Here is a 57,671-nt window from a genome sequence, read left to right as displayed (position 1 = left end):
GATTTCCATATAGGCCCGGTTCAGGTTCTGGTTGGAGACCCCGTAGGTCTCCAGGAAAAAGGGCTTCTTCTGGGCCGCCCGTTTCTCGTTGATTTCCAGGAAATTCTCCAGCAGAGCCGAAGCCCACACCTGGGGTTCGAAACCGCCCACAAAGGGCTCCCGTGCCAGGAAATCCTGCCACATATGCCGCACCAGTTCCACGTCGTAGTCGCTGCGGCCGCTGACCAGCAGCAGCTCCTGGGCCAGTTTCTCCACCACGGTGAGCTTCTCCGGCAGGGGCCGGGGCTGGTATCTGTCCTGGCGGGTGGTATAGGGGAAACTGCAGCCCGCCGGGTTCTGGCTGATCTGTCGCAGGATGGTCCGGCACACCACGGATTCCCGTTCCAGGAATTCCGCCCAGTCCACTCCTGGCCGCTGCACATCGTACCAGTCCCGGCACTGGTTCAGCACTTCCAGCAGCCGTTTCCGGGCCAGAGGCTTCAGCACGAAGGTCTGCAGATAGTTCATGCCCATGCTCCGGTTGTAGAACACATGGCCCATGTACACCCGATCTTCCAGAGGAGCATCCCCTTCCAGGGGAAAAGCCAGGAAATAAGGCTCTCCGGTAAGGAAATCCCGGCAGACGAACCGGTCCTCATCCACCATTTCCTCAATGGTGAAGATGGACAGGAAGCCCATGCACAGCTCGTTCACCAGCTGGGGATAGGCACTGTTCCCATGGCGCCGGAAATATTCCAGGGGGATGATATCCCCTTCGATCAGATGGTAATCGAAGAGGAAGTAGTCCCAGTAACCTCGCCAGAACCGGTCCATTCCGTCGTTTTCCACATCCAGGACTCCCTGGGAATACTCGTACAGGGTCACTGACCGTTCGAAATCCAGGTTGAATTCCTCTTTCTGGAAGAACTGATGGATCTCTCCCATGAGCCCGTTCAGGGATTCTCCGGCGTTCAGGAAGACCCGCCCCTCCGAGGGTGGGGCACTTTTCCGTTCCCGTTTCTCTTCTCCGGGCAGGTAGTTTCCGTTCCTGTCGATGATGGCCAGGGTACCGTCATCCTTCAGCAGCTGTTCCCGGGCCAGGTAGGGCGCCAGAGAACTCTCCAGCTTCCCCTGCTGCTTCAGGAACACGAAAAAGGTGCCCACCGTGTCCAGGAAATCCCGTACAGAATCATAGCTGATCTGATAGTCCACCACATTCCGGCCGCACCAGGAGACCATGTCGATCACGTTGTCCTCCGTCATCTCGTCCAGGGTCATTTCAGCATTCTCGATATAGATGCACAGCATCACCAGCAGTTCCCAGCGGTGCTGCAGTTCCCGGTCACAGATTCCGTGCCAGGCCAGATGCCGGAAATAGGCTTCCATATCCGCCTGGGGGATCACCTGTTCCCAGCCTGCATCGTTTCGGTAAAATTCTTCGATTGCGTCATAGACATTCGCCACTATGGTTCACCTTGCTTCTTCCGGAAGGGCTGTCAGCACAGCTCTTCCCTGTTACAGGATCCGGGAGGGACAGACATCCACCACAGGACAGGCCGTGCATTCAGGTTTGCGTGCCCTGCAGCATTTGCGGCCGTGCCAGATGAACCAGTGATGGGCCTCCCCCCACTGCTTTCTGGGGATCAGCTTCATCAGATCCTGTTCCACCGCCAGAGGGGTCTCTCCTGTGGAAAGCCCCAGCCGGTGGGCCACCCGGAACACATGGGTATCCACAGCGATGGCCGGCTGGCCAAAGGCCACACTCAGCATCACATCCGCCGTCTTCCGTCCCACGCCGGGCAGGCTCATCAGGCTCTTCATATCCCGGGGGACCTCCGAATGGAACTCCTCCACCAGTTTGTGACACAATCCCAGGATATTCTTCGCCTTGGAGCGGAACAGACCGCAGTCCCTGATCTTTCCCTCCAGCTGTTCCTGGGTCAGGCTGCCCAGCTTCTCCGGGGTATCATACTCCGGGAACAGCCGGGCCGTCACCTTGTTCACCCGCTCGTCCGTGCACTGGGCCGACAGCACCACCGCCACCAAAAGCTCAAAGGGCGAATGGTAGTGGAGGGCTGTCCCCTGCCCTTTGTACGTCTCTTCCAGGCCTTTGAGGACGGCCTGGATCCTTTCTTTCTTACGCATATCAGTTGGTCAGGCTCCGGATCGGTGCCGGGATCCGTCCACCCCGGTTGATGAACACATCCGGTTTGAACGGGTTCACGGAGATGATGGGCGCATACCCCAGCAGACCGCCGAATTCCACCTTGTCGCCCACTTTCTTGCCCGGCACAGGGATCAGCCGGACAGCAGTGGTCTTGTTGTTGATCATACCCACAGCCGCTTCGTCGGCGATGACGGCAGAAATGGTGGCCGCCGTGGTATCGCCGGGCACTGCGATCATATCCAGGCCCACGGAGCATACGCAGGTCATGGCTTCCAGTTTCTCGATGGTCAGAGAACCCTTTTCCACTGCCGCGATCATACCCGCATCTTCCGACACCGGGATGAAGGCACCGCTCAGGCCGCCCACATAGCTGGAAGCCATCAGGCCGCCCTTCTTCACCGCATCGTTCAGCATGGCCAGCGCCGCCGTAGTACCCGGGCAGCCGCAGGATTCCAGGCCGATTTCCTCCAGGATATGGGCCACAGAGTCGCCCACAGCCGGCGTAGGAGCCAGGGACAGATCGATAATCCCGAACTGGGTATTCAGCCGTTTGGCCGCTTCCTGGGCCACCAGCTGGCCCACCCGGGTGATCTTGAAGGCCGTCTTCTTGATGGTTTCTGCCACCACGCCGATATCCTGGCCGCGGACGGCTTCCAGGGCATGTTTCACCACCCCGGGGCCGGATACGCCCACGTTGATCACCGTTTCCGGTTCCGTGACCCCGTGGAAAGCACCGGCCATAAACGGGTTATCCTGGACCGGGTTGCAGAAGATCACCAGTTTGGCGCAGCCCAGGGCATCCTGGTCAGCCGTCAGCCGGGCCGTTTCCTTCACCACTTCGCCCATTTCCTTCACGGCATCCATGTTGATGCCGGCCTTGGTGGAACCGATGGCCACGGAAGAGCAGACAATGTCCGTGGTGGCCAGGGCTTCGGGGATGGATTGGATCAGGGTGCGATCCCCATGGGTATAGCCTTTTTCCACCAGGGCGCTGAAGCCGCCGATGAAGTTGACGCCCACCGCCTTGCCTGCATCATCCAGGGCCTTGGCCAGGGGGACAAAGGAATCGGTTTTACAGGATTCGCCCACGATGGAAATCGGGGTTACGGAAATCCGTTTGTGGATGATGGGCACACCCAGTTCCGCTTCCAGTTCCTCGCCCACTTTCACCAGATCTTTGGCTTTCGTGGTGATCTTATCGTAAATTTTCTGTGCGCATACGTTCACATCCGGATCGGCGCAGTCCCGCAGGCTGATGCCCATGGTGATGGTCCGCACATCCAGATTGTTCTGGGTGATCATCCGGGTGGTTTCCAAAACGTCTTTGATTTCGTAGAACATGGATTGTCGCTGCCTCCTTAGATGCGGTGCATGGCGGTGAAGATTTCTTCACTCTGGACACGGATTTCCAGGCCCAGGCTCTTGCCCAGGGCAGACGCCTTTTCCTTCAGGTCCTGTACAGACACTTTGGCATTGTCCAGGTCACCGATCAGGACCATGTTGAAGAAGCCGTTGTCGATATTCTGATTGATATTCAGGATATTGACATTGTTGTCTGCCAGCAGGGTGCTGGCTTTTGCAATGATACCCACTTTATCCACACCAACGATAGTCATAACGATACGCATAGAAAACATCCTTTCTGTTTTTGAGAGACTCCAAAATTGTAGTTGTACGGGAGTTTACAATCTATTATACGATAAAAACCGCTTCTCTTCAACGGACACTGAACATTCCACGGTTTTTTTACAAAATTCCGCTGTCGGTGGATGTTTCTTCCCTGTCGGGAAATAGACTGAGTTTCCAACGGCCATTTCCCGATTTTCCCCTGTATCATTTGAAACAAACATTAAAAACTTTTCCTATAAAATCATTCGACTAAAAACCATTCCTGTGATATGATAGGGATATGGAATTTTGTTTGTCTATTTTCAAGGAGGATGGATCATGCAGGAATACAAACCCGTTAAATCTGGGAAAGTACGTGAAATTTACGATCTGGGCGACAGCCTGATCATGGTGGCTTCCGACCGGATCTCCGCGTTCGACCACATTCTGAAGAACACCATTACGGACAAGGGTGCCGTCCTGACCCAAATGTCCAAATTCTGGTTCGACCTGACGAAGGACATCATCCCCAACCACATGATCAGTGTGGATCCGGCGGATATGCCCGAATTCTTCCGTACCCCGGAATTCGCCGGCAAGAGCATGAAATGCCGCAAGCTGAACATGATTCCCGTAGAATGCATCGTCCGTGGCTACATCACCGGCAGCGGCTGGGAATCCTACAAAGAAAACGGTACCGTCTGCGGCATCAAGATGCCCGAAGGCCTGAAAGAATGCCAGAAGCTGCCTGAACCGCTGTTCACCCCCAGCACCAAGGCAGAACTGGGCGATCACGATGAAAACATCACCGAAGAACAGTGCGTGACCTACCTGGAAAAGAGATTCCCGGGCAAAGGCGCTGAATACACCAAGGCCATCAAAGATGCCACCATCGACCTGTACAAAAAATGTGCCGACTATGCGTACAATCGGGGCATCATCATCGCCGACACCAAATTCGAATTCGGCCTGGACGAAAAGGGCAACGTGGTCCTGGGCGACGAAATGCTGACCCCGGACAGCTCCCGGTTCTGGCCGCTGAAGGGCTACGAAGCCGGCAAGAGCCAGCCTTCCTACGACAAGCAGTTCGTCCGTGACTGGCTGAAGGCCAACCCGGACAGCGACTACCTGCTGCCCCAGGATGTCATCGACAAGACCATTGCCAAATACAAGGAAGCCTACGAATTGCTGACAGGCAAAAAGTTCAGCAAGTAAGCATAAAAACGGGGTGTGAAAAAATGCTTTTTCACACCCCGTCACTAGTCTCTAGCCGATGGAAGCCAGCTGACGCTAGCGAAATAAAGGCGCTGTGGACGATTTTTTCACAGCGCCTTTTTTTATCTCCGGCCGGGTGTGGATGGATCCACACCCTCCTTTTTTATGCGATTTTCTTCAAGGCCTGTTTGTAAGCGTACAGGGCGGCACCCAGGGCCCCATTGTACTGGGCCAGAGGGCTGGTCTGGATTTCCACGCCCAGGCCCTGTTCCAGGGCTTCCCGTACCCCGTAGTTCTGGGCTACGCCGCCGGTCATCACCACATCGCCTTTCACGCCCACCCGCTGGGCCAGGCCCACCACACGGCTGGCCACGGAACGGTGGACCCCGTCGATGATGTCTTCCTTGGTTGCCCCCTTGGACAGCTGGCTGATGACTTCACTTTCGGCGAACACGGTGCAGGTGGAGCTGATGGAAATCTTTTCCTTCGCTCTGGCACCCAGGGCCGCCAGGTCCCCCACCTTCACTTCCAGGATCCCGGCCATGACGTCCAGGAACCGGCCGGTGCCAGCCGCACATTTGTCGTTCATCTGGAAGTTGGTCATGGTGCCGTTTTCCACATGGATGACCTTCACATCCTGACCGCCGATGTCGATGACCGTATGCACGTTGGGCCAGATGAAGCTGGCGCCCATGGCATGGCAGCTCAGTTCGCTCATCTGCTTGTCGGCGATGCCCTCCAGAGAGTTCCGCCCATAACCCGTAGCCAGGGTGAAGTCCATATCTTCCCGTTTCATGCCGGCATTCTTCAGCACTTCTTCAATGGAACGGGCCGGACCGGTGGTACCGGTACCCACCGGAACCAGGGACTTGGCCACGATATCCCTGCCATCCTTCAGAATCACGCATTTGGAAGCCGTAGAACCCACATCGATACCCAACGTATAAATTGCCATCACACATCGTCCTTTCCGCTTGTAAGCAGCTGTAAGCCGCTGCCGAACCATTTCTTCTTCATTGATTAGAACTATAGCACAAGAAATTCCGGCATTCAGTTGTAATTACAACGTTTTACAAAAAAAGCCCGGAGAGTTTTATTTCAGCCAGCGTAAGCTGGCTTCCATCGGCTGCAGACTAGTGACTAGAGACCAGTGACTAAAAAGAGCTGTCGCAGCGCGACAGCTCCAATTGTTGGCGGAGGAAGAGGGATTCGAACCCCCGGCCCCTTGCGGGATCGCCAGTTTTCAAGACTGGTGCCTTAAACCACTCGGCCATTCCTCCATGTAGTCAACAGGTTAAGTATATCCTACCCCCGGTGGCCTTGTCAAGGAGCCTTAATAGGCCCCCTTATGGCTCAGCACCACCCCGAAGGTCCGCCACAGCAGCATGATATCCAGCCAGACGCCCCAGTTACGCACATACCAGGAATCCATCTGCACCCGTTCCTCGTAGGTGGTATCGCTGCGGCCGTTCACCTGCCACATGCCTGTGATGCCCGGACGCACCATGTAAAAGTCCTTGATATAGGGCCCGTATTTGGGGATCTCCGCCGTGACGATGGGCCGGGGCCCCACCAGGCTCATCTGGCCGCTCAGCACGTTGAACAGCTGGGGCAGTTCGTCCAGGCTGGTGCGCCGCAGCACCTTCCCCACCCGGGTCACCCGGGGATCGTCCTTCAGTTTGAACTCCGCTTCCCATTCCTTCCGGGCCTCCGGATTGGCGGCCAGGTATTCCTTCAGTTTCCGGTCCGCATCCACGCACATGGTGCGGAACTTCAGGCAGGGGAACAGTTTGCCATCCTTGCCGATGCGCTGGTGGGCGAAGATCACCGGCCCCCGGGAATCCAGCTTGATCAGAATGGCCAGCACCAGGAACACCGGGCTCAGCAGCACCACCCCCACCAGGGTCAGCACCAGGTCGAACAGGCGCTTGCACATCCGGTTGTAGGGACGGGCCAGGTTGTTCTTCAGGCTCATAAGGATCATCCGCTCATTGAACAGGGAATCCACTTCCACTCCATTGACAGGAAGACCGATCAGGTCTGGCACAAAGCCCAGGTTCCGTACATGGGGCTGGATCCCATGCATCAGGCTGTTGAGTTTGTCCGGGGTCAGGCCCGGTGCGGCAATGCACACATCCTGTACACCGGTCTTTCCGATTACATCCGTCACCTGGTCGAAAGTGCCCAGATAGGACAGGTCTCCCACATTCTCCGGCTGAGGCCCGGCGTCATCCACGTACCCGATCACGTTGTAGTTCAGGCCCACGTCATCTTGGATCCCCTGCAGGATCAGGCGGGCTGTCTTGCCGGCTCCCACCAGCAGCAGGGGGATGCTCCCCACCCCGGCCCAGTTCAGCAGATGGGCGATAAAATACCGGGACAGGGTCACCAGCAGGAAGGCAAACAGCCACAGGAACCCGATGAACAGCCGGGACGTGCTGGTGGCGATATGGGACATGTACACGAACACCACAATGGCACCCGTGGCATAGGTGCAGCCCCAGCAGATGCATTCCATCAGCTTCCAGTACCCCATCCGCCGGGTGTAGATGCCCGCCTGGCGGAAGAACAGGAGAAACAGCAGCGGAAAGGCCACCCAGGCGTTCAGCCAGGCAATGTGCAGATGGGTATTGCCGGTAACGAAGCAGCGCAGGTGGTACGAAAGCACTTCTGCCAGAAGGATCATCAGCCAGTCGGTGATGGTGTATACCGTGGGCAGAAAGTAATTCAGGTGATGATGGATAAAGGAGTCGGGATGGGACTCCGAAAAGGCTGCACGGGACATGGACAAACTCCTTTACAAACAGGATTGTGAATAAAATGTATATTTTACTATTATATCGTTGAACGAAAAAAGGTGCAAGGCAAAACGCCCCTCAGTTGTCAGATTCCAGGTCCAACAACTGGGGGGCATTCCACTGTGGTTCATCCACACGTATTTTTGGTTTTGGGAGAACCAGTCCGTCGTTACACTTTCTTCAACGTTCCTTCACTCTTGGCAATGACAACCGCAGAAGCAGCATCGCCTACGATGTTGGGGATGACCCGGCCCATGTTCAGGATCCGGTCGATCCCGGCCAGAAGTCCGATGGCTTCCATGGGCAGATGGGCTGCACTGAGGACGATGGTCAGCATCACCAGGCCGGAGCCGGGGATCCCGGCAGTCCCGATGGCGGCCAGGGTCGCGGAAACCATGACCATCAGCTGATCCGTGGCACTCAGATGGATGCCGAAGATCTCAGCAGTGAAGACCACGGCAACCGCTTCGTAAATGGCCGTACCATTCATGTTCATGACGGCGCCAAAGGGAATGATGAAGTTGGCCGTATCCTCGTCCACCCCCAGGTTCTTGGTGCATTTCAGGTTGATAGGGATGGTCGCTACAGAAGAACAGGTGGCAAAGACAAAGGCCATGGCTTCTTTCATGGTCCGCAGGAAGCGCAGGGGCGAAATGTGTCCGATCAGACCGCCCATGACCCCGGCCTGTATGATGATCACATAGAGGAAACCGGACAGATACAAGGCTGCAATGCATTTCAGATACGGGATCATGATGGCAGAACCATTCTTTCCCACCACGGTGGCCATCAGCCCGAACACGCCATAGGGAGTGAATTCCAGGACCCGATTGGTCAGGTCACCCATCACTTCCTTGCCGACCCTGAAAATATTCAGGAGAGGCTCGCCTTTGCTCCCCATTTTCATCAGGCAGAAGCCCAGGATCAGCGCAAAGAAAATGATCTGCAGCAGATTCTGCTGGGCCAGAGACTGAAAAGGATTGGAGGGAATGATATTGACCAGCGTTCCGATGAGCGATACATCCTGGGTACTTTTCTTGACAGCGGGTACAGTCCCGGAAAGGTCCACCCCGGTCCCCACATGGAACAGGTTGGCGAAGAACAGTCCCACCACAATGGCAAAGGCCGTGGAAATCAGAAAGGACGCCACCGTCTTCACACCCATACGGCCCAGTTTCTTTCCATCCCCCACATCAGCCGCAGCCACCACCAGAAGGCACAGCACCATAGGTGCCACCACCATGGTCAGGAGCCGGGTCAGGATGGTCCCCAGCGGATTCAGGACGGCAGCCTGGGGGCCGAATACCAGCCCCACCAGGATACCCAGTACAAACCCGATCATAATCCGGGTGAACAGGCTCAAGCGATTCCAAGGTTTAAAAATAAATCCCATTTTGATTGCCTTCTTTCTTCCTGATTACACAAACCGGCATACATGGTCTACGGCAATATCGGAGAATCCATAGGCTTCTGCCTTGGTCAGTTTTCCGTTGGCCACTTCATGGATTTCGTCAACCAGTTCCCGGCCCATCTGCTTGTAGGTCTTTTCACCCCGGACGATGGTACTCAGGTCTACATCCATATTGTCTTCCATATTTTTATAGGTCCGTCCATTGGCAGTCACCTTGATCACCGGTGCAATGGCATTGCCGGTGGGCGTCCCCCGCCCGGTGGTGAAGATCACCGCCTGGCAGCCGGCAGCCACCATACTGGTCACAGAAGAAATATCGTATCCTGCCGTGTCCATCACCAGCGCTCCCGTTTGCGTCGGTTTCTTCGCCTGTTCCAGGACTTCCCGGATGGGACGGGTTCCCCCCTTGCGGATGCAGCCCAGGCTCTTCTCATCCAGGGTGGACAAACCACCTGCTTTGTTCCCCGGGGTGGGCTGCCCGGCCCGGCAGTCCTGTCCGGCTCCAGCCAGATGTTTCTCGTAAGCCCGGCACACCTCGATGATCTGGTTGTGGATAGCAGGCGTAGCGGCCCGTTTGGCCAGGATGTGTTCCCCACCGATCCATTCGATGGATTCGCTCATCATGCTGGTGGCTCCCAGGTCCACCAGGATGTCACTGGCTTCCCCTACAGCCGGATTGCTGGCGATACCGCTGGTGGCATCGCTGCCGCCACATTCGATCCCCAGGAAGAATTCGCTCATGGGGAAGAGTTCCTTTTGCTGCCGTCCAGCCTCCTGGGCCATATCCCTGGCTGCCCGTACAGCCTTTTCAATGGTCTTGAGGGTACCGCCCTCGTCCTGGATCCCGAAGTCAACCACAGGCTTGCTGGTCATTTTCCGGATTTTCTCCGCCAGCTGGGCATGGCCCACCGTTTCACAGCCCAGGCCGATGATGACGACGCCATATACATTGGGATTGGTGGCAAACCCGGTCAGGACTTTCTGGCTCATTTCCGTATTGGCAGCCACATCGCTGCAGCCCGTATTGAAGATGATGTTGACGGCGCCCCGTACCTGGCTGGCCACCACACGGCAGCTTTCGCTTCCGCAGGCGCAGGTGGGCAGGATCAGCACATGGTTGCGGATGCCCGGACGGCCTTCGGCTCTCCGGTATCCCCAGAAGGACATTTCCGTCAGAGACGGATCCCCCGTGGACTGCTTCGCCGTGGTTTTCCACTGGTCTCCCACCAGTTCTGCATCATAATCCCGCGGCACACTTTTTAAATTGTTATCGTTGACCCAGTGGCCTTTGGCAACCGGAGAAATGAGTTTTCCCAGGCTTTCCCCATATTTCATTACATCATCACCGGCCCCAAGATCCTGAAGCGCGATTTTATGACAGTACGGGATGGTCTCTTCTGCCCGAACCGTACACACCCGGTCCCCATCCTGATACGTCACCGTGGCACCTGCCGGGATTTCTTCCACACAGGTCACCACGTTGTCCCTTTCATCCATCAACAGCGCATTGACTTTCATTTCATTCCCTCCCGATTGGAATCTTTATGGCATTATAATAGAATTTTCTGTACATAAAAGCAATTATATGTTATTTACATATCTATAAATATGTTTTATACTATATGGACCAACCTGAAGGAGGGAGATTCCCCGTGGAATTGGAGAAAGAATATATCCTGACGATTACCCGCTGCGGCAGTTTTTCCAAAGCTGCAGAGGCCCTGCATATGACCCAGCCTGCGCTCAGCATTGCCATCCGTAAGGTAGAGACACGGCTGGGTATGCCCCTCTTCAACCGGAAAAAGCACCCGCTCCAGTTGACGGAAGCAGGTGCTGTCTATGTACGCGGACTGCGCGAAATCAAAAAGGTGGAAGAAACGGTGGACCAGCAGTTAAAAGATCTGGCCGACCTGGTCACCGGAAATCTTCGGATCGGGGGCTCTCACTACCTCAACGCCCATATCCTGCCCCCCCTGCTGACCCGGTTCAGTGCAGCCTATCCCGGCATCCAGATCGATTTGCTGGAAAGCAGCTCCGCCCATCTGGCTTCTCTGCTCAAAGAACGGGAACTGGATCTGACCTTCAGCTGCAATCCGGAATTCATACCGGCTTTCAAGCACTACAGCATTTTTCACGACACCATTCTCCTGGCTGTCCCGGCTGACAGTGCCTTTCATGAACAGTATGGGCCATGGCAGCTTTCAGCGGCCCAGGTTGCAGCCGGAAGGCATCTGGAAAGCGCCTGCCCGAGCCTGCCCCTTGCAGCCCTCTCATTTCTTGACTATATCGTTCTCCGCCCGGGGAACAATCTCCATGACCGGGTGGCTGAAATCTTCAGGGCAGCCAGCTGCACGCCCCGGATCAAGACTCAGGTTTCCCAGCTGGCCACGGTCTACCATCTGGCCAAAGCCGGTTATGCTTCGGCTTTCATTTGTGACCGGTTGGTGGATCCCCATGACAGGAAGCTGGTTTTTTACAAAATCGACCTTCCCGTCACAGACCGGGAATTTTTTCTGCTGCTGCCCCAGGAAGAATATACACCCCGGGCCGTACGGGCTTTCATTCGCTTTTGCCGGGAGCATCCCCTGTTGCCGTAGGGGCGCCGCATCGCTGCGCCCGTATGCACCGTCTGTTGATTGTTGCCCAACGCCGGAGGGGTCGATCAGGGCGATCGACCCCTCCGGCGTTGGGCTGTTATTGTCTGGGGCGGCTGTGCATGGCAGTGCATACATAGAAAAAAGGCGCTGTGAAGAAATGAATGATGTGACCCCAAAAAGTTAGACCTTAGTAACGAGATGGTTTTTACCGTCTCGTTACTTTTTTATGCTGCCTGCAAGGAAAGCCTGTATTGAACAGGACTTTTCCAGCCCAGTTTTTCCTTGATTCTTTGCTCGTTATAGTATTTGATGTATCGTTCGATAGCGCCTTTTAATTCTTTGTAGCTGTAGTAGGTCACTCCGTAATATATTTCCTGCTTCAGTAAGCCGAAGAAGTTTTCCATTACAGCGTTATCATGACAGTTGCCTTTTCGAGACATGCTCTGAAAAATTCGTTCGTTTTTTAGTCTTTTGGTATAGAATTTCATTTGGTATGCCCAGCCCTGATCGGAGTGAAATGTTCTTCGATACGGACAATCAGCAGTAATTTTGATTGCTTTGGCTTGAGCTTCCAGTATGCTGTTAGCCGAAGGATATTTGGCTATTCCATAGCTGATGATTTCATTATTGAACATGTCCAGGAAAGGATCCAGATAAAGCTTGCGCAGAGTCAAATGTCCCTGTGAATCTGCTTCATAGTATTTGAATTCTGAAGTGTCGGTCGTAATCTTCTGGTGAGGGATATTCGTCTCAAAACGACGATGTATCCTATTTGGAGCAATGGTTCCTACCTTACCCTTATAGGAGCTGTATTTACGGCTCTTCCGGGTAAAAGATGTTACCTGAAGGCTCAGTTTCTGCATGATACGTTGAACTTTCTTCTTGTTCACGCAAATCCCTTGGTTCTTTAGCTCACCGGTCATGCGACGGTATCCATAATCTTTATGCTGGCTGCGGATTTCCTGTATTTTCTCCTCTACTTCCTGGTCTGGATTCTCGCGGTCAAACCGTTTCTGCCAGTACATATAGGTTGCTTTGGGCATTTGCGTATAGGAGAGAATGTCTTTCAACTTGAATGATCCTCGGAGACTGGAGATGATTTTCGCAACTCTCTCATTTTTGCTTCGTCCTCTAAACGCAGTCTCCTCAGTTCTTTTAAAAAAGCATTCTCTATTCGGAGTTTAAGGTTTTCATTCTCTAACTCCTGGACATGTTCCACACTGATGTTGACCATCGGTTGTTGAACCTGGGTATCTGTTTTTTTGGGTTTTGATTGGCTCAAAGTCTTTTTCCTACCTTTTTTATGTGACCGTAACGCATCCGGCCCCGCAATTTTAAATTCATTGACCCATCTGGAAATCAATGACGGATTGTTGATTCCTACACGAATTGCCAATTCCTGATATGAGATTTCATTTGTTAAGTAAGACTCTACCACAGAAAGTTTTTCTTTGAAAGAGTATATTTTTTGAGAGCGAGATCTCTTCAGACCATTATCTCCAAATGCCTTGTAAGCAGCAGCCCACTTTAGCAGCTGGCTGCTACTTGCCATCCCATATTTACGTGAAATAGAAATACACCCTTTGTCACTGTTCAAGTATTCCAGTACTATTTTTTTCTTAAATTCATAGCTGTGTCTTGCCATAAAAAAACTAACCCCCAATTGTTAGATTTTTGGTCTAACAATTGGGGGTCAGCTCAGAATCCTCATTTCTTCACAGCGTCTTTCTTTGTATGCAGATCCATCCAGCAGTCTCTACTGCTTCCAGCCACTGAAAAAGGAGGGTGTGATTTTTTCACACCCTCCTTTTTTTGTGCACCAATTATTTGTTGTCTTCTGCAGCGATGGCATCGCAGGCGCAAACAGCGCATACATCCACCACATCCTGGGTGGAGCAGCCACGGCTCAGATCCAGGACCGGTTTGGCCAGACCCTGAACCAGAGGCCCAAGGCAGGTAGCACCGCTGAACCGTTCAACCAGTTTGTAGCCGATGTTGGCAGCACACAGGTTCGGGAAAATCAGTACGTTGGCATGGCCGGCCACTTTGGAGCCAGGAGCCTTGCGTTCGCCCACTTCAGGAACCAGGGCAGCATCAGCCTGCAGTTCGCCGTCGAATTCGAAATCCACATTGCGGGACTTCAGGATTTCAACAGCTTCCTTCACTTTGTCGACTTCTTCACCGGAGCCGGAGCCTTTGGTGGAGTAGCACAGCAGAGCCACTTTCGGTTCTTTGATATCCAGGGTGTTGCGGGCACGGTCAGCGCAGCTTACTGCGATATCAGCCAGCTGTTCAGCCGTCGGTTCGATGATAACGCCGCAGTCACCGAAGACCAGTTTGCCGTTGTCGCCCAGGTTCTTCTTGTCGCTCAGGATGATGAAGCCGCTGCATACGGTCTTGTTGCCGGGTTTTACGCCCACAACCTGCAGACCTGCTTTGATGGTATCAGCAGAAGTCCGGGTAGAACCGGAAACCACACCGTCAGCATCGCCCATGGCCAGCAGGCCGGCGCCGAAGAACGTGGTATCGTTCAGCATGATTTCCCGTGCTTTTTCCACGGTCATGCCCTTTTTCTTTCTCCGTTCTGCAAAGTAAGCGCACAGTTCGTCCATTTTTTCATAGGTTGCAGGGTTGACGATTTGTACACCGTCAAAGCTGATGCCCAGACGATCTGCATCCTTTTGCAGTTTAGCAGGATCCCCTACCAGCACGATTTTAGCAAAACCTTCTTTGGTAACGATAGCAGCAGCCTTCAGCGCTCTGTCACTGTCGTTTTCCGGCAGCACAATTCTCTTTTGTGCAGGTTTAACACGAGCCTTCAGTTCGTCCATAAATGCCATTTAATATCACTCCTACCCAAATAGTAAAAGGTTGGTGCACGGCACCCCTTTTCATAGTTTCTATTATAGCACGTTTTTCGGCCGTTCCATATACGAACTTTTCCCAATTTAAAAAAGGTAATATTCTGATAAGTGCTCCTTTCCAAAGAGACCTGCGTATTGAAAAACCGGAGGTTTTTCTGTAAACTGGAAACGAAGTCATCATCGCTGCCCGGCAGCAGAATTGGAGTGATACCATGAATCGGGATTATCTTGTGACCGACCCGCCTATGAAGGCCCTGTTCCTGTTTTCCCTGCCCATGATCCTGGGCAATTTCTTCCAGCAATTGTACAATACCGTAGATTCGGCCATTGTAGGCCGTTACGTGGGCGAAACAGCCCTGGCCGCCGTGGGGGCCTCCTATGCCCTCACCACGGTTTTCATCAGCATTGCCATCGGAGGCGGCGTAGGGGCTTCGGTGATCGTCAGCCGGTATTTCGGTGCCCATGAGTACGGCCCCATGAAGCAGGCCATCTACACCGCCTTCCTGACCTTCCTGGGGCTCAGCACCCTGCTGGGGATTTTCGGCTATGCCGCCAGCAGCCAGATCATGACCTGGCTGAAGACCCCGGCGGACAGTCTGGGCATGGCCGAGGCCTACCTGCGGATCTACTTCCTGGGCCTGCCCTTCCTTTTTATGTACAACATCCTTTCCGCCACTTTCAATGCCCTGGGCAAATCCCGGTATCCCCTGTATTTCCTGATTTTCTCCTCCCTGCTCAACGTGTTCCTGGACATCTACATGGTCCGGAACCTGGGCTGGGGTGTGGCCGGGGCCGCCTGGGCCACCCTGATCAGCCAGGGGCTTTCGGCGGTGCTGTCCTACGGGGTGTTCATGCACCTGATCCGTGAGCTGGGCAGGGCTCCCGGGTATTTCAGCCAAACCCAGCTGGGCAAAATGACGGCCATCGCCCTGCCTTCCATTCTGCAGCAGTCCATTGTGTCCATCGGCATGATGCTGGTACAGGGAGTGGTCAACAGTTTCGGGGCCGCAGCCCTGGCCGGCTATTCCTCCGCCCTGCGGATCCAGTACGTATGCACCGTGCCCATGAACGCCATCGGCAATGCCATGAGTCCCTACACAGGCCAGAACCTGGGCGCCCGAAAAGTGGACCGGGTTCTTGCCGGTTACCATGCCTCCAACAAACTGGTGGTGCTGTATGCGGTAATCATCCTGGTGGTGCTGGAAACCTGCAACGAGCCCATCATCCGGTTCTTCCTGGGTGACAGGGCTTCGGCCGTGGCCCTGGAAACCGGTACCTCGTTCCTGAAATTCGTGGGCTTCTTCATCAGCATCATCGGCTTCAAGATGGCCGTGGACGGCGTGCTGCGGGGTGCCGGGGATATGAAGCTGTTCACCATCGCCAATCTGACCAACCTGGGCCTGCGGATCCTGATTTCCCTCACCCTGGCCCCCCTCTACGGCATTCAGATGGTCTGGATGGCCGAACCGGTGGGCTGGAGTGCCAACTGGCTGATCAGCCATTACGAGTACCGCTCGATGCGGTGGATCCACAAGGTGAAGATCGGATAAGAAAATATCCTTCAAAAAGAAAGGGCGTCGTCCTTCACTGCTTCAGGATCCCGTACAGCTGCAGATACTCTGCTTCCACCTCCTGGAAGGGCCGCACCCTGTAGTCCACTTTCCGCAGCAGCGTCCCCTCCATCTCTCTGTTCTCCGGATGGTCCATCAGGTGGTGCAGGTCGCTGTACATCAGCGCCCGGTCGATCTGCCGGATGGCCTTTTCATCCTGAGCCGGCAGGGGCCCGCCCAGGAACTTCCGGAAGATGGCCGTCAGCAGCTGCTCTTCCAGTTCCCGATACCGGGGCATAGCCGCTTTGTAGGGATGGGGTACATCGGACAGGTAGCATTCCGTGGCATCGTGGAGCAGGGCTCCCAGAGCCACCCTGTTGCCGCAGCCCCGGGCCAGGGCTTCCCGGGCCGCGGCGATACAGTGCTGGCCCACGGAATAAAACGTCCGGCAGTGCCCATTGCCCCGGCACAAAAGACTCAGGGCATGGGCGATGTCCTGGATGCGGAGGGTCTCCGGCCTCGGGTCCAGCGGGTCGAACTCCAGGCCGGTGAAGGTGGTGATGGTCCCCTGGCCCGTCTTGTCCCCCTGCCTGTTACCGCTCATGGGTTTCTCCCAGGAACCGTTCCCGGGCCTGGACCACCTGCCGGATATGCTCGGCCACCGTGGTGCAGCAGCCGCCAACGGCCACGGCTCCGGCCTCCATGTATTCCAGGGCATAGTCTCCGAATTTCCGGTCCGTGCCCACCCCATGCCAGGTCTTGGTCACCGGATCGTATTCTTCCCCGCTGTTGGGATACACGAAAACAGGCCGGTGGGAAGCCGCCTTCAGTTCCCCGATCAGGCTCCCGATGTATTCCGGTTTGGTGCAGTTGACCCCCAGAGCCTCCACTTCCGGGAACTGGCGCACCACTTCCGCCGCCGCCTCCCGCAGAGGCATCCCTTCACAGTTGTGAAGCCCATCCCGGCAGGAAAAGCTGATCCAGAACGTGGCCACCAGTTCCCGGGCGATCCGGGCTTCCACCAGTGCTTCCTGGAGCCCGGGCTGGGTCTCGAACAGCAGCACATCCGCACCGGCTTCCCACAGCAGCTGGGCCCTCCGCTTATGGAAATCATACAATTCCCGGTCGCTGAGACCGTAATGGCCCCGGTACTCCGAGCCATCTGCCAGATAGGCGCCGTAGGGCCCCACTCCGGCCAGGCACAGGGGCCAGGCCCGTCCGGCAGCCTTCCCTTCCTGGTCCCACCATTCTTGGCGGGCTTCCTGGAAAAGGGTCACCGACCGGGTGATCAGGTCTTCCGCAGCCTGCCGGCTGAACCCATTGGCCATAAGGCCTGGGATGGAAGCCTGATAGCTGCAGGTGATCCCCGCATCGGCCCCGGCCCGGAAATACTCCAGATGGACCTGTTTCACCAGTTCCGGCCGGTCGGCCAGCACCCGGGCGGTCCACAGGCTGTTGTTCAGATCCGCCCCCAGGTTTTCCAGCGCCGTGCCCATGGAACCATCGATGACCAGGATCTGATTCTGCTCCAGGACGTTTTTCAATGTCTGTCTCATGCTTTCCTCCTCATGCTATGTACAGGTTCTTTTCTTCTCAAACTTCTTCCATTTTTCCGTAGGTGACTGCCGGGGGATTCTCCCCCCGTTCCTTTGCCGGCAGGTACCGGAACCAGAAATCGTTGAACAGACGGAAAATCTCTTTCTGCTGGGTAACGATGAACAGGATGGTGATCATCACGTAAATGGCCGACAGGATGTCCGTCATGGCCCACAGGGCATCGGCCCTGGCATGGTACAGCACCACACAGGGGATCATGTAATAGAGCATATAGATCCGGGTGCCGATCCGGTTCCAGTGGGTATCCCCCAGGGCGTAGTTGACCGACTTCTCACAGCTATAGTACATGCCGATGATGGTGGTCCAGGCAAAGACCGTGATGGCCAGGGCCAGGAACCCGGCCCCCAGATCTCCGAAAGAAGTACGGAAGGCGGCGGTGGTGAGCCGGGCACTGTCCAGGCCCGGAAAATCCGTGTAAGCGTGGGTCAGGATCAGGGACAGCGCCGTAACGGAACACACCACGATGGTATCCAGGAACACTTCCCCCCAGCCCCAGGATGCCTGGCGCACCGGATGATCCGTCCGGGCCGAAGCATGGGCGATGATCCCATAACCGGTACCTGCATCGTTGGAATACAGTCCCCGGGCGATCCCGTAGCGCATGGCGTCCTTCATCGTGGCCCCGGCAAACCCGCCGGCAGCCGCCACCGGGCTGAACGCACTGCGGAGAATCAGGGCCAGGGCCCCGGGCACATCCTGCCAGTGCTGGAGCAGGATGGCCAGCCCTCCCAGGATGTACAGCAGGGCCATGAAGGGCACCACCCGTTCCATGACCCTGGAAATCCGCTGGAGCCCCCCGAAAATGGTAGCGAAACAGGTGATGCCCAGGAAGGCCGCCGCATAGATCGGAGGGATCCCGAAGGCTTCCTTTAGGGCCCCCACCACGGATTCCGTCTGGACACTGCAGGTCCAGGGACCCAGGAGGAAACAGGCCACCGAAAGCAGCAGGGCTCCCCGTTTCCAGCCCAGGGCATTTTTCATCACAAAGGACCGGTCACACATGTATTCGTCCATGGACCGGGAATACTTGACCCGGAACCGCTGGCCCAGGATGATTTCACAGGCCTTGGTGGACATACCCAGACAGCCGGACACCCACATCCAGAATACCGCTCCGGGTCCTCCGGACACAATGGCCGTGGCCACCCCGCCGATATTCCCCACTCCGATGGTATTGGCCATGGCGGTACAGGCAGCGGCAAACCCGGAAACCGTACCGTGGCCTTCTCCTTTCTGGAACATTTTCCCAAAGGTGTTCCGGAAATGGAACCCCCAATGGCGAAAATTGTAATAAAAGTGGAACCGGAAGCTGACATACAGCCCTATGCCCACCAGGACCACGGTCATGGGCGTTCCCCACAATGCGTCCGCAGTCCCTTGCAGAAATTCCAGCATCACGTCCCTCATCTCCCTTTCCTATAGATTCCTTACCTCTTCTTACCATTGTCTTCCATCCAGCCCCAGCAGGGCCCGGTAGAACACATCGCCGCCCCGTTCCACATCTTCCGGCGGAGTGGATTCCCTGCCACTGTGGCTGATACCCAGATGGCTGGGGATGAACAGCATTCCCACCGGGATCCGGTGGGCAATGGAATCGGCGTCATGGCCGGCCCCGCTTGGCATGACCTGCCAGGTGGCCCCGGCGGCATCTGCGGCCTGTTCAAAATTCTCCATCAGACCCTGGTCGCAGATGGCACTGTCTTTGTGGATCAGCAACTGGATGGTGAAGCGGGCATCGGAGATGGCTTCCGCCACCTTCCGGATTTCACCGATCAGGGCGTCCGTATACCGGTTGTCAATGTTGCGCATCTCAAAGGTGCAGGTTACCCTGCCCGGCACCACGTTGGCCGCATTGGGCCAGCACTGGATCTTCCCGGCCGTGAACACGGTGTTGTGACCGATGGCCCGGCAGGCCGCATCCCCGGCCACGATCAGCCTGGCCATGCCCACCATGGCGTCCTGCCGGTCTTCCATGGGGGTGGTGCCTCCATGGTTGCTTTCCCCTTCCGCCGTTACCAGGTACCGGACAATGTTGGAGATGCCGCTGACAATACCCAGCTGCAGACCCTTCTTTTCCAGCTGCCCTCCCTGCTCGATGTGGGTTTCCAGATAGCAGGCCGCATCGGAAAAGTCCCGTTGACAGTCCAGGATCTCATCCACCGTATGCCCGAACCCGGCCAGGGTCTCCTTCAGCAGGGGCTGGTCCGGATCCGTGAGTCCCGCCAAAGCCCGGCTGCCGAAAGTGCCCCCCAGAGGGCTGGCTTCCTCCCCGTTGAAAGCGTACACTTCCACCGTATGCCGGAGCCGTTTTCTCTCTTCCTTCAGCCGCTGGACACAGGCAATGGCCGCCGCCACTCCATACGCCCCGTCAAACAATCCCCCGGAAGGGACCGTATCCAGATGGGACCCCATCAGAATATGCTTCCGTTCCGGTTCCGTCCCCGGGAGGACGGCCCGCAGATTCCCTGCCGCATCCCGGCTGGTGATAAGACCGGCCTGCTGGAGCAGTTGTTCTGCTGCCCCCAGTGCCTGGAAGAATTCCGGGCTGTAAAGTCGGCGGGTATAGGACCCATCCGGGTTTTTGCCAAAATGACCGATATTTTCCAGTATATCCATGACTTTCCCCATGGAAAAGCGCCTCCTTGCTACCAGTATTATTTTATTAAACCATAAAAGAGAAAAATGGAAAAGGGGTGGACCACACCTGACGTGCAGTACACCCCCCTGCAGATTTCCATCCACCGGTATGAAGGAGGGATCCGGGACAATCACTGATTTTCTCCCTGACAGGGGCTGTAAGGGAAAGTTCCCTTTTCCAATCAGTCCCTGCCCGGCAGGGTGTCCCCCTCTCTTTCTCTTTGCTTCCCGCGGGCCTGTTTCTTCTCCAGGTCCCTCATCACCCACTGCCAGGCGAACCAGGCAAAAAGGCCGGCCACCAGCCAGGCCATGGGATCACAGGCCGCGGAAATGGCATAGCTGTGGGTCCGCATCCCCACCAGAGCCGTCAGGCCCCGGGCCACCAGTTCGAACACCCCGCACAGGGTAGGTGCCAGGGCGTATCCCACCCCCTGCATGGCATTCCGGCAGATGAAGATCAGGCTTAGCGGCAGATAGAACCACATGGCGATGTCGCCGTAGGTCCGTGCCCAGGGCATAAGTTCCCGGATCTCCCCATCTCCCGAAAAGAAGAATCCCATCAGGAAGGGCAGCAGGAAGTGAAGGACGGCCGCTGCCAGGATCGAATACAGGAGCATCATCTGAAAGGCTTTTTTCACTCCCTGCCGGATCCGTTCCAGGTCCCCTTTTCCGAAATTCTGTCCTGCATAGGTGGCCATGGTCTGGCCCATGGACAGGCAGCCCTGGGTCAGCAGCATGGAGACCTTGGAAGCAGCGGTATAGGCAGCTGCCGCTGCAGATCCAAACAGGTTGATGGCGGACTGGGCAATCATGATCCCGGAGGCAGTGATGGAAAACTGCAGGGCCATGGGCACCCCCATCCGCAGCTGTTCCCGTGTCTCATAGGCATACAGGCCCCAGTCTTTCTTCTCCGGTACCAGCACCGGTTCTTTTTTCAGAATGTAGACGATGCACAGCAGCACGGAAATCCCCTGGCTCACAACCGTGGCCAGGGCCGCCCCGGCCACGCCCATGCCGAACTGGATGATGCACAGAAGGTCCAGTCCCACATTGAGGCAAGCAGAAAACACCAGGAAAAACAAGGGTGCCCGACTGTTGCCCACGGAACGGAGGAAGACGGAGGCCATGTTGTAGAACACGCTGGTGAAGAGCCCCTGGAAAATGATGGTAATGTAGGTCCGGGCATCTTCCAGGATATCCGCCGGGGTGTTCAGCAGGTCCAGGAACCAGGGCACCGCGGCCGTACTCAACAGGGTCATGGCCACAGAAAGCAGCAGGGCCAGCAGGGTCCCGTTGGCCACGCTCCGACGGACCCCGGCTTCATCTTTGGCCCCGAACCGCTGGGAGGTCAGGATGCCGAAACCGGCCGTGATCCCCAGGGCAAAGCCAAGGACCAGGAACATCAGGGTACCGGTGGAACCAACGGCGGCCAGAGCCCCGGCCCCCACATACCGGCCCACGATGATCATGTCCGCCATATTGTACAGCTGCTGGAACACGTTCCCCACGAACAGGGGGAGCAGGAACTGGAAAATCAGGGGAAGGATGGGCCCCCGAGTCATATCTTTTTGCATACGATTCCTTTTCTTTCACGTCCAGTCACTAGTCTCTAGTCACTAGTCACTAGCCGATGGAAGCCAGCTTGCGCTGGCAAAATAAGGGGGCTGTGAATGGTGTTTTCACAGTCCCCTTCATTTTCATTTCATTTCAATTTAGCCAATCAGCACAGTTTGGCACCTGCCGGGATGTGGGGATCCAGCATCAGAAGATGGAGTTTCCGTTCTTCCCCTTCCATATGTTCTGCACTCAGCAGCATCCCGCAGGATTCCACGCCCATCATCTTCCGGGGCGGCAGGTTCACAATGGCCACCAGGGTCTTGCCCACCAGGTCTTCCGGATCGTAGTACGCTTTGATCCCGCTCAGGATGGTCCGATCGGTACCGGTGCCGTCATCCAGGGTGAACTGCAGCAGCTTCTTGCTCTTGGGCACGGCGAAGCAGTCCTTCACTTTGACCACCCGGAAATCGCAGGCGGCGAAGTTATCGAAGTCCACGAAATCCTTGAACAGCGGTTCAATGGTCACGTTGGAGAAATCGATCTTTTCCGGAGCCACGGTCTCAAAGACCGGTGCGGCAGCAGCTTCGGCCACTGGAGCAGCCCCGGCAGCCGGTTTGGCTTCGTTCCTGCCCCCGTCCAGGGGTTTCATGGTGGGGAACAGCAACACGTCACGGATGGAGACAGCTCCAGTCAGGAACATCACCAGACGGTCGATGCCGATACCCAGGCCGCCTGTCGGCGGCAGACCATGCATCAGGGCATTGATGAAGTCCTCGTCCATCATGCCGGCTTCGTCGTCCCCGGCGTTCCGTTCTTCCACCTGTTTTTCAAACCGTTCCTTCTGGTCCAGAGGGTCATTCAGTTCCGTGAAGCCGTTGCACAGTTCCCGTCCGAAGATATAGCCTTCGAAACGGTCGGTGATCTCAGGGTCAGCCACGCTGCTCTTGGCCAGCGGGGAGATTTCCTTGGGATGTCCGGTGATGAAGATGGGCTGGATCAGGTTCTTTTCCACGAATTCATCGAAGAAAGCGTTGATGATCTTGCCCACGCCCCAGGCAGGTTCCACTGCCACGCCGGCTTCTTTGGCCATCTGACGGGCCACTTCCACGTCCTTGACGCCTGTGAAGTCTTTGCCGCTGTATTTCTTCACGGCATCGATCATGGTCATCCGGGGCCAGGGTCCGGTCAGATCGATTTCCGTCCCTTCATACTGGATCTTCAGGGTCCCCAGGACCTTTTCCGCACAGGTGGTCACGATCTTTTCCGTCAGATCCATCATGGTGTTGAAGTCCCCAAAGGCTTCATAGCATTCCAGGGTGGTGAATTCCGGATTGTGTTTGATGTCCATGCCTTCGTTGCGGAATACACGGCCCAGTTCATAGACCCGTTCCAGACCGCCTACGATCAGGCGCTTCAGGTTCAGTTCGGTGGCGATCCGCAGATACAGGTCGATATCCAGGGCATTGTGATGGGTAATGAACGGCCGTGCCGTGGCGCCCCCGGAGATGGTATTCAGCACCGGCGTTTCCACTTCCAGGTAGCCCTGGTCATCCAGCACCTGCCGGATGCATTGGATGATCCGGGTCCGTTTCACGAACACGTCCCGCACTTCCGGGTTCACGATCAGATCCACATAGCGCTGGCGATACCGGATTTCCTTATCCTTCAGTCCGTGCCATTTTTCCGGCAGGGGTTTCAGGGCCTTGGACAGGAATTCCAGTTTCTGCACCCGGATGGACGGTTCTCCCATATGGGTCTTGAAAACGGTACCTTCCACCCCCACGATATCGCCGATATCCAGCAGCTTCACCACGCTGTAGGCGTCTTCGCCCAGTTCGTCCTTGCGGACATACAGCTGGATCTTGCCGGTCTTGTCCTGCAGATCCATGAAACAGGTCTTGCCGTGGCCGCGGATGGCCAGCAGGCGCCCTGCCACCTTCACCACCGTGCCGGCGGCTTCCATGGCATCTACCTGGTCATGGACTTCTTTCGTATGATGGGTCCACTGGTACGCATGGCCGAAAGGCAGGATGCCCTTTTCTTCCAGCTTATGCATTTTGTCCAGACGGACCTGCATCTGTTCATTGACGTCTTCGTCCGCCAATGCTTCTTTCTCTACGTCCGGTTGGTTCTTCTTTTCGTCGGACATGAAAACCCTCCTGATTCTATCCCTTGATTATTTGCCTGCTTTGGCGTCGGCCTTTTTCTTGCTGCTGGGACGGCTGACGGCAACGATTTTGTAGTCCAGTTCACCCACCGGGGTACGGACTTTCACCACAGAACCCACTTTCTGGTTCAGGATGGCTTTGCCCACAGGGGATTCGTTGGAGATCCGGGGAGGATCGGCCATGGGATCGGCTTCGGTGGTACCCACAACGGTGTATTCTTCCTGGTCATGGGTTTCCATGTCTTCGATCTTCACCTTGCAGCCCAGGGAAACCACGTTCTTGGTAATGTCACTGTCTTTGATGACTTTGGCATTGCGGATCATGTTTTCCAGGGTCAGGATCCGTCCTTCTACGAAGGCCTGTTCGTTCTTGGCATCATCGTACTCGGAGTTTTCGCTGATATCACCATAAGAAATAGCGACCTTCAACCGTTCAGCGACCTGCTGCCGCTTCTCAGAACGAAGGTAATCCAGTTCGTCTTCTAATTTTTTCAGACCTTCTTCGGTCAAAATCGTTTCTTCAGCCATGTTTCACGACTCCTTTATCGGCTTTTTGGCACCTGCCATATCTTGTAAATTATAGATTGCAGCCGGATATTTGTCAATGCTGGAGACGGTTCCCTTTCCTTATAATATAAGGAAAGTTTTTGCCGGGCAGCCAGAAGCTCCTTCTTTCCACTTCCCCTTCACCCCCGTTCCATGGGTCCATTCACCCTTTTGTCACAGCTATACACGGAACCGGTCAAATGTGGTATAATATCCAGTAACTTATGTTCCCAATCTATTTTTCAATTTTATAGGAGCTGACGTGATGACAAGCAATAAGAACAAGAACTGGAGAAATCTCTTTGGTTCCCCTTCGCCTCACAAACATAAAAAATTGGGAGGCACGATTTTCTCGGCTGTGCTGGCCCTGATCCTGGTAGGCTTCCTTTCGGTGGCTGCCTTCTTCGCCCTGGCCAAATTCACCACAGCCAAGATCCTGACCAAGGACATGGCTCCCATGGCGTCTTCCCAATTCTTCGATGCCAAGGGGAATCTGATTACCACAGTGGATTCGGAGGAAGACCGGATCCCGGTGACCATCGACAAGACCCCCAAGAACCTGCAGCATGCCTTTCTGGCGGCGGAAGACATCCGTTTCTATGAACACGGCGGCATCGATTTCCGGGGCATTGGCCGTGCCATCTACACCTACTTCCGGTGGGGCGAAGTCCAGGGCGGCAGTACCATTACCCAGCAGCTGGCCAAGAACTACTTCCTGACCCAGGAACAGACCTTGAGCCGGAAGCTGCACGAAGCCTTCATCGCCCTGCAGATCGAGCAGAAGTACACCAAGAACGAAATCCTGGAAATGTACATGAACCAGATCTACTTCGGCCAGGGTTCCTACGGTGTGGAGACCGCCGCCAATACGTATTTCGGCAAGCACGTGCAGGATCTGGACCTGGCCCAGTGTGCCATGATCGCCGGCATCCCCAAGAGCCCCAACTACTACTCCCCTCTGTCCAACCCCAAGGCTGCCAAGGAACGGCAGAAGACGGTGCTGGAACAGATGACCAAGTACGGGTTCATCACCAAGGAACAGGCGGACGAAGCCTATGCAGAGCCTCTGACCTACAAGAGCCTGAACGAATCTCCCGGCTCCAAGAAATACTTCATCGATTACTGCATCCAGCTTCTGGTGGACAAATTTGGTCCCGATGCCGTCTACAAGCAGGGCCTGAAAGTCTACACCACCCTGGATCCCGATATGCAGAAAGCGGCAGAAAAAGCCGCCGCCCTCACTCCCACCTACTACACCGACAGCAACAAGCTGAAACAGCCCCAGTCCTCCATTGTGGCCGTAGATCCCAAGACCGGCTACATTAAGGCTATGATCGGCGGCCGGGGTACCGACCAGTTCAACCGTGCCGTCATGGCGGAACGGCAGCCCGGTTCCTCCATGAAACCCTTTGTCTACCTGAACGCCCTGGAACAGGGTGCCACCCCCAGCGATACGGTGCAGGATTCCCCCATCCCGGGTGACTGGAACCCCCAGAACTACGACCGCAGCTTCCATGGCACGGTCTCGTATCGGACGGCCCTCACCTATTCCTATAACGTACCTGCCATCAAGGTGGCCATGAAGTACGGAACGGAAAAGACCCTGAAGCTGGCCAAGCGCCTGGGCATCAGCACCCTGGTGGAGGATGACGACAATCCGGCCATGGCTGTAGGCGGCCTGACCCATGGGGTGACGCCTCTGGAGATGGCCGGTGCCTATGCGGGCATCGCCAATATGGGCAAATTCAATAAGCCCACCCCCATCATCAAGATCCTGGACCGGAACGGCAAGGTGCTCTATGAACACAAAGCCAACCCCACCCAGGTTGTAAAACCGGAAAGCGCCTATATGATGATCTCCATGATGGAAGACGTCATGACCCGGGGCACCGGCCGTGGTGCCGCCATTAACCGGCCCTGCGCCGGGAAATCCGGGACCACTGACAATTACCATGACGCCTGGTTCGTAGGCTTCACCCCCGACCTGGCCTGCGCCGTCTGGATCGGGGACGACAACAACGAATCCCTGGGCGGCATGACCGGTGGTGGCGAACCCGCTACCCTGTGGCGTACGTTCATGAGCAACGCCCTGGCCGATACGCCCGCCTCGGACTTCGACAAGCCCGATGGCTTCAAGATGCCGGCGCCAAAATATGAAGCGCCCAAGAAATCGTCCAGCAGTTCCAGCAGCAAGAAAGCCGCTGACACCAAGAAGAGCAGCAAGAGCAAGGCAGATGCATTGCCGGGAGATGGCAATGTACCCCAGCCGCCCCGTTCCTCCGGCAAGAGCTCCACGCCTCCGCCGGTACGGCCGCCGAAACAGTGATGAAAAATCCCCTCGGGTTGAACCCGAGGGGATTTTTAGTACCACGCACAAACCAGTATCCCCCTGAAAGGGGGAAGGACCCGCTTGCGGGTAGGAGGTCTCACATTGGGTGTAAGACCTATCCACCGTCCATACGGACGGTCCCCCTTCCCTTTCAGGGAAGGACAAATACAAAAAAAGAGGTGCTCAGCGAGGAGCACCTCTTTTTGCTTGAACTTAGCGGTTGTTCTTGAAGAAAGCCAGAGCAACTTCCGGGAACAGTGCATAGCTCAGCACATCTTCCACAGAAGCGTTGGGATACCCTTTGGCAGCCAGGTCGGCTTTCATCTTGTCCATTTGCGGCGGGATGTCGTCGGCCGGTCTGTGGGTAATGGGCGCGATCATGGTCTTGCCCGTCTTCTTGACGATCCAGCGGCGCACCAGTTTCTTCAGATCTTCGCTGATGGGTCCCGGAGTCTTTCCGTATTTGCCCATGACAATATCCTGGATTTCGTTGGGGATCATCTTGTACCGTCCCATCATCACATTCATGGTCGCCATAGTGCCTACGATCTGGCTGGAAGGAGTCACCAGCGGAGGATACCCCAGGTCGGCACGGACTTTGGGCACTTCCTTCAGCACTTCTTCGTACTTGTCGGCCATGCCCATTTCGGTCAGCTGGTTCAGCATGTTGGACAGCATGCCGCCAGGGATCTGGAAGCTCAGGACCTTGGGGTTGATGCTGATGTTGCTGGGCAGATGGAAGGTCTTCACCAGATCAGCACGGACTTTCTTGAAGTGGTCCGCAATGGGCCCCAGTTTGTCCATGTCGATGCCGGTATCTCTGGGAGTCCCCTTCAGGGTGTAGACCAGGGATTCGGTGCAGGGATGGCTGGTGGTTTCCGCAAAGGGAGACAGGGCCGTATCCACAATGTCCGCACCGGATTCCACGGCTTTCAGCAGGGTCATGGAAGCCATGCCGCTGGTGCAGTGGGAATGGACATTCACAGGAATGCTCAGTTCTTTCTTCAGGGCCGTCACCAGAGAAGCGCAGGCATAGGGAGCCAGCAGGCCGGACATATCTTTGATGCAGATGGAGTCAGCACCCATTTCTTCCAGTTCCTTGGCCAGCTTCAGGTAGTCGCTGTCTTTATGATACGGGCTGATGGTATATACCAGGGTGCCCTGGGCATGGGCGCCGGCATCCTTGGTGGCCTTCATGGCCGTTTCCAGGTTCCGGACATCGTTGAAGGCATCGAAAATACGGATGATATCAATCCCGTTGTCAACGGACCGTTTGACGAATTCCGTCACAACATCATCTGCATAATGGTTGTAACCCAGGATGTTCTGGCCACGGAGCAGCATTTGCAGCTTGGTTTTCTTTACATGTTTCCGAATGGTACGCAGCCGTTCCCAGGGATCTTCATTCAGGAACCGCAGGCAGGAATCGAAAGTGGCACCGCCCCAGGCTTCCAGGGCATAAAAACCGCAGTCATCCAGTTGTTCCAGTACGGGCAGCATATCGCTGGTGCGCATACGGGTTGCACAGAGGGACTGATGTCCATCACGCAGAACCGTTTCCACGATTTTAACGGGGTTCGGATTGTTCATTGCTCAACCTCCTATAAGTAAGAAACAAGCTTATGGTTCATATAATGTATATTATATCATACAAACCATGCAGGGGGTAATATAATGTCCGTTATTCCAATTATTAGAAAGTTCTTATCAAAAAAAGGACTGCGCGCACAGCAGCAGTCCTTTTTCCTACTGATCTCATTTCTTGGGTGCGGCTTCCGGATGGTTCTTCAGGAAGGTGTCGTTCTGGGCAATGATATCCAGGAACACCAGGGGCGTCTTCTTCACGTTTTTCAGCCCATGGGACTGGCCCGGACGGGCAATGGTGATATCCCCTGCCTTCACCACGGTTTCCTTGCCGGTTCCGTCCGTAAAGATCCCTTCCCCGGAGATGATGATGTAGGCATCTTCGTTGAAAGCATGTTTATGGGTGCCGATGGAGGCCCCCTTCTTCAGGGTCAGATAGCACATTTCCTTGATGGCGGAATCCGGGGTAGCTTTATCCCGGGCAAAAGCGAACTTGCCATAGGCCGTCCCCTTGCCCTTGGCTACATCCTGCTTATCATAGGTGAACAGTTCCCCTTTGGGATAGACCTGTTCTCCCTCTTTGAAAGGAGATGCCGGAGATCCGGCGGCAAAAGCCGTCCCCGTCAGCAGCGTAGCTCCCAGAGTCAACAGCACAGCCAGTTTTTTCAATTGCATGAAAACCCCTCCTCTGAATATTTAAAAATAACTGCAAACTCATTGTAGCACGTTTCAAAAACAGTGACAAGAAAGTGAACATATTTTTTACCATCAAAAGAACCCGTCCTGTTTCCAGGGCGGGTTCTCTCCATCGGCTAGAGACTAGTGACTGCATACTAGTGACTACTGATTTTTACAATCCCTTCTTCGCATCTTCCAGCAGCTGCATCTTCATCCCATAGTATTTGGGACTCATATCCAGGAAATGGGCATGGGGATTGCTGAACCGCTGCTCTTCCGGCCAGATCTCATTGGTCAGCTGCTGATGCACGTAGCGGCGGATTTCCTCCAGGGACGGGGACGGATGGACCCGTTTCCCCTTTTCCAGCACCAGTTCCTGCAGTTCCCGGAACGTGCAATCCCGGAAGCTCATCTTCTTCCAGGGCCGCTGGGTATCCACAAAGGGGAATTCCGCCTCTTTGCGGGGATCCTCGTCCAGCATGGTCAACAGATCCGCAATGGCGTGACCCGTCCTGTCATACACCCTCCAGGCCCGTTTCCGGCCCGGGTTGGTGATTTTCTCAAAGGTTTCGGAGATCTTGATCTTGGGGATGATGGCCTTATCCTTGTGCACGGCCACCAGCTTATACACGGCGCCGAATACCGGATCGCTCTTGGCCGTGATCAGCCGTTCGCCCACCCCGAAAGAATCCACACAGCCGCCCTGTTCCAGGATGGAGCTGATGGTATATTCATCCAGGGAGTTGCTCATGACGATGATGGCATCGGTCAGTCCGGCATCGTCCAGCATCTTCCGGGCCCGCTTGGACAGGTAGGCCAGGTCGCCGGAGTCGATGCGGATGCCCTTCAGCCGTTTGCCCATGGGTTCCAGCACCTCTTTGGCCACCCGGATGGCATTGGGTACACCGGAATCCAGCACATCGTAGGTATCCACCAGCAGGATGGCGTTATCCGGATAGATTTCGGCAAACCGTTTGAACGCCGTATATTCATCGTCGTAGTACATCACCCAGCTGTGGGCCATGGTACCGCTCACCGGGATGTTGAACATCTGGCCGGCCAATACGGTGGCCGTGCTGTCCGCTCCGCCGATATAGGCCGCCCGAGCGCCGTAGACGGCAGCATCCATATTGTGGGCCCGGCGGGCACCGAAGTCGGAAACACCCCGTCCCTGGGCCGCTTTCACGATCCGCTGGGCCTTGGTGGCAATCAGGGACTGGTGGTTAACCTGGCACAGGATGGCTGTTTCCACCAGCTGGGCATCGATCAGGGGCGCATAGACCGTCAGCAGGGGTTCATCCGGGTAGATGATGCTGCCTTCCGGCATGGCGTACACATTGCCCCGGAACTGGTAGGTTTCCAGCCACTGCAGAAAGGGTTCGCTGAACACATGAAGGCTGCGCAGATAGGAGATGTCCTCTGTGGAGAAGTGCATATTTTCCAGGTAGTCCAGCACCTGTTCCAGACCGGCAAAAATGGCAAAACCGCCTCCGTCCGGATTGTTCCGGTAAAATACATCGAAAGAAACGTAATCATCCTGATCCCGTTTTCTGTCTTCAAAATACCCGTTGGCCATGGTCATCTCGTACAGATCGAAAACCATGGACAGATTTCGTGCATCAAACTGTTTCATCTTTCTCCGCCTTTCCAGGTACAATATTTGCTTATTATTCTATCACAATCCACCGTTTTCGGAAAATACAATTTTTGTCACCGGTCTTACCACATGCCCAGCACTTTGCCCCACAGACAGCCCACACCACCCCAGATCAGGATGGACAGCACCGACAGAAGGAACCCGATTTCCCACCATCGATTCTGGGATACATATCCCGCTCCAAAGAAAATGGGTGCCGGGCCGGAGCCGTAATGGGTCAGGCAGCCGAACAGGCTGCTGAACCAGGCCAGCACATAGGCCGCCATGGTGGGCGGTGCCCCGGCGCTGGCCATGATGCTGAGGAAGGCCGCGTACATGGCGCTGACATGGGCCGTACTGCTGGCAAACAGGTAATGGGAATAGAAATACACCACCGCCAGGATGCCCATGGCCACCACCCCGTTATCCCCGGCCACCAGACTGCCCATTTCCCGGCTGAACCAGGAGATCATGCCCTTGGCATTCAGGAAATTGGCCATCATCACCAGGATGGCGAACCAGACCAGGGCGTCCCAGGCCCCTTTCTCGCTTTTCACGTCATCCCAGGTGAGCACCCCGGACAGCAGCAAAAGGCCCAGCCCGATGAAAGCTGTCAGGGTTTCGGACAGGCCGATGTAGCGGCCCCCGGCCCACAGGACGATCAGCAGGAAGAAAATGGCAGCCATGGCTTTTTCCGACCGTTTCATGGCTCCCATGGCATCCAGTTTTTTCCGGGCCAGGGCCGGTGCTTCCGGGGTCTCCTTCAGCTCCGGCGGATCCAGCTTATAGATCACCAGGGGATACAGGACCAGGGAGAGCACCGCCGGCACGCAGGAAGCCGCCAGCCAGCCGCCCCAGGTCATGTTCACCCCCAGCAGATCACCGGCAAAGCTGACAGCCATGGGATTGGCAGCCATGGAGGTCAGGAACACGGCGGAAATCACCACGTCACACTGGAATACCACCGGGATCAGGAAGCTTCCCAGCTTCTTTTCCGTCCCCTTCCGGGGATCGGAGCCGAAGGTCAGGTTCAGGGACTGGACAATGGGGGCCAGGATGCCGCCGGCCCGGGCGGTATTGCTGGGCATGGCCGGTGCAATCACCAGGTCGCTGGCCACCAGAGAATAGGCCAAAAACAGAGGCTTCCTGCCGAACCGCTCCACGAACAGATAGGCGATGCGCTCCCCCAGCCCGGTCTTCACGATGCCCCGGGAAATGAAAAAAGCCACCACCACCAGCCAGATGGTGGGAATGCTGAAGCCGCTGAGGGCCTCTTTCAGGGTCAGGGTCCGGGTCAGGCACAGGCTCACCATGCCCAAAAGGGCCATGACCCCCATGGGCATGGGTTTCAGGATCAGGCCCAGGATGGTGGCGGCAAAGACGCCAAAAACGTGCCAGCCTGCAGGTGCCAGGTCGCCCGGAGGCGGCACCAGGAAAAACAGTGCACCCAGGATGCCGCAGAAAATCAGTTGTTGCCATTTTTTGGAAAGGGTCACGGTGGAAAGCCTTCTTTCTGGAAAAGTAGCTGTCGCGGAATAGACAAAAAGAAGCCTTTCCGCAACAGTCGGTTACAGCTTCTTATTGTACAACATCTAAATTGTTTTAAAAAGAGAAAAATTTATATTTCCTCCCCCAGGATCCTGCCGGCCATTTCCGCCGCCCGCGCTTCCAGTCCCGGATTCCTCAGGATGCTCCCCGGATCATTGGCGGTCTCCATCAGGGCAAAATGAGGGGGCAGGAGGAAATGCTTGTTGCAGTTCAGGGCATCGATCACCTGCTCTGCTACAATGTCTCCTCCACTGTACCCGCTGACCACCAGCGCAAAGATCCGCTTTTTGGCGAATTCCCGGAAGTCGGTCCGGTACAGGGCCGTCATCCGGTTGAAAAAGGCCATGAGATTGGCGCTGACTGCATCATTGTAGTTGGGACAGGCAAAGACCAGGGTATCACTTTCCCGGATGGCCGGATACCCTTCTTCCACCATCACCCCGCCATAAAAACAATCCCCCTGTTCCCCAAAATGGAGACAGGCTTCGTAGCTGCACCCCCGGCAATCCACCAAAGTCCCGTTCCGCAGGTTCACTTCCCGGATCCGGGCCCGGCCCTCCAGGTCCTTTCGGATCAGGTTCCACAGCAGCAGAGTATTGGAAGTCTCCCGGCTGCTGGCATGGAACAGGGCGATCCGGCGGCTGCCTGTTTCCGGGGTACCGGGAAAAGACAGCAGCTGGTCCACCAGGCGGGCCAGGGCCTTTTCGTAGGCCTCCGGATTGCTGATGCCCTGGATCCGGGCCTGGATGTTGAAGTTGTACAGAGAGCCGGTGGCTTCCACCAGGGGCGCCCCCGGAAAGGCACAGCCTGACCGGTTGGCAATGAAGATCATTTCCCGGCCGGCCTTTTTGGTGAACAGCTCATCCTCCCCGTCCACCACCACGCTGCCGGCACAGTTTTCCAGACAGTGGAGATGGAGGGAAATATAGGCGATGACCCGGGCAAATCCCACGCTGATGCCGCCCCGGGACAGGTTCACGGCAAACAGCAGCCGATGGGGACCGGGCTCCCGGGGACCGGTTTCCGGAAACAGCCGAACGAACTCACTGAACCGGTCCACCACCTGATGGGGATGGCCTGCCAGGGCACAGGCCAGTGCCCCGTCCACCCGCCGGGTGGCTCCCTCTTCCTGCCAGCCCATTTTAATTACGTAAAACATCATCCATCCCTTCTCTGCCTGGCCGGTTACTTCATCCGGCACAGATTCAGATAGGCGTGGCGGACCCGGTCGTACAGTTCCGGACAAAGCGCCGCGTCCTCATATTCAAAGCCCTTTTCCGTGAGACGGTTCTTCATGCCCAGGAAAGCGCCCTCTGTTTCGTCGCCCAGGTACAGGGACCCGTAGTGCCACTCCCCCCGGAGAGTCAGCAGGATGGACAGGGCCGCGCTGGAAAGGGCCGGCGCCAGGTACGGTTTGTAGCCCAGTTCCCGCACCGCCAGATTGCAGGTGACGGTTTTCCGGGTCAATTCCCGGGACAGGGCATCGTCGTAATGGTCCAGGCTGTCGGCGATCACCAGATCCTGGCCATGGGGGCCGAAAGCCCGTCCCTCTGTCAGGTAATGGACCAGCCGGGGATCTTTTTCCGCATAGTAGCAGGCCCGGGCGTGCATGACGCCCAGCCCATAGCCCTGGACCTGCCAGGGAGCAAGGCCCGAACTTTCCAGGAAGGCCCGGCACAGGTTGTCCACCGGATCGGAAACGATGCAGGCCAGACCCCGGAACTTCGCCTTCCGGGCCAGTTCCCCGAAATGGCGGACCAGTTCCCGGTTGGCTTCCAGCTGGACCATCCGCATGTCCCCTTTGGCCCCTATGGGCGGCGTTCCTTTGGTGGCACAGAAAATGAACACATCACAGGCAAAGAGATGGTCCTCGTCCACCAGATCCACTGGCGGCAGCACCTGGTCTCCCTTGGGAAAAGGATACCGGATCTGGTTGATTTCGATTTCCAGCCGTTCCAGGTTCTTCCGGTTCAGGTCACACAATCCCAGGGAGGCAATGGAATCCGCTCCCAGGAGCCGGAGCCCGATGAGCATGGTCCGTCCCACATCCCCCAGGGCCAGGATATGGACCCGGTTCTTGTCCCGGAGGGCCGGCCGTCCGGCCAGGGACAAAGGTCTGGTTACCCCTGCTTCCCGGGGCAGATCACTGAGATGAAGCCAGTTGTTTTCCATAATGCAGTTCTCCTTTCCAGGGGACGGCTCACTCGCCGCCCCGGTTCCGGTCATACAGCCGGGGGCCTGCTTCTCCCCAGCGCAGCCGGATCAGTCGTTCCATATCATTTTCAATGAAACGGGTGGGATCCATATTGGAATCGAATTTCACCCCGATGTCCACATCCGGGATCCGCAGGACGGAAATCACTTCTCCCAGCCGTTTCAGGGTCAGCCGTTTTTCGTACAGGGCCTGGTATTCGTCCTGCAGGGTCTCCATGATCAGTTTGGCATTCTGGAGACAGGTGAGCGAATACAGGTAGGCCGCGTCTCCATTGCCCTGGCAGATGAATTCCGGTTTCACATAGGGCAGGATCAGGTTCACGGAAGGATTCCTGTCATAGCCGCTGTAGTTGTTGGCATTGTCGATGCTGTCCCCGCCGATGAAGGGGTAGCAGTCCCGTTCGTTGAGCCACAGCTCCAGAGAGGGCAGGAAATAGGCACACTGGCACCGGAATCCCTGCTGGGCCATCAAATCCATGCCGCAGCCGGTCATGACCCCCACCAGTACTTCCAGGACCGGTACATCGTTCTTTTTCAGATAGGGGGTCAGCATCCGCATCCGGTGGCCTTTTTCCAGAAGGTCGTCAATGAGGATCACCGGCCGGCCAAAAGAGCGGATGGTCTTCACCTGGTTGTCCACCGTGGCATAATGGTGGGCTTCCGCCAGGGTGAACCCCTTCACGGACCGGTTGAAATATTTTTCGATATGGAGGGCCTTGGTCACCGTATTGGGGACCAGCACATCACTGAGGGCCTTCCCAAAGGGAACGGACATATAGGGCCCCCGGCGCTTTTTGGGATCTTCCAGGGTGGACACCCCATTCAGCCGGGCCACTTTCTGGATGATCCGGTAATGCATGGCACTGGGATTGAAACAGAGGAGCAGCTTTCCGGGATAGAGCTGCCGGAGCACCCGCAGCAGATTGTTATGGGCCCGGTCCAGGGCACTGCGGACACGGCGGTTCTTGTTGAAGGGATTCTTGATGGTGGTCTCCACATCCCGGAACAGCACCACCGGGGATTTGATCTGGACCGCATAGACCGGATGGGGTGCCCCTTCCGGCGCAATATCCACAAATCCCTGCCGGATCAGGATTTCCACCGTCTCTTCCCGGTACCCGGATGGATCCACCGGATGGTAGACCACATAGGTGAAATCCCGGTTGATCAGTTCTGTCATGATTTCGGTGAGAAGGATCTGCCCCGGATGGGAAATGGAGCTGTTCCCGCTGACGGCAAAACAGCCCAGGGCCGCGATCCTTCCGGAGGCTTCCTCCCGTACATGCTCTGCCACCCGGGGATCCCGGAATTCCATCAGGAGTTCCTGGACCGGGACCTGGTGGACGGCGCCAAAAGCTGCCAGATGGCCTCCCTTTTCTCCCCCGTCCACATATTGGGTGAAGACCCGGGGCCGTCCATCTTCCCTTTCCCAGGCCAGGTACCGCTGCACCAGCAGGGACCCCTCCCCCTGTTCCTCCAGCAGGGACCGCAGCTGGGGCAGGTCGGTCCATTTCCGGGGCCGGAACTCTCCGATGCCGATTTCCCGGGCTTCCAGCACATGTTTATAGGCCGGTTCCCGCAGGTACAGATTGTTGGCATAGATGAAATTCTGGGCCACCGGATCCATCAGGGCAGAAACATCCCGGTTCTGGTCAATGTTTTCCCGGATCCGGGTGGAACTCACATCTTCGTAGAATTTGTCCAGCTTCAAATGGAGGATCTTCCCCCGGATCTGTTTTTCCGCCGTCCGTTCCTTCTCCTTCCCGGCCGGTGCATCCGTATACCAGTTGCTGTTCTCCCGGGTCTCCCGTTCAAAGATGATGTGGTTGAGAGAATGGATGGAATCTTCGGCCGGCGCCAGCCGGTACGCCGAGGCATTCTCCACCACATCGGATCCCACGGCCAGGTACAGTTCCTTGTCCCGGAAGATGTTCCGCAGTTTCCGGATATCCTCCGGATTGGCAATGTTCACCGGCAGGTTTTCCGAGAAGGGATAGATGTCCTCCAGATCCGCCACGGACATGTTCATGATCTTCCGGCGCATGAGCCGGGGCTGGGTGTGCTTGGACCAGGAGAATTCATCCAGGGCCAGGTAGACCACGAATCCCATGTCCCGGATCCGCCGGGCCACCGCCTTGTGTCCGCTGCTGAAGGGATCGAAGGTGCCGGGATAGAAACAGACTTTCTGCTTCCGGGGAAAGGCAAAGCCGCCGGCAGCGGCTTCCACCTGGCTGATGTACCGGTAGATGTGGTTCAGCACCGCCGCATTGCTGTAAAAGTCCAGTTTGGATTCCGTGTTTTCCTGGAGCAGCACCCAGATCTTCTTGCAGCTGTGGAGGAACAGGAACTCCTTCCGTGCTTCCGGCATCTGGGAACTGTGGAACACGTAGGCAGCCAGGCTGCGGAAGGCATCCCGGCTCAGCTCCCGGTTGTAATGGGCAAAGGCCCGGAGGATGGCGTACAGCAGCCGGAGCTGGCGTTCCCCGTTCTGTTTTTCCTGTTCAGGAAACCGCCGGGCAAAATCCTGGAAATTTTCCAGCACCACGCCCATGGTGTCCACCGCCGCACCGGCCAGCTGAAAATTGGTGGAGTCCATGTCTTCCTGCAGGGAATTCAGGAATTCATCCAGTTCCTCCGGCAGCAGTTTCAGGATCATCCGGCCCAAATATTCCGGTACGTATTTGGTGATCTGCTGGTCTCCGATTTCCAGGCCGTTGAACAGTTCCACCGCCATCTCGTTTCGCTGGGCATAGGTCATGGAATCGGCGATGTCCAGAAGCGCCTCCCCGGCGGTCTGGCGCACGGCCAGATACTCACTGACCTTTACCAGATTGCACAGGTGCATCCCCAGATGCATGACATTGCCCCGTTCCCGGCCCTGCAGCAGGGCATGGCACATGAGATGGATATTGGCCATTTTGATGATCCAGTGGACCCCGGATTTCAGGTCCTCCAGGAACAGGCTGCTTTCTTTTTCCGCAAATTCCCCCGGCGCTTCCGGCAGTTCCATGGTCCGGCGCAGCCGGCTGAACAGAGCCTCTTTCCCCTCCTTCTCCCCAAAGAGATGGTGGGTGGCATACAGGGCCCCGATCCGTACAATGAGACGGTCATCCTCTCCCATCTTTTCCAGGGTCCGCCCCACCTGGCGGCAGAAGGTTTCGGTCAGGTCCTCCGGCCGCAGATACAGGAGAGCCTGGAGCAGGATCATCCGCTGCTCGGCCGTCAGGTCCGGTTTTTCGTACCAGGTCCGGAGGATCTCCAGATACAGGGCGGTGGGATGCCGTTCCTCCGCAATATTGGCCAGAGCCGTCCCCACCCGCTGGTACCGGGTGGACAGCACCGCTCGGAGAAAAGGCCCCAGACAGGCCCCGATCCGGTTCTTATGCTGCTGGGTGTAGCGCCGTTCCGGCTCGATGATCATCTCCAGATAGTGCCGGAACAGGATCTGGTTGGTAATTTTCTTCCGGGGCAGCCGCACCCCCCTGGGCAGTTCCTTGGTATACCGTTCATTGAAATTGGCGGTGATCTTCCCCATCAGGGCGGCCGCCTGGACCCGGATATCCTCTTCCTGGTGGCTCAGCTGTTCGTACAGGAACTGGAGGGTCATCAGCTTCTGCCGCTCCGTCATATAGGTGGAATATTCTTCGAAGATGCTGATGTAGGCCCGGAGATTCTTCCAGTTTGTCTGGCTGCGGGCCCCTTCGATCAGATTGCCGAAATCCCTTTCACTGCGGAAAAGGCTCATGAGCCGGATGTTGTGGGCGATGGCGGCGTATTTCAGCTGCCGGACCACCTCCTGTCCCTCCAGCAGGGCGTATTCCCGGGCAGGGCGGACCCGCTGCTGGCTTGGCACAGGGGAGAAATCTTCCGGCAGCTCCAGGGTGACCCCCAGTTCCTCCATATAGGCTTCGAAATCCGCCAGTTTCCGGTAGACCTTCTGGTAGCGTTTCCGTTTGGCTCCATCCACCTGGTCCAATTTCTGGAGGATCACATCGAAAGCCTCCTCCAGGGTGTAGAAGTGGATCACTTCCCTGCCCTGCCGGTCCCGGGTGCTTTTCACCCGGAAATCCGCATAAATCAGCAGCAGGGATTCCACGGACAGATTCTCCAGTTCCAGATCCCACACCGAATGGTTGGCGGCAATGTGTCCCATCTGGGGAAGCCCTTCCCGTTCACAGAAAAGGTCCGTGTAATAATAATGGAGATAGGGGACCCGCTTCTCTTCCCCCTTCCGGCAGCCGTACTTCCCGATATCGTGGATGGCCGCCGCTCCGGCGATCAGGGCCACATCCACCGGAACGCCCCGTTCGTGCAGCTGCCGAGCCATGAACACTGCCACATAGGCCACCCCGCCAATATGGCCCAGGGTATTGAAGGGGGTCACTTCCGTCCCCAGGCGCATGAATTCATACAGATACCGGTCCCGGACCAGGGTGCAGAACCGCAGGTACTCCCGGGTATAATGTTCCTTCCGGATTTCCTTCACCGGCAGGAGGGCGATATTCCTCCGGGGATCAAAGACGCAGCGAAGCTTTTCATAATGGTACAGGCCCCGGAGGATCTGCAGCAGGATCCGCCGTCCGGTTCCATATCGGTCTGCCTCCGGGGATGGTTCCGGTTCCGTGGTTTCCGGGAAAAGGTTCCGCAGCAGAGCCTGATAGCAGTCCTTCAGCCAGCCCTGGGGCGGTTCATCGGCCAGGACCGGCAAAAATCCCCGGAGGATTTCCAGCACGGCGGCCCCGGGAAACCGGCCCTGGGGGTCGGCGGCGCTTTCCAGCAGGGCGCAGGCTTTCTCCATCTCCCAGTCCCTGAGTTGCTGGCGCATCTGCTCCGGAGCAAGGCCCAGGGACCTGCAGAAGGCCGGTGCCACCATGGCTTCCTGGATGCATTCCCACAAACGGATGGTATTTTCCATTTCTTTCATGAAAGTTCTCCTATAAAAAATACTATTCTGTCAATACTGGTTCTATTATACCATGGAAAAAGAAGTGTGGAAAAATCATGTGACCCCTTTTCATTGGCTGGTGGGGAGTGGTTGGAAAAATATTTTTTGCACGCAGGAGGTTTCACATAGAGGGGAAATCGTTTGTCCCATGCTGGACCTATCCACCATTGCGCAAATGCGCAACGGTCCCCCTTCCCTTCCAGGGAAGGACAAAGGATCCCCTCCTTTCAAAGAGGTTGGACTGACAGCTGCCCCAACTTTCGTCAATAAGGATATCCGCCCTTTTCAAGGGCGGGGAACTGACTGCACCCATCCTTCGTCAACAGGGATATCCGCCCTTTTCAAGGGCGGAGGACCGTTGCGCCCCGCGCAATGGTGGTGGGTTCGCTCTTCGCAGGGACGGCCCATGAGGGACGTGACCCGGGTCGCCCGGAGGGCCGCATAAAAAAGGAGGTGTGAAAAAATGCTTTTTCACACCCCGTCACTAGTCTCTAGTCACTAGCCGATGGAAGCTAGCTGACGCTAGCGAAATAAAGGCGCTGTGGATGATTTTTTCCCAGCCTCTCACTCACGGTTTCCCTGTCAGCAGCCGATCCAGCAGACTTCCCAGACTGCTATGCTTTGGCTGGGGCTGGGGCTGGGGTGCCGGAACGGTTTCCTGGGCTTCCTTCTGTTCGTTGGCTTTTCTCGTATTGGCATCCAGCTTTCCCACCTGTTTTTCCAGGCTGGCCAGGCTGTTTTTCAGGTTCGTATCGTCATAGCGGGTCCCCACGATATCCCGTTTCATGCTGCGAACTTCTTTTTCCAATAACAGCTGCTGGCTGTCCAGGCGCAGGTACAGGCCAACGGTACAGATGAGGTTCAGGCCCAGCAGCGCAATCAGGATTTTCTGGAATTTCGTCATGGCAGGGTACTCCTTCCCAAAAGCAAAATGGTGCAGATCCAAAAACCGGATTTGCACCATTGTAGCATATGGGGAGGAAAAGTCAATGGAATTCACCCTGCGAACTGGCTGTTGTACAGCTCTTTGTAGAACCCGCCCTGGGCCATCAGGCTTTCGTGGGTGCCCTGTTCGATGATCTTCCCGTCCTTCATCACCAGGATCCGGTCTGCGTTGCGGATGGTGGACAGCCGGTGGGCCACGATGAAGCTGGTACGCCCCTTCATCAGTTTGGCAAAGGCGTTCTGGATCTTCACTTCCGTCCGGGTATCGATGTTGGACGTGGCTTCGTCCAGGATCAGCATGGGCGGCAGGGCCAGCATCACCCGGGTGATGCACAGGAGCTGCTTCTGCCCGGCGCTCAGGCTGTCATCATTCACCACCGTATCCAGCCCTTTGGGCAGTTGTTGGATGAACGCCCAGCTGTGGGCCTCCCGGGCGGCCTGGATGATTTCCTGCTCCGTGGCCTCCGGCTTGCCGAATGCGATGTTCTCCCGCACAGTTCCCTGCTTCAGCCAGGTCTCCTGCAGCACCATGCCGTAGGTCCGGCGCAGGGAGTGCCGGTCCACCCTGGCCGTATCCTGGCCGTCGATGGCAATGGTCCCCTGATCCACATCGTAAAACCGCATGAGCAGGTTGATGAACGTGCTCTTGCCACAGCCGGTGGGCCCCACAATGGCCGTGGTCTGCCCCGGTTCCACCTGGAAGTTGAATCCTTCGATCAGGGGTTTCTTCTTGTCATAGGAAAACGCCACCTCCCGGATCTCCACACGGCCCGCCTTGAACTGCAGCTGCCGGTCCGGTTCCGGGCTCTGGGGGGTCTCTTCAATCAGGGCGAACACCCGGGCGGCGCAGGCCAGTGCGTTCTGCAGTTCGGTGACCACGGAGCTGATATCCGTAAAGGGCTTCATATACTGGTTGGCGTAGTACAACAGTACCGTAAGCCCGCCTACGGTAAGCCCGCCGCTGAGGATCCGCCAGCAGCCCACCAGGGCCACCAGGGCGTAGATCAGGTTGTTCACCGCCCGGGTGGAGGGGTTGGTCAGGCTGCTGTAGAACAGGGCCCCCTGGGTGGCCTCCTGCAGCTGCTCATTCAGCCCCTTGAAGTCGGCGGAGGCTTTTGCCTCGTGCCGGAAGGCCTTCACCACCTTCTCGCCGCCCACCATTTCGTTGATGAGGGCGGTCTGCCGGCCCCGGATGGCGGTCTGATCCCGGAACAGCTGGTAGGAGCGGCGGGCGATGAACCGGGCCACCACAAAACTCAGCGGGGTCAGCACCATGACCATGAGAGAAATTTCCCAGTGGGTGGCGAACATGAAGTACAGGGTCAAAACAATGGTGATGCCCCCGGAAAACAGCTGGGTGAAGCCCAGCAGCAGGCCGTCGGACAACTGGTCCACATCGGCGATCATCCGCTGCACCAGATCCCCGGAACTGTGGCTGTCCAGGTACGACAGGGGCAGTTGCTGCACCTGCCGGATGGCCCTGCTGCGGATATCCCGCACGGTCCGGTAGGCCAAAAGGTTGTTGATCCGGTTCATGGCCCAGGTGGCCAGGGCCGACAGCACCACCAGCAGGAGGATCAGGGAAGTGGTGCGCCCTACCTGGGCAAAGTCCACCTTTCCCGGGCCCAGGATGCCGTCGATGGCCCGGCCGAACAATACGGGCACATACAGCTGCAGGGCCACGGAAAGCCCGGCCAGGACGATGCTTTCAAGCAGGAGATGACGGTAAGCGTCGATGACCTGCCACACCTTTTTCAGGGTCGCCATACTGGATTCCTGTTTCACCGCCATCTCAGCCCACCTCCTTTCCGTTCTGCCTGTTCTTCCGCCGCTCTCCCGGATACTGGGAGTCGAAGATTTCCTGGTACACCGGGCAGGTTTCCAACAACTGGTCATGGGTGCCCTGTCCCACCAGCCTGCCGTCGTCCAGCACCAGGATGGTATCCGCATACCGCACGCTGCTGGTGCGCTGGGATACGATGAACACGGTCAGCTCCCCTTCCAGGGCCTTGATGGCCTGGCGCAGGTGGAGGTCCGTGGCAAAGTCCAGGGCACTGGCCGAATCATCCAGGATCAGGATGTCCGGCCGTTTCACCAGGGCCCGGGCAATGGTCAGCCGCTGTTTCTGTCCCCCGGACAGGTTCCGGCCCCCCTGTTCCACCAGGGCGTCCAGCTGTCCCTCCCTGCCCAGCACCACGTCTTTGGCCTGGGCCACTTCCAGGGCCTTCCACAGGTCCTGGTCCGTGGCATTTTCGTTCCCCCAGCGCAGGTTGTCCCGAATGGTCCCTTCGAAGAGCATGGCCTTCTGGGGCACCAGGGCGATGTGATCCAGCAGTTCTCCCTCTGGATACTCCCGCACATCCCGACCGAATACTTCGACCCGGCCCTTCGTCACATCGTAGAAGCGGGGGATCAGATCCACCAGGGTGGATTTTCCGCTGCCGGTGCCGCCGATGATCCCCACCGTGCTCCCCCGGGATGCGGAAAAATCAATATGGCTCAGGGCCGGAGCCCCATCGTCAGTATATTGGAACGTCACATTGCGGAAAACCACAGCCGGTGCCTCCACCCCTACCGGTTGAAGGGTACCGTCGGGGCGGGGGTAGGCCATGGTGCTGCGGATAGCCAGGATATCCCGGATCCGCCTTGCACAGGCAACGGATTTATTCATGGTCACAACCAGGCTGCCCAGTTTCACCAGTTCGATGATCATCTGGGCCATGTAGTTGTACAGAGCCACCACATCCCCCTGGGCCAGATAGCCCAGCTGGACCCGCAGGGCCCCCTGGCGGATCAATACCACCGTGGCCAGGTTCACCAGCAGGTACGTGGCGGGAGTCATCACCGCCGACCAGCGGCCCACCTGCAGATTCCTGCGGGTCACGGTCTCGTTCCGGTCATCGAATTCCTTTACTTCATCGGCTTCCCGGCAGAAGGCCCGGATCACCCGCACCCCGGTCAGGTTCTCCCGGGTGGTCTGGAGCAACTTGTCCAGGGCCCCCTGGACCCGGGTGAACAGCGGCACGCTGCGGACCATGATGCCCACCACCACGGCCAATAGCAGCGGGACCGCCACAACAAACACCAGGGCACTGGGCACGTCGATGGTGAAGGCCAGGAGCATGGCTCCGAACACGATGAACGGGCTCCGCAGAAGAAGCCGGAGCCCCATGTTCAGTCCGGTCTGCACCTGGTTGATGTCACTGGTCAGCCGGGTGATCAGGGTATCCGTCCCCAGGGTGTCCAGCTCTTTGTAGGAAAGGCCCTGCACATGGTCAAACAGGGCCTGGCGCAGTTTCGTGGTAAACCCCACACTGCCCCGGGCGGCAAAGTACTGGGCCGTAAAGGAAAAGCCCATGCCCAGGATCATCAGGGCGATCAGGGCTCCGAAACATTCCAGCAGGAACGTTTCATCCCCATTCCCCAGGCCCCGGTCGATCATGGCGGCGATCACCAGGGGCACCGCCAGGTCCATCAGGGCTTCCAGCAGTTTAAAAGCCGGTGCCAGCAGACAGTCCCGGGTATAGCCTTGAAAGTATGGAAGAAATGATTTCATCTGTTTCACCTCATGTCTTTTTCATACTCTTATGGTATCATAGATATTGCTATTTACTTGATATTGCTTTTATAACAAGTTATATAATTCTCATATAGGAGGCCCATCTATGAACCTGGAACAACTGAACTGCTTCATTGCTGTGGTGGAGGAAGGCTCCATCTCCGCCGGGGCCCGGCGCCTGAACCTGACCCAGCCCCCCGTTTCCCTGCAGCTGAAGAACCTGGAAAAGCGCTGTGGAGTACGTCTGCTGGAGCGCAGCATCGGCAGCCGCCGCATCCACCTGACGGAAGCCGGCAAGAGCCTGTACGACACTGCCAAACGGATGCAGGACCTGGCCCAGTCCGCCCGGCAGGATATGCTGAATTTCCGTCTGGGCAAAAAGGGCAGCCTGCACCTGGGCATGATCTCCTCCGGCACGGGCAACACATTTTTCAAGGGCCTTGCCTATTTCTTCCAGCAGAACCCGGATATCCCCATCCAGCTCCATGAGGGCAACACCTACCAGCTTCTGGACGCTCTCCATAAGGAAACCCTGGACCTGGCCGTGGTCCGTACCCCTTTCTCCCCCCAGGAGCTGGACGTCCAGGTTCTCTGCCGGGAAAACTTCGTGGCCACCGGTACCCCCAGCTGGTTCCCGGATCCTCTGCCGGAATCTCTGGCCCTGGATCAGCTTGTGGAAAAGCCCCTGCTGAGGTATCGGCGATGGGAAGCCATCCTCCGTCAGCTCTGCGAGAAACGGTCCCTTCCCCTGTTTTTCCGCTGCACCGCCGATGATGCCCGCAGCTGCCTCCAATGGGCCCAGGCCGGGCTGGGCATTGCCCTGATTCCGGAAAGTGTGCTCTCTCTCAGCCACGATCTGGTTGCCATCCCTCTGGCAGAAGAAACCCTTACCAGCCAGGTATGCCTGGTGCGCAAAAAAGGACGGCCCCTCCAGGAGGCCGCCCGTCGATTCTGGGACAATGCTCAGTAAGTCTGTAAAAACCGTTTGAAGAATTCCACACTGGGCCGCAGGGCATCCACCGGGATCTTTTCATCCACCTGGTGGGCTGCGCCCCAGCGGTCATCCCGCACATGGCCGGAAAACAGCAGGATGTTGTCCGTAATGTTCCGGTAGTAGTGGCTGTCCGTCCCTCCCAGCATCAGGAAGGGCACTGTCTGTACCCGGTTCCCGTACAGGTCGGCCAGCACTTTTTCCGCCACCTGTACCCCATACCCGTTGGGATCGGAAGCGGGCAGCGGATCCCGTCCGGACACGTGGCGGATGGCCACGCCCTCCGGCAGGAACTGTTTGAAATATTCCGTAACGCCTGCAATGGTATCTCCCTGCAGCACCCGGACACTCATCTGGGCGGTGGCCAGGCTGGGCAGCACGTTGGGCTGCTGGCTGGCACCGGCCATGGTGAAGGCGATGGTGGTGTGCAGCAGGGCATCCAGCCGGGGATCCTCCTGGGCCAGTGCGCACAGCTGTTCCCAGTGTCCTTCGGGATCGGCAAAGATTTCCCGTTCTTCCCCTGTTTTCAGAGGCGCTTCGCCGGCCAGCTGGGCTTTGGCCAGAGGGGTCAGGCGATAGGGGAAAGGATGGCCTTCGATGGCAACGATGGCTTTGGCCAGGGTGCCCAGGGCCGTACCTCTGCCCGGACGGCTGGAATGACCGCCTGCGGAACGGACGGAAATCTCAAAGTTCACCGGGGATTTTTCCGCCAGGCCGATGCGGGCTTCCAATTTTTCCCCTGCCGGGAACAGGCCGCCCCCTTCGTCCACCACGGTCCCCAGGTGCACCCCTTTGCGCTGCAGGTTCCCGGCCAGTTTTTCGGCCCCGTCCACATCGTTTTCCAGGTACACCTCTTCCGAGTAGCCCAGAGACAGGTACAGGTCGTAGCTGGGACGCCAGCCCTCAGCCAGCAGGGCTTCCACTGCCTCCAGTTCGCTGAGCAGCAGGTGCTTGCAGTCGGTGGTGCCCCGGCCGCAGATGCAGCCGTCTTTGATCTCACCCCCGAAGGGGTCGAAGGACCACTGGCTGCGGTCCCCGATTTCCACCACATCCTGATGGCTCATCAGGAGCAGGGGTTTCTTTTCACTGCTGGTCCCCTTCAGATGGAACTGCAGTCCGGCCTGCCCCACTTCCTCCAGTTCCATCTCCGAAAAGATGTGGGGATAGAATTCCCGGAAAGCCTGGTGCAGCCTGTCGAACTGTTTCCAGTCCACCTTGTCCACGTTGGCATTGCTCACGGTGGCGCACTGGATGAACCGCTGGAGATGGGCTGCGTATTTCTTGTCTTCTTCTGTCAGTGCCATGGCTCAGACCTTCTTCCTTACCAGGCCGGTTCCAGGCTGCCCTTGGCGTTCTTTTCGATCCAGTCCTTCACAGGCTGGCTCTGGAAGATCTTCACGAATTTCTGATAGGTGGGGTTGTCCTTGTCTTCTTCCCGGGCGGCGATGATGTTCACGTACGGGCTGGTGTTGTCTTCCTTGGCAATGGCCAGTTCCGGAGCCAGTTTGGCGCTGTTGGCATAGCCAGCGTTGATGACGGAGGCCGTGGTATCATCCAGGCTGCGGGGCAGCTGCGCCGCTTCCAGTTCCAGGATCTGCAGGTGTTTCGGGTTTTCGGTGATGTCATTCACGGTCAGTTCCGTGGCTTTCACATCCGGGTTCACTTTCAGCAGGCCCAGTTTGCTCAGCATCAGGATGGCCCGGCCACCGTTGGAAGGATCATTGGGGATGGCGATCTTGGCACCGTCCGGGATGTCCTTGATGTCCTTGATCTTGGTGGAATACAGTTTCAGAGGGGCCAGATAGGTCTTGCCGATGCTCACCAGTTTGGTCCCGTTCTTTTTGTTGAAGGCCAGCAGGAAGGGTTCATGCTGGAAGGAGTTCAGGTCGATATCCTTCTGGGCCAGGGCCTGGTCCGGGGTCACATAGTCGCTGAAGGTCTTGATTTCCACCGTCAGCCCCTGTTTGGCGGCTTCCTTTTTCACCACTTCCATGACTTCTTCCGAATACCCCGGGGTAATGCCCACGGTGATGGACTTCTTCTCCGCAGGCGCTGCTGCCTTCTTGTCGCTGCTGCCGCAGCCGGCGGTAAGGCCGGCCAGTGCCAGTACGGCTACCGCACCGGCGATCCATTTTTTCAATTTCATTGTTCATCTCTCCTTTGTTTTCCTTCAGGGAGTGCAGACCAAAAGAAAAGCGCCACCTGCTTTCCGCAGATGGCGCTTTTTGATGACTGGGCTCGCATTCATCTGCCAGGAAACCGGTTCCCGTTGGAATTGGCACCTTCCCGTCAAAGGGGGTTGCCGCAGCGTCATAGGGCCAAATCCCTCAGCTGCTCTCGATGAAGGTTATTCTGTTATGGTCACATTGTATAGTAGGTTGGTAGGATTGTCAAGGACTTTTTGTAACCGATATGAAAACAGTTTGGATGGGAACCTTTTCCGGCCCTCAGTAGGCCGGTGTCCATTTGGCGGACCGGACCAGAGCCCGGGGATTGGATTGCCTAACTTCAGGTTATATCCTGAGAAAGCGGGAGGATCCCTGGCCTGGGGAAAAGGAGGCGATGTGTGCACAGCCCTCTTTTCTCATATCCTCCGGCACCGGTGCCTGGAGGAACAGTTCTTTTCCAGTCCGGGGATGGCAGAATCGGACGGTCCAGGCGTGGAGGGCCTGGCGCCGCAGGGTGGGGTGCATGTTCCCATACAGGGGATCCCCCAGAAGGGGATGCCCTTCGTGGGCGAAATGGACCCGGATCTGGTGGGTGCGGCCGGTGAGGAGATGGATCCGGAGCACCGTCCGTCCCTCCCCCTCTGCCAGAATTTCATAGTCCGTCACCGCAGGCCGACCGTCGGGACGCACGGTCCACCGGTCCACCCCTTCTCCCACCCGTCCCACAGGATGAACGATCCGGCCCCGGGGATGTTCCAGATGGCCTTCACAGATGGCCAGATATTCCCGGTAAATCTGGCTGTGGCTCCTGGTCAGGGCATGTTTGGCAAAGGCAGATTTGGCCACCAGCAGGATGCCGGTGGTGTCCCGATCCAGCCGGTACAGAGGATGGATGCCGCAGGCCTGTCCCGTCCTGTGGAAATAGCCTCCCACCGCCTGGACCAGGGTATCCCGGGCCCCGGACCAGGTGGGATGGATCAGCATGCCCGCCGGTTTGTCCACAGCCAGCAGATCTTCGTCCTCATACAAAATGGAAAGGGGCAGATGGACCGGTATCACTGCTGCCTTTTCTTCCCAGCGGAGGACCAGACGATCTCCCGCTTCCAGCCTGTGTGAGGGGTTCCTGACCAGGGATCCGTTCACGGTGATTGTGCCGTTCCATTTGATCCTCCTCCACAGCTTTTCCGAAAGGTGCAGCGGTCCTCGGGCTGCCTGGCGCACACAGCACCCGGCATGATCCCGGTCCACCTGGTAACGCAGTTCCATAGATTCCTCCTTTGCAACAGAGGACGGCTGCCCATGGCCCGCAGCAGCTCCTCTTTTCCTCCATATTTTTCCAACGATCTCCTTGCAGAGCTCCACAAGGAAAAAGACCGCCCGCAGGCGGTCTTTCCGAAATCGGTTACATCTTCTGATGGGCGCGGCGGGCGATTACGTCCAGCTGCTGTTCCCGGGTCAGGTCGATGAATTTCACCGCATACCCGGATACCCGGATGGTGAAGTTGGCGTATTCCGGTTTTTCCGGATGTTCCATGCAGTCGATCAGCTTGTCCACCCCGAACACATTCACGTTCAGGTGGTGGGCCCCCTGGTCGAAGTAGCCGTCCATCACACGGACCAGCGTTGCCTTCTGTTCCTCTTCGTTGTGGCCCAGGGTTTCCGGAGCGATGGTCTGGGTGTTGGAAATGCCGTCCAGTGCGTATTCGTAGGGCAGCTTGGCCACAGAGTTCAGAGAAGCCAGCAGGCCGTTCTGTTCAGCGCCGTACGCAGGGTTGGCACCCGGAGCAAAGGGGGTGTAGGCTTTGCGTCCGTCAGGCAGGGCGCCGGTGGCACCGCCGTACACCACGTTGGAGGTAATGGTCAGGATGGAAGTGGTGGGTTCAGAGTTCCGGTAGGTATGATGTTTCCGCAGTTTGGTCATGAAGGTCTTCAGCAGCCATACGGCGATTTCATCGGCCCGGGGATCATCGTTGCCGTATTTGGGGAAGTCCCCTTCCACCTTGTAGTCCACCACCAGACCGGAGTCATCGCGGACGGTGGAAACCTTGGCGTATTTGATGGCGCACAGGGAGTCCACCACATGGGAGAACCCGGCAATGCCCGTTGCGAAGGTCCGGCGCACATCGGTATCGATCAGAGCCATTTCAGCCGCTTCGTAGTAGTACTTGTCATGCATGTACTGGATCAGGTTCAGGATGTTCACGTACAGTCCGGCCAGCCAGTCCATCATCAGGTCGAATTTGTGCATCACTTCGCCGTAGTCCAGCACGTCGGAGGTGATGGGTGCGTATTCCGGTCCCACCTGCATATGTTTGCCGTCCTTGGTCAGGAATTTTTCATCCTTGCCGCCGTTGATGGCATACAGCAGGCATTTGCCCAGGTTGGCACGGGCGCCGAAGAACTGCATTTCCTTACCGGTCTGGGTGGCGGACACGCAGCAGCAGATGCTGTAGTCATCGCCCCATACCGGTTTCATCACATCGTCGTTTTCATACTGGATGGAGGACGTGGTGATGGAGATGTGGGCCGCATACTTCTTGAAGTTTTCCGGCAGTGCGGAGGAATACAGCACCGTCAGGTTCGGTTCCGGAGAAGGCCCCATGTTTTCCAGGGTGTGCAGGAACCGGTAGTCGTTGCGGGTGACCATATGGCGGCCGTCCATGCCGATGCCGGCCATTTCCAGGGTGGCCCATACCGGGTCTCCGGAGAACAGCTGGTTGTAGGACGGGATCCGGGCGAATTTCACCATGCGGAATTTCAGGGTCAGGTGGTCGATCAGTTCCTGGGCCTGCTGTTCGGTCAGGGTCCCTTCCGCCAGGTCACGGCTGATGTAGATATCCAGGAAGGTGGAGATACGGCCCACGCTCATGGCCGCGCCGTTCTGGGTCTTTACCGCAGCCAGGTAGCCGAAGTACAGCCATTGCACAGCTTCCTTGGCGTTCTTGGCCGGAGCGGAGATGTCATAGCCGTACACCTTGGCCATTTCCTTCATCTGCTTCAGGGCCCGGATCTGTTCCGCCAGCTCTTCCCGCTGCCGGATGACGTCGTCGGTCATGACGCCGCAGCCGCAGTTGTCCAGGTCTTCCTGTTTCTTGTCGATCAGGAAGTCAATGCCGTACAGGGCCACCCGGCGGTAGTCCCCCACGATACGGCCCCGGCCGTAGGTGTCAGGCAGGCCGGTCACGATATGGCTGTGACGGGCTTTGCGCATTTCGTTGGTATAGGCATCGAACACCGCCTGGTTGTGGGTCTTGTGGTAGTCGGTGAAGATCTTGTGGAACTTGGGGTTCACTTTGTACCCGTAGGTTTCGGCCGCTTCTTCTGCCATCTTGATGCCACCGTAGGGCATGAACGCCCGTTTCAGGGGTTTGTCCGTCTGCAGGCCCACCACCTGTTCCAGGTCCTTCAGTTTTTCATCGATATAGCCAGGGCCGTAGGCGGTCAGGCTGGAGACCACTTCCGTTTCACAATCCAGCACGCCGCCCTTGGCCCGTTCTTCCTTCTGCAGTTCCTGGACCCGGCCCCACAGTTTATTGGTGGCTTCCGTGGGCCCCGTCAGGAAACTTTCGTCGCCGTCATAGGGGGTATAGTTGTTCTGGATGAAATCACGGACGTTCACATCATCCGTCCATTTCACACCTTTGAAACCTCTCCAGGCAACGCTTTCAGTCAGCTTGTTCATAAAAGATCCTCCTTATCAGTTCTTGAATCTTCCGCTTTCGATGGCTCCATCATACCCGATTGGGGATTTGGAAACCTTGATTCCAGTCAAGTTTGGTTTAACTAACTATTTTTACTCCATCCATCAATAGGATTCCGTTGGCCAGCGTCAGCTGGCTTCCATCGGCGAGTGACTGGTGACAGGGTGTGGAAAATCATTTTTTCACACCCCTGCTATACCGCTCTCAAAATTTTCCGGGCGGCATCCACCTGTTCCTCCGTGGGCGGCTCCACATCCTTCAGCTGGTTGGGGATGCCCAGCTCTTCCCACTTGTACAGCCCCATGTTGTGGTAGGGCAGTACCTCCACCCGCTGTACATTGGTCAGGGTATCCAGGAATTCCCGGGTCCGCTGCAGGCTGGCCGGATCATCCGTATACCCGGGTACCAGCACCTGGCGTACCCAGATGGGCTTGTGGATGTCCGACAGGTACCGGAACAGGTCCAGGATGTTTTCGTTCCCCCACCCGGTCAGCTTTTTGTGGGCTTCCAGGTCGATGTGCTTCACATCGAGAAGCAGGATGTCCGTCACTTCCATCAGCTGCCGGAACTTGCTGAAGAAGGGCTCTTTCCGGGTAAAAGGCTGTCCTGCCGTATCGATGCAGGTGTGGATGCCCCGGGCCTTGGCCTTCTGGAACAGCTCCAGCAGGAAATCGATCTGCAGCAGGGGTTCCCCGCCGCTGACGGTGATGCCTCCCTCCGGTCCCCAGTAGGGCCGGTACCGCTCTGCCTGGTCCAGCAGGTCGTCGGTGCTGCGCAGCTGGCCCTTGTGGCAGTCCCAGGTGTCCACATTATGGCAGTACAGGCAGCGCATGTTGCACCCCTGCACGAAGATGATGAATCGTGTCCCCGGTCCGTCCACGGACCCGAAGGATTCAATGGAATGGATACGTCCTTGCATCGCAAACCTCCTCTACAAAAAAAGACCCCGTCAAAGGGGTCGAACCCGAACCTTTTGACAGGGTCATTGTATGATTTTTGCCGGAAGAAATCTTTGACTGGGGTCAAAGATTCAAGATGTCAGAATCCAGATGTCAGATGTCAGCTTTGTTCGACGAAGCAGTCCGGCCGGCCATCTCATCGCCGGACAAGCTGATGTCTGACGTCTTTCAGCGAGCGTAGCGAGCGGTCTGGCTTCTCAATAATTCACCATCTCCATCAGCCCATCCGGATCCAGGATCTGGATGCTGCTCTGGCCGGTCTTTTTTACGTAGCCTTCCCGTTCCAGCTCCTTCAGCTTGCGGCTGATGGTTTCCGGGCGCAGGGCGATGAGCCCGGCCATTTCCTCCAGGCGCAGGGTCACCACGTCCCCAGTCTGGCGGCGATACCGGTACAGCAGCAGGCCGGCCACCCGTTCCTTGGGATCGGCGATGCTCTTCAGCAGGTTCCGCCGGTTGGCGTCATGGAGCTTCTTGCTGAGCATGCCGATGATGCGCAGGGCCACCTCCGGCTCATGGATGGCTTCCTCAAAGTCTCTCCGGGCCAGCCTGCAGCAGTCTACCTCCGTCATGGCGATGGCGGAAGCCGAATACTGGCTGTTGGGTACCAGCACCCCTTCCCACATGGTATCGTGCTCCACAAAGATGCCGGCGATCCGCTCCAGCCCGTCCTGGTCATAGGCGCTCAGCTTCACCCGTCCCCTGTGGATGATATAGATGGCATTGCAGGGGTCCCCTTCCCGGAACAGGTATTCCCCCTTCCGCAGGTGCAGCCGCTGGGCCCGCTGCAGCAGGGTGGCCACCTTTTCCGGAGGCAGCCCGATGAGGAATTCCACATTCTTCAAACATTCACCCCCGCATTTTTTGCAGTGGTCAGGGACCTGAGGCTTCATTTCTGCTCTCCATACAGGGCTTCATAGACCGCCTGGAACTTGGCATCCCGGGCCCGGGTAGCCTCTTTGGCCTTGTCCCCGCTGTAGTCATAGAACCCCTTTCCGCTCTTCACGCCCAGGCAGCCGTTCTTCACCTTTTCCGCCAGAAGCGGCGGTACCTCATGGGAATCCTCCAGGTCGGGCATCAGGTATTCGCTGATGTGCTCGAACACATCCAGGCCACCGAAGTCGATGGTCTCCAAAGGCCCCAGGCAGGCCCAGCGGAAGCCCAGGCCGTATTTCATCACCGCGTCGATGCCTTCCACGCTGACCACGCCCTTCTGCACCAGGCTCAGGGCCTCCCGCAGCACCGCCAGCTGGATCCGGTTGGCCGCAAATCCGGGGACATCCTGTTCCAGCACCACCGGTTTCTTGCCGATGGCAAGGCTCAGGTCATAAATGGCCGTGGCCACCTCCGGACGGGTGTGGTCGTTCTTGATGATCTCGATGAGGGGGACCAGGGTGGGCGGGTTGAACCAGTGCATCCCTAGGAACCGGTCCGGTCCGGTGACAGCTTCCGCCAGTTTGTTGATGGACAGGCCGGACGTATTGGTGGCGATCAGGGTACGGGCGTCCGCCAGCGGCGTCATCTCTTGGTAGAAAGCCAGTTTGCTGTCCAGATCTTCCACAATGCTTTCCACGATCAGATCCCGGCCCCTGAAGGCATCCAGGCTGGTGGTATAGGTGATCTTGTCCACAGCCCCGGCAGAAATCTTCGTCTTTGCCCTGTCCAGGGTGGCCTGGCGGTGGTTCCACAGCGTCACCTCATAGCCCTGCTGGGCGAAGATGTCCGCCATGGAATAGCCCATGGTGCCCGCCCCGGCAATGGTGATCTTCCGGATGGCCCCGGGCAGCAGCCCTTCCAGCCGTTTGAAGTGCAGGAAGTCGTCCTTGGCCCCCAGGGCACGGATCTCATCCGGGGTGGCCAGCTTGAAGCTTTCCACTTCCTTTTCCTGGATGGTCACGTCCTTTTCCGCAAAAGGTGCCTGGAACCGGTAGATATCCACAAAATAATTGTTCTGTTCTGCCGGGCTGTCGCTGCGGTACGTATGGATCAGCCGGCCCTGCGCTGCCGTAAAGGTCAGGCCCGTTTCCTCCGCCACTTCCCGCAGTACAGCTTGCTGAGAGGTTTCTCCGGCCCGGACACCGCCTCCCGGGATCTCCCATTTCAGGGGAGCCCATTCCTTGTCCGCTTTCCGCTGGGTGATCAGGATCCGGCCTGCGGCATCGCAGACCAGAGCCAGCACCGTCAGATGATAGTCCCCCGGCTGCATATGCCAGTCGTTCCGCTCCATCTTCCGTCCCGTCACCTGTTTGTTCCGATCATAAATATCCCAGTATTCCATGCTCTGCGCCTCTTTCTCCGTTTCAAGGGTATGTGCTTATTATAAATCATAAGGAGGGAAGAGAAAAGAGTGGTTAGTGGGCAACGAACCCACCACCAGCCTGTGGCTGGTCCCCCGCCCTTAGAAAGGGCGGATACACAGAAAACAAAGGACAACAGGGATATCCGTTTCAAAAGCCAAATGGCTGGGGTAGAGAACCCACCACCAGCCTGACGGCTGGTCCCCCGCCCTTAGAAAGGGCGGATACACAGAAACAACTAACAACAGGGATATCCGCCCTTTTCAAGGGCGGGGGACCGTTGCGCGTCAGCGCAATGGTGGTGGGTTCTACCCCCCATTCCCTTTTCTCTGTACTCTTCCCCCATAATCCGCTATAATATTCCCATACGACTACAATCGGAGGAATAACCATGGAAGACCTGGATCAAATCATCAAATCCATTACCGATGGCCTGACCGGCAACAGCCAGAAGGACATCGATTACCTGAAAAACTGCATGACCCTGTACCGGGACCACCCCCTGCACAGGGAAATCACCAAAGCCTGCGGCGAACTGCTGTACAAGCTCATGCCGGAAGAAAGCCGGCAGCATGTTGCCGACATGTTCAGCAGGGCCTTTGCCGATTTCCAGCAGAAGCTGCACGAAGCCCGGGAACTCCAGGAGAAACAGGAATATGACAAGGCCATCGCCCTGCTGGAACCCATGAAAGCAGATGCGGAAAATTCCAGCCTGTACCGGTCCGATGAAGAAACGGATTTCCATTCCTTCGCCGAACCCATGGAAATGAGCCTGTACAACTTTTTCTTTGCCCGGAAGGGCAGGAAACTGCAGCAGGCTCCCTTCCCCTTCCACGCTGTGTACCTGCTGCTGGGCAGCATCGAGCTGAGCCGGGGCAACACGAAAAAGGCCCGGAAGTACCTGGAAAAGGCCCGGCAGTGGGATCCGGCCAGTGTGCCCGTGCTGATTGTCCTGGCCCAGGTCCAGCTGGCCGAATCCCAGGTGGAGGATTTCCACCAGACCACCCTGGAAGCCCTGGGTCTGGCCTGCCATCCGGAGGATCTGGCCACCTGCTACCAGAACATCGGCCTGTACCTGTTCCTGAAGGATGATTATGAAGCTTCGGCCAATGCGTACTACCTGAGCCTGAATTTTGGACAGCCCCGGGCAGAAATGGACGACGCCATGAAGGCCATCGAGCAGAAGCTGGGCCGGAAGCCTGAACCACCCACCCATGACCAGCTGAAGGCCTTTGCCGAAAAGTACCAGCTGCCCCTGGGGCCCAATGTGGATGTGCTGCGGATCGCCGCCGGCAATGCCCAGTACCTCCATGGGCAGGGCAACGAACAGGGTGCCCGGTACTACCTGGATATCCTGCACCCGTTCCTCAGCGAAAAAGACATGGAAGCCTTGAAGAAACAGCTGGGGTACTGAAAAAAGGCGCTGTGAAAAAATCATCCACAGCGCCTTTATTTCGCCAGCGTCAGCTGGCTTCCATCGGCTAGTGACTAGTGACTAGTGACGGGGTGTGAAAAAGCATTTTTTCACACCCCCTTTTTTTATTGCCTTTTTCCAATTTTTTCCAGGATCTCCGCTTCCCAGAGCGACCACTCCAGACATTCCTGGGCCTCTCCGCTCCATTCCCCTCCGATGATCCGGGCATATTCCCGGAACTCGGGGACCATGCGGTTGGTTTCCTTCGGAGCATGGACCGACTGCCGTTCCGGCACCGGTCCGGCAGGTTGCCCCGTTGCAAACTGGTCTTTGTCCGGTCCCTGGGTATACTGCCAGGTCACATTCTCCATGTGGATGGGCTTTCCCTCCACCCGGAGCCATCCTTTTTCTCCCTGGACCTGCAGGAAGCCGGGGCTGTCCGAATCCTTGGCCGCCGTCAGCTCCGCCCGGCAGTCCAGGTAGTCCAGCACCAGGACCCCCGAGGTATCCACCCCATTCCAGCCCCGGTTGGCATGGTAACAGACCGCCTCCGGCCTGCCCAGGAGGGCCAGGGCAAAGTCCAGGTTGTACACGTTCAGGTCGTACAGGGCGCCCCCGTACAGTGCCGGGTCAAAGGCCGGCAGCACCTGTCCCTTTCGATAGGCATCATACCGGCTGGAATACTGGGAATAGTTGCACTGGATGAGCCGCAGTTTCCCCAGCGTGGGCACCAGTTCCTTCACCCGGGCAAAGACAGGGCTGTGCCACAAGGGCATGGCCTCCAGCAGATACAGCCCTTTTACCCGGGCCAGGGCCGCCAGTTCCCGGGCTTCTTTCCAGCTGGTGGTAAACGGCTTTTCCAGCAGCACATTCTTCCCGTGGAGCAGAGCTTTCCGCGCATACACCCCATGGACCGGATTGATCAGGGCGATGTACACCGTCTCGATTTCCGGGTCTTCCAAAAAGCCATCCAGATCCGTATAGACTTTCCGGATGCCATAGTGTTCCGCCAGGGCATGGCCCCGCGCTGCACTGTGCGGCCGGACCCAGAGAGCCTCCTTTTCCCAGAAAGGCACCTGGTTCACTGCCGCCAGAGCCACGGGCATGATGGCCCCTGACCCCATGAACCCCAGTTTCATCCCCATCACCTCACATCAAATGATTCAGTCGTGCCGCACCAGCAGCTGGATGTTCTCCTCCCTGTACCGGTTGAAGATCCTCTTGATGAACTGGTGCTTCAACGTGGCCTCGTCCAGGATGTTCCTGATCCGCAGCACCACCTGGAACCGGATGCCATATTCCCCCAGCTGGTCATACCACACCAGAGGTTCGAAGCCGCTGACCCCATACTCACTGCGCTTCAGGATGTACCGGGCCACGTCCAGGGTGACCTGTTCCACCTTCTGCAGATCGTTGTCATAGGTGATCGTAATGGGGATGGAAATGGTACATTCGGCCAGGGGCTGTTCATAGTTCATCACATTGGAGGCCGCAATGTTCTTGTTGGGGACGATGATCATATTGCCGGTGGCCGTCCGGATGGTGGTATTCCGCCAGTTCATATCCACCACACGGCCCGCTTCCCCGCTGGCCAGCTTGATGTAATCCCCCATCCGCACCTGTTTGGAAAAGATGGTGGTGATGCCGCTGAACAGATTGGCCAGGGTATCCTGCAGCGCCAGGGCGGAAGCCAGTCCGCCGGCGCCCAGAGCAGTGAGCAGGGGGGAAATGGAAATCCCGTAGGAGTTCAGGATGAACAGGAAGCCCACCATGTACACCCCGATATCCACCACCGTGGACAGGATGGACATGGAGGAAGACCGTTCTTCGCTGCGGGACAGCCGGCTTTTCAGGTAGGAAGAGGTCAGATGGGCCACGAACAGGGTCACCGTAAAGATCACCAGGCTGTGGAAATGGGCACTGAGGATATGCCGTACAAAACCGGGCAGGTCCAGGATGTCCTTGGTCAGCTGGCTGCCCAGCTGCATCCCCA

The 57,671-nt window shown here is 57.1% G+C and carries 43 protein-coding genes, 1 tRNA gene and 1 riboswitch (2 of these 45 cut by a window edge); of the genes, 6 read left to right on the top strand and 38 right to left on the bottom strand.

Going from position 1 to position 57,671, the window contains the following annotated elements; genetic code table 11:
• The 4 genes in view from BQ5462_RS06010 to BQ5462_RS05995 are tightly spaced (at most 51 nt apart) and all read right to left on the bottom strand, a layout consistent with a single transcriptional unit that may run on beyond the window.
• Nucleotides 1–1,443 carry the 5' portion of a hypothetical protein gene (locus tag BQ5462_RS06010; RefSeq protein WP_071142478.1) on the bottom strand. The gene continues 84 nt to the left of window position 1, outside the view, so the window shows 1,443 of its 1,527 coding nt (coding positions 1–1,443); the start codon lies at nucleotides 1,441–1,443; its stop codon lies off the left edge, out of view.
• A 51-nt stretch (nucleotides 1,444–1,494) separates the two neighbouring features.
• The gene (nth, locus tag BQ5462_RS06005; RefSeq protein WP_071142477.1) at nucleotides 1,495–2,124 is read right to left on the bottom strand and encodes an endonuclease III; all 630 of its coding nucleotides are present in this window, start codon (nucleotides 2,122–2,124) and stop codon (nucleotides 1,495–1,497) included.
• Between the two features lies 1 nt (nucleotide 2,125).
• Nucleotides 2,126–3,487, bottom strand: a complete 1,362-nt coding sequence (locus BQ5462_RS06000; protein WP_071142476.1) for a PFL family protein — start codon at nucleotides 3,485–3,487, stop codon at nucleotides 2,126–2,128.
• Nucleotides 3,488–3,504: 17 nt separating this feature from the next.
• Nucleotides 3,505–3,774: an ACT domain-containing protein gene (locus BQ5462_RS05995; protein ID WP_071142475.1), complete on the bottom strand. Its 270-nt coding sequence runs from the start codon at nucleotides 3,772–3,774 to the stop codon at nucleotides 3,505–3,507.
• Nucleotides 3,775–4,093: 319 nt separating this feature from the next.
• Between BQ5462_RS05995 and BQ5462_RS05990 the strand changes: the two genes are divergently transcribed.
• Complete coding sequence (locus BQ5462_RS05990; RefSeq protein ID WP_071142474.1) at nucleotides 4,094–4,969, top strand: phosphoribosylaminoimidazolesuccinocarboxamide synthase; 876 nt, start codon at nucleotides 4,094–4,096, stop codon at nucleotides 4,967–4,969.
• Nucleotides 4,970–5,132: 163 nt separating this feature from the next.
• Here BQ5462_RS05990 and hgdC read toward each other — a convergent pair whose 3' ends face one another.
• The 5 genes from hgdC to BQ5462_RS05965 form a co-directional block, all read right to left on the bottom strand.
• Complete coding sequence (hgdC, locus tag BQ5462_RS05985) at nucleotides 5,133–5,924, bottom strand: (R)-2-hydroxyglutaryl-CoA dehydratase activase HgdC (protein ID WP_071142473.1); 792 nt, start codon at nucleotides 5,922–5,924, stop codon at nucleotides 5,133–5,135.
• A 236-nt stretch (nucleotides 5,925–6,160) separates the two neighbouring features.
• Nucleotides 6,161–6,249, bottom strand: a tRNA-Ser gene (locus BQ5462_RS05980).
• Nucleotides 6,250–6,302: 53 nt separating this feature from the next.
• Nucleotides 6,303–7,754: an undecaprenyl-phosphate galactose phosphotransferase WbaP gene (gene wbaP / locus BQ5462_RS05975; RefSeq protein WP_071142472.1), complete on the bottom strand. Its 1,452-nt coding sequence runs from the start codon at nucleotides 7,752–7,754 to the stop codon at nucleotides 6,303–6,305.
• 182 nt (nucleotides 7,755–7,936) lie between these two features.
• On the bottom strand, nucleotides 7,937–9,160 hold the full coding sequence (locus BQ5462_RS05970) for a dicarboxylate/amino acid:cation symporter (RefSeq protein ID WP_071142471.1): 1,224 nt from the start codon (nucleotides 9,158–9,160) through the stop codon (nucleotides 7,937–7,939).
• Nucleotides 9,161–9,184: 24 nt separating this feature from the next.
• A complete protein-coding gene (locus BQ5462_RS05965) occupies nucleotides 9,185–10,345 on the bottom strand; it encodes a UxaA family hydrolase (protein ID WP_071143322.1) in 1,161 nt (386 codons plus the stop codon).
• Nucleotides 10,346–10,830: 485 nt separating this feature from the next.
• Here BQ5462_RS05965 and BQ5462_RS05960 point away from each other — a divergent pair, with 485 nt between their 5' ends.
• On the top strand, nucleotides 10,831–11,775 hold the full coding sequence (locus BQ5462_RS05960; protein WP_071142470.1) for a LysR family transcriptional regulator: 945 nt from the start codon (nucleotides 10,831–10,833) through the stop codon (nucleotides 11,773–11,775).
• Nucleotides 11,776–11,999: 224 nt separating this feature from the next.
• On the opposite strand, the gene BQ5462_RS11680 is transcribed toward BQ5462_RS05960, so the two are convergent.
• The 3 genes from BQ5462_RS11680 to pta form a co-directional block, all read right to left on the bottom strand.
• Nucleotides 12,000–12,872 (bottom strand): IS3 family transposase, encoded by an 873-nt coding sequence (locus tag BQ5462_RS11680; protein WP_235819542.1) that lies wholly within the window; start codon nucleotides 12,870–12,872, stop codon nucleotides 12,000–12,002.
• The gene (locus BQ5462_RS11675) at nucleotides 12,842–13,420 is read right to left on the bottom strand and encodes a helix-turn-helix domain-containing protein (RefSeq protein ID WP_071141584.1); all 579 of its coding nucleotides are present in this window, start codon (nucleotides 13,418–13,420) and stop codon (nucleotides 12,842–12,844) included. Before BQ5462_RS11675 ends, BQ5462_RS11680 begins: the two co-directional genes overlap by 31 nt.
• 178 nt (nucleotides 13,421–13,598) lie before the next feature.
• Entirely contained in the window at nucleotides 13,599–14,615 is a 1,017-nt protein-coding gene (gene pta / locus BQ5462_RS05945; protein ID WP_071142469.1) for a phosphate acetyltransferase, read from the bottom strand.
• A gap of 236 nt (nucleotides 14,616–14,851) precedes the next feature.
• Here pta and BQ5462_RS05940 point away from each other — a divergent pair, with 236 nt between their 5' ends.
• Entirely contained in the window at nucleotides 14,852–16,189 is a 1,338-nt protein-coding gene (locus BQ5462_RS05940; RefSeq protein ID WP_071142468.1) for an MATE family efflux transporter, read from the top strand.
• 34 nt (nucleotides 16,190–16,223) lie between these two features.
• Here the strand turns inward: BQ5462_RS05940 and BQ5462_RS05935 are convergent, their stop codons facing one another.
• The 7 genes from BQ5462_RS05935 to greA all read right to left on the bottom strand — a co-directional run bounded on the left by BQ5462_RS05935 (nucleotide 16,224) and on the right by greA (nucleotide 24,695).
• The gene (locus BQ5462_RS05935) at nucleotides 16,224–16,793 is read right to left on the bottom strand and encodes a hypothetical protein (RefSeq protein ID WP_071142467.1); all 570 of its coding nucleotides are present in this window, start codon (nucleotides 16,791–16,793) and stop codon (nucleotides 16,224–16,226) included.
• On the bottom strand, nucleotides 16,783–17,745 hold the full coding sequence (gene mmuM, locus BQ5462_RS05930) for a homocysteine S-methyltransferase (protein ID WP_071142466.1): 963 nt from the start codon (nucleotides 17,743–17,745) through the stop codon (nucleotides 16,783–16,785). Before mmuM ends, BQ5462_RS05935 begins: the two co-directional genes overlap by 11 nt.
• A gap of 37 nt (nucleotides 17,746–17,782) precedes the next feature.
• Entirely contained in the window at nucleotides 17,783–19,213 is a 1,431-nt protein-coding gene (locus BQ5462_RS05925) for an alanine/glycine:cation symporter family protein (RefSeq protein WP_071142465.1), read from the bottom strand.
• Nucleotides 19,214–19,243: 30 nt separating this feature from the next.
• Nucleotides 19,244–20,434 (bottom strand): Zn-dependent hydrolase, encoded by a 1,191-nt coding sequence (locus tag BQ5462_RS05920; protein ID WP_143038023.1) that lies wholly within the window; start codon nucleotides 20,432–20,434, stop codon nucleotides 19,244–19,246.
• Between the two features lie 191 nt (nucleotides 20,435–20,625).
• Complete coding sequence (locus tag BQ5462_RS05915; protein ID WP_071142464.1) at nucleotides 20,626–22,017, bottom strand: MATE family efflux transporter; 1,392 nt, start codon at nucleotides 22,015–22,017, stop codon at nucleotides 20,626–20,628.
• A gap of 146 nt (nucleotides 22,018–22,163) precedes the next feature.
• Nucleotides 22,164–24,149, bottom strand: coding sequence for a lysine--tRNA ligase (lysS, locus tag BQ5462_RS05910; protein WP_071142463.1), 1,986 nt, complete (start codon nucleotides 24,147–24,149; stop codon nucleotides 22,164–22,166).
• Nucleotides 24,150–24,176: 27 nt separating this feature from the next.
• A complete protein-coding gene (gene greA / locus BQ5462_RS05905; protein ID WP_071142462.1) occupies nucleotides 24,177–24,695 on the bottom strand; it encodes a transcription elongation factor GreA in 519 nt (172 codons plus the stop codon).
• A 283-nt stretch (nucleotides 24,696–24,978) separates the two neighbouring features.
• Between greA and BQ5462_RS05900 the strand changes: the two genes are divergently transcribed.
• Nucleotides 24,979–27,039, top strand: a complete 2,061-nt coding sequence (locus BQ5462_RS05900; RefSeq protein WP_071142461.1) for a transglycosylase domain-containing protein — start codon at nucleotides 24,979–24,981, stop codon at nucleotides 27,037–27,039.
• A gap of 216 nt (nucleotides 27,040–27,255) precedes the next feature.
• On the opposite strand, the gene BQ5462_RS05895 is transcribed toward BQ5462_RS05900, so the two are convergent.
• The 10 genes from BQ5462_RS05895 to BQ5462_RS05850 form a co-directional block, all read right to left on the bottom strand.
• Entirely contained in the window at nucleotides 27,256–28,632 is a 1,377-nt protein-coding gene (locus tag BQ5462_RS05895) for a pyruvate carboxylase subunit B (protein ID WP_071142460.1), read from the bottom strand.
• Nucleotides 28,633–28,797: 165 nt separating this feature from the next.
• A complete protein-coding gene (locus BQ5462_RS05890; RefSeq protein ID WP_071143320.1) occupies nucleotides 28,798–29,295 on the bottom strand; it encodes a cupin domain-containing protein in 498 nt (165 codons plus the stop codon).
• Between the two features lie 181 nt (nucleotides 29,296–29,476).
• Nucleotides 29,477–30,937, bottom strand: coding sequence for a nicotinate phosphoribosyltransferase (locus BQ5462_RS05885; protein WP_071142459.1), 1,461 nt, complete (start codon nucleotides 30,935–30,937; stop codon nucleotides 29,477–29,479).
• An 86-nt stretch (nucleotides 30,938–31,023) separates the two neighbouring features.
• Nucleotides 31,024–32,436: an anion permease gene (locus tag BQ5462_RS05880; RefSeq protein WP_071142458.1), complete on the bottom strand. Its 1,413-nt coding sequence runs from the start codon at nucleotides 32,434–32,436 to the stop codon at nucleotides 31,024–31,026.
• Between the two features lie 122 nt (nucleotides 32,437–32,558).
• Nucleotides 32,559–33,650, bottom strand: coding sequence for an NAD(P)H-dependent oxidoreductase (locus tag BQ5462_RS05875; RefSeq protein WP_235819583.1), 1,092 nt, complete (start codon nucleotides 33,648–33,650; stop codon nucleotides 32,559–32,561).
• A gap of 23 nt (nucleotides 33,651–33,673) precedes the next feature.
• Complete coding sequence (locus BQ5462_RS05870; protein WP_071142456.1) at nucleotides 33,674–34,660, bottom strand: Rossmann-fold NAD(P)-binding domain-containing protein; 987 nt, start codon at nucleotides 34,658–34,660, stop codon at nucleotides 33,674–33,676.
• 28 nt (nucleotides 34,661–34,688) lie between these two features.
• Nucleotides 34,689–39,626 carry a phosphohydrolase gene (locus BQ5462_RS05865; protein WP_071142455.1) on the bottom strand — a complete coding sequence of 1,646 codons (4,938 nt, stop codon included), beginning with the start codon at nucleotides 39,624–39,626 and terminating at the stop codon, nucleotides 34,689–34,691.
• 589 nt (nucleotides 39,627–40,215) lie between these two features.
• The gene (locus tag BQ5462_RS05860; RefSeq protein ID WP_071142454.1) at nucleotides 40,216–40,551 is read right to left on the bottom strand and encodes a hypothetical protein; all 336 of its coding nucleotides are present in this window, start codon (nucleotides 40,549–40,551) and stop codon (nucleotides 40,216–40,218) included.
• Nucleotides 40,552–40,643: 92 nt separating this feature from the next.
• Nucleotides 40,644–42,383, bottom strand: a complete 1,740-nt coding sequence (locus tag BQ5462_RS05855) for an ABC transporter ATP-binding protein (RefSeq protein WP_071142453.1) — start codon at nucleotides 42,381–42,383, stop codon at nucleotides 40,644–40,646.
• A 1-nt stretch (nucleotide 42,384) separates the two neighbouring features.
• Complete coding sequence (locus BQ5462_RS05850) at nucleotides 42,385–44,148, bottom strand: ABC transporter ATP-binding protein (protein ID WP_071142452.1); 1,764 nt, start codon at nucleotides 44,146–44,148, stop codon at nucleotides 42,385–42,387.
• 109 nt (nucleotides 44,149–44,257) lie between these two features.
• Here BQ5462_RS05850 and BQ5462_RS05845 point away from each other — a divergent pair, with 109 nt between their 5' ends.
• Nucleotides 44,258–45,121 carry a LysR family transcriptional regulator gene (locus tag BQ5462_RS05845; protein WP_071142451.1) on the top strand — a complete coding sequence of 288 codons (864 nt, stop codon included), beginning with the start codon at nucleotides 44,258–44,260 and terminating at the stop codon, nucleotides 45,119–45,121.
• Here BQ5462_RS05845 and BQ5462_RS05840 read toward each other — a convergent pair.
• The 7 genes from BQ5462_RS05840 to BQ5462_RS10920 form a co-directional block, all read right to left on the bottom strand.
• Nucleotides 45,115–46,446: a M20/M25/M40 family metallo-hydrolase gene (locus BQ5462_RS05840; RefSeq protein ID WP_083378090.1), complete on the bottom strand. Its 1,332-nt coding sequence runs from the start codon at nucleotides 46,444–46,446 to the stop codon at nucleotides 45,115–45,117. The two genes, BQ5462_RS05845 and BQ5462_RS05840, sit on opposite strands and share 7 nt — an antisense overlap.
• A gap of 17 nt (nucleotides 46,447–46,463) precedes the next feature.
• Nucleotides 46,464–47,288: a MetQ/NlpA family ABC transporter substrate-binding protein gene (locus BQ5462_RS05835; protein ID WP_071142450.1), complete on the bottom strand. Its 825-nt coding sequence runs from the start codon at nucleotides 47,286–47,288 to the stop codon at nucleotides 46,464–46,466.
• Nucleotides 47,289–47,383: 95 nt separating this feature from the next.
• Nucleotides 47,384–47,489, bottom strand: a riboswitch (SAM riboswitch).
• A gap of 166 nt (nucleotides 47,490–47,655) precedes the next feature.
• Nucleotides 47,656–48,576: an RluA family pseudouridine synthase gene (locus BQ5462_RS05830; RefSeq protein WP_083378089.1), complete on the bottom strand. Its 921-nt coding sequence runs from the start codon at nucleotides 48,574–48,576 to the stop codon at nucleotides 47,656–47,658.
• Between the two features lie 136 nt (nucleotides 48,577–48,712).
• On the bottom strand, nucleotides 48,713–50,992 hold the full coding sequence (gene pflB, locus BQ5462_RS05825; RefSeq protein WP_071142449.1) for a formate C-acetyltransferase: 2,280 nt from the start codon (nucleotides 50,990–50,992) through the stop codon (nucleotides 48,713–48,715).
• Between the two features lie 212 nt (nucleotides 50,993–51,204).
• The gene (gene pflA, locus BQ5462_RS05820) at nucleotides 51,205–51,930 is read right to left on the bottom strand and encodes a pyruvate formate-lyase-activating protein (RefSeq protein ID WP_071142448.1); all 726 of its coding nucleotides are present in this window, start codon (nucleotides 51,928–51,930) and stop codon (nucleotides 51,205–51,207) included.
• A gap of 237 nt (nucleotides 51,931–52,167) precedes the next feature.
• On the bottom strand, nucleotides 52,168–52,803 hold the full coding sequence (locus tag BQ5462_RS05815) for a Crp/Fnr family transcriptional regulator (protein ID WP_235819635.1): 636 nt from the start codon (nucleotides 52,801–52,803) through the stop codon (nucleotides 52,168–52,170).
• A 53-nt stretch (nucleotides 52,804–52,856) separates the two neighbouring features.
• Nucleotides 52,857–54,245, bottom strand: a complete 1,389-nt coding sequence (locus BQ5462_RS10920; RefSeq protein ID WP_076978293.1) for a 3-hydroxyacyl-CoA dehydrogenase NAD-binding domain-containing protein — start codon at nucleotides 54,243–54,245, stop codon at nucleotides 52,857–52,859.
• A 410-nt stretch (nucleotides 54,246–54,655) separates the two neighbouring features.
• On the opposite strand from BQ5462_RS10920, the gene BQ5462_RS05800 reads away from it, so the two are divergent.
• A complete protein-coding gene (locus BQ5462_RS05800) occupies nucleotides 54,656–55,678 on the top strand; it encodes a hypothetical protein (RefSeq protein ID WP_071142446.1) in 1,023 nt (340 codons plus the stop codon).
• A gap of 125 nt (nucleotides 55,679–55,803) precedes the next feature.
• Here the strand turns inward: BQ5462_RS05800 and BQ5462_RS05795 are convergent, their stop codons facing one another.
• Complete coding sequence (locus BQ5462_RS05795) at nucleotides 55,804–56,817, bottom strand: Gfo/Idh/MocA family protein (RefSeq protein ID WP_071142445.1); 1,014 nt, start codon at nucleotides 56,815–56,817, stop codon at nucleotides 55,804–55,806.
• Between the two features lie 24 nt (nucleotides 56,818–56,841).
• Nucleotides 56,842–57,671 carry the 3' portion of a mechanosensitive ion channel family protein gene (locus BQ5462_RS11350; protein ID WP_071142444.1) on the bottom strand. The gene runs 211 nt beyond the window's last position, so only the last 830 of its 1,041 coding nucleotides appear in the window; its start codon lies beyond the right edge, outside the window; the stop codon is at nucleotides 56,842–56,844.

Origin of the sequence: Acidaminococcus timonensis, from assembly GCF_900106585.1 — a bacterium.
GTDB lineage: Bacteria > Bacillota > Negativicutes > Acidaminococcales > Acidaminococcaceae > Acidaminococcus > Acidaminococcus timonensis.
Note: the sequence above shows the minus strand (reverse complement) of the source record. Positions and strands in the feature narration are given on the sequence as shown.

Excerpts from the sequence above, each read along its gene's own strand:
- BQ5462_RS05850 (WP_071142452.1), bottom strand. The coding sequence starts at position 44,148 with ATGAAATCATTTCTTCCATACTTTCAAGGCTATACCCGGGACTGTCTG.
- BQ5462_RS05900 (WP_071142461.1), top strand. The coding sequence starts at position 24,979 with ATGACAAGCAATAAGAACAAGAACTGGAGAAATCTCTTTGGTTCCCCT.
- BQ5462_RS05835 (WP_071142450.1), bottom strand. The coding sequence starts at position 47,288 with ATGAAATTGAAAAAATGGATCGCCGGTGCGGTAGCCGTACTGGCACTG.
- BQ5462_RS05915 (WP_071142464.1), bottom strand. The coding sequence starts at position 22,017 with ATGCAAAAAGATATGACTCGGGGGCCCATCCTTCCCCTGATTTTCCAG.
- BQ5462_RS05965 (WP_071143322.1), bottom strand. The coding sequence starts at position 10,345 with ATGTCCTTCTGGGGATACCGGAGAGCCGAAGGCCGTCCGGGCATCCGC.
- lysS (WP_071142463.1), bottom strand. The coding sequence starts at position 24,149 with ATGTCCGACGAAAAGAAGAACCAACCGGACGTAGAGAAAGAAGCATTG.
- nth (WP_071142477.1), bottom strand. The coding sequence starts at position 2,124 with ATGCGTAAGAAAGAAAGGATCCAGGCCGTCCTCAAAGGCCTGGAAGAG.
- BQ5462_RS05855 (WP_071142453.1), bottom strand. The coding sequence starts at position 42,383 with ATGGCGGTGAAACAGGAATCCAGTATGGCGACCCTGAAAAAGGTGTGG.
- BQ5462_RS05860 (WP_071142454.1), bottom strand. The coding sequence starts at position 40,551 with ATGACGAAATTCCAGAAAATCCTGATTGCGCTGCTGGGCCTGAACCTC.
- greA (WP_071142462.1), bottom strand. The coding sequence starts at position 24,695 with ATGGCTGAAGAAACGATTTTGACCGAAGAAGGTCTGAAAAAATTAGAA.
- BQ5462_RS05795 (WP_071142445.1), bottom strand. The coding sequence starts at position 56,817 with ATGAAACTGGGGTTCATGGGGTCAGGGGCCATCATGCCCGTGGCTCTG.
- BQ5462_RS05925 (WP_071142465.1), bottom strand. The coding sequence starts at position 19,213 with ATGAGGGACGTGATGCTGGAATTTCTGCAAGGGACTGCGGACGCATTG.
- pflB (WP_071142449.1), bottom strand. The coding sequence starts at position 50,992 with ATGAACAAGCTGACTGAAAGCGTTGCCTGGAGAGGTTTCAAAGGTGTG.
- BQ5462_RS05845 (WP_071142451.1), top strand. The coding sequence starts at position 44,258 with ATGAACCTGGAACAACTGAACTGCTTCATTGCTGTGGTGGAGGAAGGC.
- BQ5462_RS05970 (WP_071142471.1), bottom strand. The coding sequence starts at position 9,160 with ATGGGATTTATTTTTAAACCTTGGAATCGCTTGAGCCTGTTCACCCGG.
- wbaP (WP_071142472.1), bottom strand. The coding sequence starts at position 7,754 with ATGTCCCGTGCAGCCTTTTCGGAGTCCCATCCCGACTCCTTTATCCAT.
- BQ5462_RS05935 (WP_071142467.1), bottom strand. The coding sequence starts at position 16,793 with ATGAGCGGTAACAGGCAGGGGGACAAGACGGGCCAGGGGACCATCACC.
- BQ5462_RS10920 (WP_076978293.1), bottom strand. The coding sequence starts at position 54,245 with ATGGAATACTGGGATATTTATGATCGGAACAAACAGGTGACGGGACGG.
- BQ5462_RS05870 (WP_071142456.1), bottom strand. The coding sequence starts at position 34,660 with ATGGAAAACAACTGGCTTCATCTCAGTGATCTGCCCCGGGAAGCAGGG.
- BQ5462_RS05995 (WP_071142475.1), bottom strand. The coding sequence starts at position 3,774 with ATGCGTATCGTTATGACTATCGTTGGTGTGGATAAAGTGGGTATCATT.
- BQ5462_RS06000 (WP_071142476.1), bottom strand. The coding sequence starts at position 3,487 with ATGTTCTACGAAATCAAAGACGTTTTGGAAACCACCCGGATGATCACC.
- BQ5462_RS05990 (WP_071142474.1), top strand. The coding sequence starts at position 4,094 with ATGCAGGAATACAAACCCGTTAAATCTGGGAAAGTACGTGAAATTTAC.
- hgdC (WP_071142473.1), bottom strand. The coding sequence starts at position 5,924 with ATGGCAATTTATACGTTGGGTATCGATGTGGGTTCTACGGCTTCCAAA.
- BQ5462_RS05940 (WP_071142468.1), top strand. The coding sequence starts at position 14,852 with ATGAATCGGGATTATCTTGTGACCGACCCGCCTATGAAGGCCCTGTTC.
- pflA (WP_071142448.1), bottom strand. The coding sequence starts at position 51,930 with ATGCAAGGACGTATCCATTCCATTGAATCCTTCGGGTCCGTGGACGGA.
- BQ5462_RS05865 (WP_071142455.1), bottom strand. The coding sequence starts at position 39,626 with ATGAAAGAAATGGAAAATACCATCCGTTTGTGGGAATGCATCCAGGAA.
- mmuM (WP_071142466.1), bottom strand. The coding sequence starts at position 17,745 with ATGAGACAGACATTGAAAAACGTCCTGGAGCAGAATCAGATCCTGGTC.
- BQ5462_RS11675 (WP_071141584.1), bottom strand. The coding sequence starts at position 13,420 with ATGGCAAGACACAGCTATGAATTTAAGAAAAAAATAGTACTGGAATAC.
- BQ5462_RS05840 (WP_083378090.1), bottom strand. The coding sequence starts at position 46,446 with ATGGCACTGACAGAAGAAGACAAGAAATACGCAGCCCATCTCCAGCGG.
- BQ5462_RS05885 (WP_071142459.1), bottom strand. The coding sequence starts at position 30,937 with ATGAAACAGTTTGATGCACGAAATCTGTCCATGGTTTTCGATCTGTAC.
- BQ5462_RS05800 (WP_071142446.1), top strand. The coding sequence starts at position 54,656 with ATGGAAGACCTGGATCAAATCATCAAATCCATTACCGATGGCCTGACC.
- BQ5462_RS05830 (WP_083378089.1), bottom strand. The coding sequence starts at position 48,576 with ATGGAACTGCGTTACCAGGTGGACCGGGATCATGCCGGGTGCTGTGTG.
- BQ5462_RS05895 (WP_071142460.1), bottom strand. The coding sequence starts at position 28,632 with ATGAACAATCCGAACCCCGTTAAAATCGTGGAAACGGTTCTGCGTGAT.
- BQ5462_RS05920 (WP_143038023.1), bottom strand. The coding sequence starts at position 20,434 with ATGGGGAAAGTCATGGATATACTGGAAAATATCGGTCATTTTGGCAAA.
- pta (WP_071142469.1), bottom strand. The coding sequence starts at position 14,615 with ATGGCATTTATGGACGAACTGAAGGCTCGTGTTAAACCTGCACAAAAG.
- BQ5462_RS05875 (WP_235819583.1), bottom strand. The coding sequence starts at position 33,650 with ATGATGTTTTACGTAATTAAAATGGGCTGGCAGGAAGAGGGAGCCACC.